This is a genomic window from Amycolatopsis sulphurea (assembly GCF_002564045.1).
GTDB classification, from domain to species: domain Bacteria; phylum Actinomycetota; class Actinomycetes; order Mycobacteriales; family Pseudonocardiaceae; genus Amycolatopsis; species Amycolatopsis sulphurea.
In genome coordinates this window covers 915,164-972,834 of record NZ_PDJK01000001.1, presented here as the reverse complement: position 1 = coordinate 972,834, position 57,671 = coordinate 915,164, and the positions used below count along the sequence as shown (strand labels likewise).

Annotated in this window: 40 protein-coding genes and 4 pseudogenes (2 of these 44 running past the window's edge); 27 read left to right on the top strand and 17 right to left on the bottom strand. The window is 68.8% G+C overall.

Translation table 11 applies throughout. The annotated features are described in order from the left end of the window. The 5 genes in view from ATK36_RS04410 to sbnA are tightly spaced (at most 48 nt apart) and all read left to right on the top strand, a layout consistent with a single transcriptional unit that may run on beyond the window. A protein-coding gene (locus ATK36_RS04410; protein WP_245914312.1) for a Pls/PosA family non-ribosomal peptide synthetase crosses the window boundary here: on the top strand, positions 1-1,300 show its final stretch. 1,307 nt of this gene lie to the left of the window's left edge; 1,300 of the gene's 2,607 nt are visible here — the last part of the coding sequence; the start codon falls outside the window, past its left edge; it ends in the stop codon at positions 1,298-1,300. Between the two features lie 48 nt (positions 1,301-1,348). Then, on the top strand, positions 1,349-3,832 hold the full coding sequence (locus ATK36_RS04405; RefSeq protein WP_098509929.1) for a non-ribosomal peptide synthetase: 2,484 nt from the start codon (positions 1,349-1,351) through the stop codon (positions 3,830-3,832). A 25-nt stretch (positions 3,833-3,857) separates the two neighbouring features. Beyond that, positions 3,858-4,862 (top strand): TauD/TfdA family dioxygenase, encoded by a 1,005-nt coding sequence (locus tag ATK36_RS04400; RefSeq protein WP_098509928.1) that lies wholly within the window; start codon positions 3,858-3,860, stop codon positions 4,860-4,862. After that, entirely contained in the window at positions 4,859-5,926 is a 1,068-nt protein-coding gene (sbnB, locus tag ATK36_RS04395) for a 2,3-diaminopropionate biosynthesis protein SbnB (protein WP_098509927.1), read from the top strand. The genes ATK36_RS04400 and sbnB overlap by 4 nt, the downstream gene beginning before the upstream one ends. Before the next feature lie 44 nt (positions 5,927-5,970). Further along, positions 5,971-6,957: a 2,3-diaminopropionate biosynthesis protein SbnA gene (gene sbnA, locus ATK36_RS04390; protein ID WP_098510334.1), complete on the top strand. Its 987-nt coding sequence runs from the start codon at positions 5,971-5,973 to the stop codon at positions 6,955-6,957. A gap of 278 nt (positions 6,958-7,235) precedes the next feature. Here the strand turns inward: sbnA and ATK36_RS04385 are convergent, their stop codons facing one another. Further along, on the bottom strand, positions 7,236-8,627 hold the full coding sequence (locus ATK36_RS04385) for an IS1380 family transposase (protein WP_098509926.1): 1,392 nt from the start codon (positions 8,625-8,627) through the stop codon (positions 7,236-7,238). A gap of 183 nt (positions 8,628-8,810) precedes the next feature. Between ATK36_RS04385 and ATK36_RS04380 the strand changes: the two are divergent. After that, positions 8,811-9,228, top strand: a pseudogene (locus tag ATK36_RS04380) (IS701 family transposase); the annotation flags it as partial. A 190-nt stretch (positions 9,229-9,418) separates the two neighbouring features. Here ATK36_RS04380 and ATK36_RS04375 read toward each other — a convergent pair. Then, positions 9,419-10,549 (bottom strand): SDR family oxidoreductase, encoded by a 1,131-nt coding sequence (locus ATK36_RS04375; RefSeq protein ID WP_098509925.1) that lies wholly within the window; start codon positions 10,547-10,549, stop codon positions 9,419-9,421. Beyond that, complete coding sequence (gene pks2 / locus ATK36_RS04370) at positions 10,546-16,842, bottom strand: sulfolipid-1 biosynthesis phthioceranic/hydroxyphthioceranic acid synthase (RefSeq protein ID WP_098509924.1); 6,297 nt, start codon at positions 16,840-16,842, stop codon at positions 10,546-10,548. Before pks2 ends, ATK36_RS04375 begins: the two co-directional genes overlap by 4 nt. Before the next feature lie 1,923 nt (positions 16,843-18,765). Here pks2 and ATK36_RS04365 point away from each other — a divergent pair. Further along, positions 18,766-19,071 carry a transposase gene (locus tag ATK36_RS04365; RefSeq protein WP_170069594.1) on the top strand — a complete coding sequence of 102 codons (306 nt, stop codon included), beginning with the start codon at positions 18,766-18,768 and terminating at the stop codon, positions 19,069-19,071. Positions 19,072-19,178: 107 nt separating this feature from the next. Here ATK36_RS04365 and ATK36_RS33260 read toward each other — a convergent pair whose 3' ends face one another. The 5 genes and pseudogenes from ATK36_RS33260 to ATK36_RS34580 all read right to left on the bottom strand — a co-directional run. Beyond that, entirely contained in the window at positions 19,179-19,838 is a 660-nt protein-coding gene (locus ATK36_RS33260; protein ID WP_245914308.1) for a recombinase family protein, read from the bottom strand. 524 nt (positions 19,839-20,362) lie between these two features. Next, entirely contained in the window at positions 20,363-21,178 is an 816-nt protein-coding gene (locus ATK36_RS04355; RefSeq protein ID WP_098509922.1) for a hypothetical protein, read from the bottom strand. After that, on the bottom strand, positions 21,175-22,992 hold the full coding sequence (locus ATK36_RS34170; protein WP_098509921.1) for a GMC family oxidoreductase: 1,818 nt from the start codon (positions 22,990-22,992) through the stop codon (positions 21,175-21,177). Before ATK36_RS34170 ends, ATK36_RS04355 begins: the two co-directional genes overlap by 4 nt. Beyond that, positions 22,989-23,399 (bottom strand): hypothetical protein, encoded by a 411-nt coding sequence (locus tag ATK36_RS04345; RefSeq protein ID WP_141544365.1) that lies wholly within the window; start codon positions 23,397-23,399, stop codon positions 22,989-22,991. The genes ATK36_RS34170 and ATK36_RS04345 overlap by 4 nt, the downstream gene beginning before the upstream one ends. A 389-nt stretch (positions 23,400-23,788) precedes the next feature. Then, a pseudogene (locus tag ATK36_RS34580) lies at positions 23,789-23,884 on the bottom strand (IS5/IS1182 family transposase); the annotation flags it as partial. A gap of 623 nt (positions 23,885-24,507) precedes the next feature. On the opposite strand from ATK36_RS34580, the gene ATK36_RS04335 reads away from it, so the two are divergent. From ATK36_RS04335 to ATK36_RS04310, 6 genes are read left to right on the top strand one after another with little or no spacing between them, the layout of a single operon-like run. After that, positions 24,508-26,598 carry a condensation domain-containing protein gene (locus tag ATK36_RS04335; protein WP_098509919.1) on the top strand — a complete coding sequence of 697 codons (2,091 nt, stop codon included), beginning with the start codon at positions 24,508-24,510 and terminating at the stop codon, positions 26,596-26,598. After that, on the top strand, positions 26,490-35,849 hold the full coding sequence (locus tag ATK36_RS04330; RefSeq protein ID WP_170069593.1) for an amino acid adenylation domain-containing protein: 9,360 nt from the start codon (positions 26,490-26,492) through the stop codon (positions 35,847-35,849). Before ATK36_RS04335 ends, ATK36_RS04330 begins: the two co-directional genes overlap by 109 nt. After that, complete coding sequence (locus ATK36_RS04325) at positions 35,846-36,067, top strand: MbtH family protein (RefSeq protein ID WP_098509917.1); 222 nt, start codon at positions 35,846-35,848, stop codon at positions 36,065-36,067. The genes ATK36_RS04330 and ATK36_RS04325 overlap by 4 nt, the downstream gene beginning before the upstream one ends. After that, entirely contained in the window at positions 36,064-36,429 is a 366-nt protein-coding gene (locus tag ATK36_RS04320) for a nuclear transport factor 2 family protein (protein ID WP_098509916.1), read from the top strand. The genes ATK36_RS04325 and ATK36_RS04320 overlap by 4 nt, the downstream gene beginning before the upstream one ends. A 13-nt stretch (positions 36,430-36,442) precedes the next feature. Further along, positions 36,443-38,263, top strand: a complete 1,821-nt coding sequence (locus tag ATK36_RS04315) for a class I adenylate-forming enzyme family protein (RefSeq protein WP_098509915.1) — start codon at positions 36,443-36,445, stop codon at positions 38,261-38,263. Between the two features lie 19 nt (positions 38,264-38,282). Beyond that, on the top strand, positions 38,283-39,014 hold the full coding sequence (locus ATK36_RS04310) for a hypothetical protein (RefSeq protein WP_211291780.1): 732 nt from the start codon (positions 38,283-38,285) through the stop codon (positions 39,012-39,014). Positions 39,015-39,119: 105 nt separating this feature from the next. On the opposite strand, the gene ATK36_RS32000 is transcribed toward ATK36_RS04310, so the two are convergent. Then, a complete protein-coding gene (locus ATK36_RS32000; RefSeq protein ID WP_170069592.1) occupies positions 39,120-39,275 on the bottom strand; it encodes a hypothetical protein in 156 nt (51 codons plus the stop codon). Between the two features lie 429 nt (positions 39,276-39,704). On the opposite strand from ATK36_RS32000, the gene ATK36_RS04305 reads away from it, so the two are divergent. The 7 genes from ATK36_RS04305 to ATK36_RS34165 all read left to right on the top strand — a co-directional run bounded on the left by ATK36_RS04305 (position 39,705) and on the right by ATK36_RS34165 (position 44,775). Then, a complete protein-coding gene (locus ATK36_RS04305; RefSeq protein ID WP_098509913.1) occupies positions 39,705-40,895 on the top strand; it encodes a zinc-dependent alcohol dehydrogenase in 1,191 nt (396 codons plus the stop codon). After that, on the top strand, positions 40,892-42,166 hold the full coding sequence (locus ATK36_RS04300; protein WP_098509912.1) for a cytochrome P450: 1,275 nt from the start codon (positions 40,892-40,894) through the stop codon (positions 42,164-42,166). Before ATK36_RS04305 ends, ATK36_RS04300 begins: the two co-directional genes overlap by 4 nt. Before the next feature lie 44 nt (positions 42,167-42,210). Beyond that, entirely contained in the window at positions 42,211-42,387 is a 177-nt protein-coding gene (locus tag ATK36_RS31995; protein WP_098509911.1) for a hypothetical protein, read from the top strand. A gap of 263 nt (positions 42,388-42,650) precedes the next feature. After that, positions 42,651-43,019: an ATP-binding protein gene (locus ATK36_RS04290; RefSeq protein ID WP_098509910.1), complete on the top strand. Its 369-nt coding sequence runs from the start codon at positions 42,651-42,653 to the stop codon at positions 43,017-43,019. Further along, the gene (locus tag ATK36_RS04285) at positions 43,016-43,810 is read left to right on the top strand and encodes an RNA polymerase sigma factor SigF (RefSeq protein WP_098509909.1); all 795 of its coding nucleotides are present in this window, start codon (positions 43,016-43,018) and stop codon (positions 43,808-43,810) included. The genes ATK36_RS04290 and ATK36_RS04285 overlap by 4 nt, the downstream gene beginning before the upstream one ends. Before the next feature lie 5 nt (positions 43,811-43,815). Next, positions 43,816-44,418 (top strand): endonuclease, encoded by a 603-nt coding sequence (locus ATK36_RS04280; protein WP_098509908.1) that lies wholly within the window; start codon positions 43,816-43,818, stop codon positions 44,416-44,418. A gap of 231 nt (positions 44,419-44,649) precedes the next feature. Further along, positions 44,650-44,775 (top strand): hypothetical protein, encoded by a 126-nt coding sequence (locus tag ATK36_RS34165; protein WP_281259007.1) that lies wholly within the window; start codon positions 44,650-44,652, stop codon positions 44,773-44,775. A gap of 18 nt (positions 44,776-44,793) precedes the next feature. On the opposite strand, the gene ATK36_RS04270 is transcribed toward ATK36_RS34165, so the two are convergent. Beyond that, positions 44,794-46,632 (bottom strand): transketolase, encoded by a 1,839-nt coding sequence (locus ATK36_RS04270; RefSeq protein WP_098509907.1) that lies wholly within the window; start codon positions 46,630-46,632, stop codon positions 44,794-44,796. Between the two features lie 827 nt (positions 46,633-47,459). Here ATK36_RS04270 and ATK36_RS04265 point away from each other — a divergent pair. Continuing rightward, positions 47,460-47,795 carry a plasmid stabilization protein gene (locus tag ATK36_RS04265; RefSeq protein ID WP_098510333.1) on the top strand — a complete coding sequence of 112 codons (336 nt, stop codon included), beginning with the start codon at positions 47,460-47,462 and terminating at the stop codon, positions 47,793-47,795. A gap of 265 nt (positions 47,796-48,060) precedes the next feature. Here ATK36_RS04265 and ATK36_RS04260 read toward each other — a convergent pair. The 3 genes and pseudogenes from ATK36_RS04260 to ATK36_RS04250 form a co-directional block, all read right to left on the bottom strand. Beyond that, positions 48,061-48,536, bottom strand: a pseudogene (locus tag ATK36_RS04260) (type 1 glutamine amidotransferase domain-containing protein). A gap of 531 nt (positions 48,537-49,067) precedes the next feature. Continuing rightward, positions 49,068-49,898, bottom strand: coding sequence for an aldo/keto reductase (locus ATK36_RS04255; RefSeq protein WP_098509906.1), 831 nt, complete (start codon positions 49,896-49,898; stop codon positions 49,068-49,070). A 38-nt stretch (positions 49,899-49,936) separates the two neighbouring features. After that, the gene (locus ATK36_RS04250) at positions 49,937-50,401 is read right to left on the bottom strand and encodes an SRPBCC family protein (RefSeq protein ID WP_098509905.1); all 465 of its coding nucleotides are present in this window, start codon (positions 50,399-50,401) and stop codon (positions 49,937-49,939) included. Positions 50,402-50,729: 328 nt separating this feature from the next. Here ATK36_RS04250 and ATK36_RS31990 point away from each other — a divergent pair, with 328 nt between their 5' ends. Next, on the top strand, positions 50,730-50,897 hold the full coding sequence (locus ATK36_RS31990) for a class I SAM-dependent methyltransferase (RefSeq protein WP_170069591.1): 168 nt from the start codon (positions 50,730-50,732) through the stop codon (positions 50,895-50,897). 97 nt (positions 50,898-50,994) lie between these two features. Here ATK36_RS31990 and ATK36_RS04240 read toward each other — a convergent pair whose 3' ends face one another. Continuing rightward, complete coding sequence (locus ATK36_RS04240; RefSeq protein WP_098509903.1) at positions 50,995-51,366, bottom strand: DUF6292 family protein; 372 nt, start codon at positions 51,364-51,366, stop codon at positions 50,995-50,997. Positions 51,367-51,580: 214 nt separating this feature from the next. On the opposite strand from ATK36_RS04240, the gene ATK36_RS34160 reads away from it, so the two are divergent. Together ATK36_RS34160 and ATK36_RS04230 are read left to right on the top strand one after the other, a co-directional pair. After that, positions 51,581-51,886, top strand: coding sequence for an SDR family NAD(P)-dependent oxidoreductase (locus ATK36_RS34160; RefSeq protein ID WP_098509902.1), 306 nt, complete (start codon positions 51,581-51,583; stop codon positions 51,884-51,886). Positions 51,887-52,324: 438 nt separating this feature from the next. Continuing rightward, positions 52,325-53,548: a PP2C family protein-serine/threonine phosphatase gene (locus ATK36_RS04230; protein WP_098509901.1), complete on the top strand. Its 1,224-nt coding sequence runs from the start codon at positions 52,325-52,327 to the stop codon at positions 53,546-53,548. Between the two features lie 10 nt (positions 53,549-53,558). On the opposite strand, the gene ATK36_RS04225 is transcribed toward ATK36_RS04230, so the two are convergent. After that, complete coding sequence (locus ATK36_RS04225; RefSeq protein ID WP_098509900.1) at positions 53,559-53,918, bottom strand: STAS domain-containing protein; 360 nt, start codon at positions 53,916-53,918, stop codon at positions 53,559-53,561. 209 nt (positions 53,919-54,127) lie between these two features. Between ATK36_RS04225 and ATK36_RS04220 the strand changes: the two genes are divergently transcribed. The 3 genes from ATK36_RS04220 (at position 54,128) to ATK36_RS04210 (ending at position 56,418) form a co-directional block, all read left to right on the top strand. Continuing rightward, complete coding sequence (locus ATK36_RS04220; RefSeq protein ID WP_098510332.1) at positions 54,128-55,054, top strand: sensor histidine kinase; 927 nt, start codon at positions 54,128-54,130, stop codon at positions 55,052-55,054. Between the two features lie 168 nt (positions 55,055-55,222). After that, the gene (locus ATK36_RS04215) at positions 55,223-55,606 is read left to right on the top strand and encodes an ATP-binding protein (RefSeq protein WP_098509899.1); all 384 of its coding nucleotides are present in this window, start codon (positions 55,223-55,225) and stop codon (positions 55,604-55,606) included. Beyond that, positions 55,603-56,418 (top strand): SigB/SigF/SigG family RNA polymerase sigma factor, encoded by an 816-nt coding sequence (locus ATK36_RS04210; RefSeq protein ID WP_098509898.1) that lies wholly within the window; start codon positions 55,603-55,605, stop codon positions 56,416-56,418. The genes ATK36_RS04215 and ATK36_RS04210 overlap by 4 nt, the downstream gene beginning before the upstream one ends. A gap of 83 nt (positions 56,419-56,501) precedes the next feature. Here ATK36_RS04210 and ATK36_RS04205 read toward each other — a convergent pair. Together ATK36_RS04205 and ATK36_RS04200 are read right to left on the bottom strand one after the other, a co-directional pair. Further along, positions 56,502-56,941: pseudogene (locus ATK36_RS04205) on the bottom strand (hypothetical protein). Between the two features lie 150 nt (positions 56,942-57,091). Further along, on the bottom strand, positions 57,092-57,671 hold the 3' portion of the coding sequence (locus ATK36_RS04200) for a GAF and ANTAR domain-containing protein (protein WP_098509897.1). 464 nt of this gene lie beyond the right edge of the window; only the last 580 of its 1,044 coding nucleotides appear in the window; its start codon lies beyond the right edge, outside the window — the gene reads right to left on this strand; it ends in the stop codon at positions 57,092-57,094.

Below are 57,671 nucleotides of genomic sequence, written 5' to 3'. Positions count from 1 at the left end.
CGGCAAGGCCCTCATCGTCTCCTGGGTACTGTACTTCGGCCTGCGGCTGATCGGTTTCCTGCTCATGATCAGCCTTCCGCGTCTGCTCAACCTGGCCATCACCCCAGGCGAGGTCTATCGCCTCTACGGCTTCCGATACTCGGCACACCGCCTGATCAGAGTGCTCACCAATATGCGGTTCTTCAAGACCATCTTCGGTGACAGCTCGGCCATCGTGCATTACCTGAGCGCACTGGGCTGCCAGGTGTCCACGGCTGAGCAGACCGGCTCCAACTTCGGGTTGCAGGAAAAGTTCGAGAACCCCTTCCTGGTCTCGACCGGGGCCGGCACGATGATCGCTGACGGTTTGTCGATCATCAACGCCGAGTACACCAGCACCTCTTTTCGCCTGTCGCGGACGGCCATTGGGGCACGGAACTTCCTCGGCAACAACGTCGCCTACCCCGCCGGCGCCAGGACCGGAGAGAACTGCCTGCTGGCCACCAGGGTCCTGGTGCCCCTGGATGGTCCGGTGCGGGAAGGGGTGGGACTGCTCGGCTCGCCCAGCTTCGAGATCCCGCGCTCGGTGGAGCGCGACAGCCAGTTCGACCACCCGAGGACCCCGGCGGAGTTCCGGCGCAGGCTGGCCGCCAAGACCCGGCACAACGCGGCGTCCATGCTGCTCTACGCACTGCACCAATGGCTGTTCTTCTTCGGGCTGGTGCTGTTGACCTGGGTTTCGGCGGTCTACTACAACGCGGTCGGCGGACCGCTGCTCGCGGTCGGCTCGGTGGTCACGATCGTCTACGGAATCGTCTACTTCATAGCCGTGGAGCGGATAACGGTCCTGCTCAGGCCGCAGAACCCGCTGTCGTGCTCGATCTATGACCGGCGGTTCTGGCGGCACGAACGGTTTTGGAAAGCGGCCGCGACGACCGTGCACACGCAAGTACTCAGTGGCACTCCGCTCAAGGGCGTGGCGTGGCGACTTCTGGGAGCCAGGGTCGGCAAACGGTTGTTCGACGACGGCTGTGCCATGCATGAAAAAACGCTGGTGAGTATCGGTGATGATGTCACGCTCAACGCCGGCGCCAACATCCAGTGCCATTCGCAGGAGGACGGTGGCTTCAAGATGGACCGCATCACCATCGGTCACGGCTGCACCGTCGGTGTCGGCGCCTGGGTGCACTACGGCGTGACGATGGGCCCGGGTTCGGTCCTCGCCCCGGATTCCTTCCTCATGAAGGGTGAGGAGGTCCCCGACAACGCGCGATGGGGCGGGAACCCGGCGCGCCAGATTCGGGCCGATCACGACCAGTAGGGCCAGAAGCCCTGGTGGGACAACGACAAGTACGGGAAGGACGACCCCATGACAATCGGCCAGGGGGACGACCGCGAGCACTGGCGTCAAGTACTCACCGCTGGCGGCCGTACCATCATCCCCCGATGGACACTCACCCCTGTCGCCGGCGTCACCGAACGCCAGGCACCGATTCCCGTCGGGGTCATGGCCACAATCCGGCTGCTGGCAGAGCAACTTCGCGTGCCGCTGAGTTCGGTACTGCTGGCAGCGCACGCCAAGGTACTAGCCGCGCTGTCGAGTGAACACGAGGTGCGTACCGGCTACGTCACCGAGACCGGTGGCCTGCCACTGCCCTGCCGGCTCAGTACCGAATCCGCGTCCTGGCGCGAACTGATCGAGCACACCGGGCGGATCGAATCACAAATCCTGGCCTACCAGGATTTCGCCATCGACGATCTGCGTACCGAACTCGGCATCACCGAGCCGCTGTTCGACACGGTGTTCGACCCCACCGGCGCCGTAGGGCCGCTTGCCGGGGGCACGGTGCTGCGGGTGGGCGTTTCGGGCGAGCAACAGATGCTGCGGCTGCGCTACCGAACCGATGTGCTGGACTCGGACAGTGCCGACCGTGTCATCGGATACCACCTGAGCGCACTCACGCTGATCCACGCCGACATCGACGCGCGGCACAGCGGACAGAGTCTGCTCTCCGCCGGGGAATTACAGCTGCAGCTCGAAGGGCTGGCCGGGCCACGTGTGGAGTTACCGGATCTGCGCTGCCACGAACTGTTCCAACGCCGCGTCGCCGAACGCCCGGACGCCATCGCCGCCGTATGTGGCGAGCGACGATGGTCTTACCGGGAACTCAACGCCCGCGCCAACCTCCTGGCCAGGGCGCTGGTGGCGCGCGGGCTGCGTCGCGAAGGCGTCGTCGCGGTGGTGACCGAACGTGACCTGGACTGGCTGGCCGCCGTACTCGCCGTGTTCAAGGCCGGCGGCGTCTACCTGCCCATCGAACCGCACTTCCCTGCCGATCGCATCGAGGCCACCCTGCGCAGGGCCGGGTGTGAGCTGGTACTGACCGAACTGGGCAGTACGACCACCCTGCGCCGGGCCGTCGAATCGCTTCCCGAGGTCCGCACACTGTTCGTGGACGCCGCCTATGAGGAGGACCACGCCGACGGCGATCTCACCATCGCCGTCGACGCCGATCAGCTTGCCTACATCTACTTCACCTCGGGCTCCACGGGCGAGCCCAAGGGGGCGATGTGCGAACACGCCGGGATGATCAACCATCTCCACGCCAAGATCAACAGCCTCGGTGTCACCGGGGACGCGGTGGTAGCGCAGGTCGCTCCACAGTGCTTTGACATCTCGCTGTGGCAATTGGTTTCCGCCTTGCTGGTCGGCGGCACCACGCTGCTGATCGAGCAGGACGTGGTCCTGGATGTGGAGCGGTTCGTCGATCAGCTCATGCGGGACCGGGTCACCGTGTTACAGGTGGTGCCCTCCTACCTTGAGGTCGTACTGTCCTTTATGGAAAGCAACGCGGTCGCGTTGCCGGACCTGCGGTGCGTGTCGGTCACCGGTGAGGCGCTCAAGGCCGACCTGGCCCAACGCTGGTTCGCCACGATGCCGGGTATCACGCTGGTCAACGCCTACGGGCTCACCGAGACCTCGGACGACACCAACCACGAAGTGATGGACCACGCGCCGCAGCGGGAACGAGTGCCGCTGGGGCCACCGGTGCAGAACGTTCGCGTGTATATCGTCGACGAGCATCTCGCCCCGGTCCCGCTCGGCGCCCCCGGCGAGATCGTGTTCTCCGGGGTGTGCGTCGGCCGCGGCTACGTCAACGACCCCGAGCGCACCAGGCTGGCGTTCACGACCGACCCACACCGGCCGGGTGCCCGCCTCTACCGCAGCGGCGACCGCGGCCGCTGGCTGCCAGAGGGCAAGCTGGAGTTCCTCGGCCGGCGCGACTCCCAGGTCAAGATCCGCGGCTTCCGCATCGAAATCGGCGAGATCGAGAACATCCTGCTGCGGGTGCCCGGAGTGCGCGACGGCGCGGTGGTCGTAACCCAACGTGGCGGGCAGGGCGCGCGACTGGTCGCGTTCTACTCCGGCCGGCAGCCTCTTGACGTAGACCTGTTACGGGACGGCCTCGGCGCCGCGCTGCCCGAGTACATGATGCCCTCGGCCTTCCACTGGCGCGAACAGTTGCCGGTGACTGCCAACGGCAAGGTAGACAAGAAGAATCTCACCGCGCTGGCCACCGAACTCGACGCCATGGACGAGGACTACCCCGAACCCAGCACCCACACCGAGCGGTGGCTGGCTGATGCATGGGCCAGGGTGCTGGGCATCCAGCTCGGCCGGATCGGTCGCAGGGACCACTTTTTCGACCGGGGCGGTACCTCGCTGTCGGCGGTGAAGCTGGCGATCACCCTGCACCGCGCGGTCTCGCTCAAGGACGTCACCAAGCACCCGATCCTCGCCGATCTGGCCGCGCTGATCGACGGCAGGTCAGAACCACTGGCTTCGTCCTGAACCGCGGCAACCGAAGGGAATCACGATGTCGTCCTTGTCCAAGGCAACCCCGCACGAGATGGACCTGTGCCCCGGCCTGCCGGCATTGCTGCGGGTCGACGCCGCTGGCGATGCGGCCGGCTGGGCGAGTACACACCGGGACACGGTACGCGGGCTGGTCGCCGAACACGGCGCGGTACTGGTGCGCGGCCTCGGGCTCGCCGATCAGGCCACGGTCGCCGCGGTGTTCGGGAAGTTGACCGCCGATCTGATGACCGAGCGGGAAGCCTTCGCACCCCGCACGGCCTACCCCGACAGCGTGTACTCCTCGACGGCATGGCCACCGAACCAGCCGATGTGCATGCACCACGAACTGAGCTACACCCTGGAGTTCCCCAGGCTGATGCTGCTCGCGTGCCTCAGCCCGCCGACCGCCGGCGGGGCCACGGGAGTCTGCGACTCGCCCACCGTACTGGCCGCGCTGCCGGACGGCCTACGCGCACGGTTCGAGCGCGAGGGCTGGCTGCTCACCCGCAGCTTCAACGACGAGATCGGGGCATCGGTCACCGAGGTGTTCGGCACCGAGAACCGCACCGCGATCGAGGACTACTGCCATGCCAACGGGATCGAATTCGCATGGCAGCCGGGCGGCGATCTGCGCACCAGGCAACGCCGCAGCGCGATCGTCGGGCACCCGGTCACAGGCCAACGCTGCTGGTTCAACCAAATCGCCTTCCTCAACGAATGGACGCTGGCCCCCGAAGTGCACGAGTACCTGGTTGACATCTACGGCGCCGACGGGCTGCCGTTCAACACCAGGTTCGGCAACGGCGACCCGATCGGTGAGGACGTCGTGCAACTGCTCAACCAGGTGTACGAGGCCAACACCGTGCGCGAGCCGTGGCAGGCAGGAGACCTCATGCTTGTGGACAACATCCGTACCGCGCATAGCAGGGACGCTTTCGAAGGACCGCGGGAGGTACTCGTCGGGCTGGCCGACGCGGTACGTCTTTCCGACTGTTCCCCCACTGTCGAGGTGAAAACCAGATGACCGCAATCCCTTCCGCCGCCAACTCCGCGTCCGCCGAGCCGATCACCGTTCCACCATTCGCGGTGATCTCCGGTGCCCAAGTGCACCAGGCCTTGTCCGGACGCGAGAGCCAGATCGTCGAGTTGGTCGAGGACGCCTACCGAGTCCACGGCACCGGCGACTCCGTCAACCCACCCTCCTACTTCCTGCGCTTTCCCGGCCGCCCAGCCGACCGGATCATCGCCCTGCCCGCCTGCCTCGGCGGGCAAACCAACGTCGCCGGCCTGAAATGGATCTCCAGCTACCCGGGCAACGTGGCCGCCGGCATCCCCAGGGCATCGGCGGTGCTGATCCTCAACGACCCCGCGACCGGCTACCCCTTCGCGTGCCTGGAGAGTTCCATCATCAGCGCGACCAGGACGGCCGCATCCGCCGCGTTGGCCGCCGACTGGCTCAGCCGCGACCGGCAACGCCCCCGGCGCGTCGGATTCGTCGGCGTCGGCCTGATCGCCCGCTACATCCACACCTTCCTCGCCGGCACCGGCTGGACCTTCGACGAGATCGGCGTGCACGACCTGCGCCCGGACAGTGCCGCCGGCTTTCGCGGTTATCTTGAGCAGTCCGGGGTCACCGGCCAGATCAGCGTGCACGAGACCGCCGAAAACCTGATCCGCAGCAGCGACCTGGTCGTCTTCGCGACCATCGCCGGCCAGCCGCACGTACACGACCCATCATGGTTCGCACACAACCCCTTGGTACTGCACATCTCCCTGCGTGACCTGGCACCGGAGATCCTGGTGGCCTCAACCAACATCGTCGACGACATCGACCACTGCCTCAAGGCCGGCACGTCACCGCACCTGGTCGAACAGCGCACCGGCAACCGGGACTTCCTGCTCGGCACCCTGGACGACGTGATCTCCGCCCGGGTCACCCCACCAGCGGACCGGCCACTGATCTTCTCCCCCTTCGGGCTCGGCGTACTGGACCTGGCCGTGGGCACATTCGTCTACGATCAGGTGTCCCACGACGGTGGATTGCATATCATCGAGGACTTCTTCCACGACTTGCGCCGGTATGGCTGAGCGGCCGACCACCCATTGGCCCTGTGGCAGACGAGGAGATCACTGTGCCAGTCATCACCGTTCCCGAGTCGTTCAACGAGGACGATCTGTATGTCGACCTCCGATGGAGCCTCGGGTATTCCCTGTTTCTCAAATGCGAGGGCTTCAACTTCGCCGGCTCCATCAAGCTCAAGGCCGCGACCGAGATGGTGGACTCGGCCGAGCGTGACGGCCTGCTGCGGCCAGACTCGATCCTCGTCGAGTCCTCGTCGGGCAACCTCGGTGTCGCGCTGAGCATGATCGCGGCCAGTCGGGGGTACCGGTTCCTGTGTGTCACCGACTCGCGCTGCAACTTGGCGACGCGGCGGGCTATCGAGGCACTGGGCAACGAGGTACACATCATCACCGAACCCGACGCGGACGATGGTTTCCTCGGCGCGCGCATCGACCACGTGCGCGCGTTGTGTGCCTCTGACGATCGGTATGTGTGGCTCAACCAGTACAGCAACGCGAACAACTGGCGAGCACACTTTCACCGGACGGGGCCGGAGATCGCCGCCGCGTTCCCGAACCTGGACGTGTTGTTCATCGGTGCAGGCACCACGGGGACCCTGATGGGCTGTGCGCGGTACTTCCGGCAGTGGCGCCGGCCGGTGCGCGTCATCGCGATCGACAGTGCCGGCTCGGTTACCTTCGGCGGCCCCACCGGCCGCCGAATGCTGCCCGGCTTGGGTACCAGCGTACGCCCGCAGTTGCTCGACGAATCCTATGTGGACGAGGTTATTCTCGTGGAGGAGCCCGACGCGGTCCGTGCCTGTCATCGGTTGGCCCGCAACGGGTTTTTGTTCGGTGGCTCGACGGGGACGGTGGTCAGCGGGGCCACCGGCTGGCTGTCCACGCACGACGCGCACCACTTGACCGCCGTGGCCATCGCCCCCGACCTCGGTGAGCGCTACCTCGATACGATTTACCAGACCAATTGGCTACAAGGCATTTATGGTGAGAATGTGCTCACTGAACCGTCACGGGTTGGGGGCCACTTCCTTTCGTGAGAATGATGGTCACTGCGTCGAAGCGTTACCCGCCCGAGGTCCGTGAGAAGGCTGTCCGCCTGGCCCTGGATCGGCTGGACGAGTACGGATCTGCCTACGCTGTCGCGCAGGCCATCGGCCCAATGGTCCTTAGCCTGGATCCACCGATCGGGTTTCGTTGTGGATCTTTGATGTGTTGTTGATCTTGTTGTGTGGTTGGGGTGTGCGGAATCGGCTGGCTTGTCCAGCGTGTCCATGTGGTCTCCGGTCGGGCCTGGTGAGGCGGTGGTTGGTGGTGCTCAGGCGGCGGGTGGTGGGCGGGTTGCCGCGTCGTGCAGGCCGGCAAAGGCGTCGGCCCAGGGCCAGTAGCCGGGTAGGTGCAGGATTTCGCGGCCTTGAGGCCGGGCGAGGCGGGCGGGGACACAGACGAGGTGGCGGCGCAGGGTCGCACCTCGGGCTGTGGTGTGAAAGATGCTGGCGGTCGATCCGGTGGCGCGCAGCAGGTTGTGGCTGATCGCGGCGCAGACGGCCCAGGCGGCGTTGGCGTCGAAATGCCCGGAGGGCAAGTGTGCGAGGGGGCCGTCGATGAGGTCGGCGAAGGTGGTTTCGACGACGGCGTGGCGGCGGTGGGTGAGATCGGCTTCCACGGTGGACAGCGCGGTGTCGGTGAGAAACGCGTGGTAGCGCCAGACCGGGAACAGCACGTCGGTGTGGTTCTGGTCTTTCACTCGGCGTACCACCAGCCGCGCGGTGACCTCGTGGCTGGTCCCGGCGAACGCGGTGTAGACGGTTTCGGCGACCTCGGCATCGGAGATCAGCTTCCCGGTGTCGGGATCCTCGACCGCGCCGGGGTAGCGCACCGGGATCCACGCATCGTCGGGGATGGTCGCGATCGCGGCCTGGATCGCGCTGTTGCCGGTCACGGTGATGGAGAACCGGGCCGCGGCACGGCGAGCGGCGGACACGACGGTGCCGGCGTAGTAGGCCGAATCGGCCCGCACCAGGATCATTCCTCGTGCTCCGGACGCTTTCGCAGTGTTCAGGGCTTCGGCGAGCAGGCCGGCCGCGCCCCGCGCGGAGCCGGCGTTGCCGCCACGCAGCCGCATCGCGGCGATCAGCGGCGCCGCGAGCGGGGTGGAGATCGTCGCCACCAGCGGCGACAATCCGCGTAACAGCAGCGAGTAGCCACCGACCTTCGCCGGCCCGAACCGCGCGCCCCGTTTCTTCTTGCCGTACACACGCCGCAGCAGTGAATCAATGTCCACATAGGTCATCTGCTCCGCGCCTGCGAGCACCGGCGTCGTCATGGCGAGCGTGGCCAGCATCGCACGCAGGACCGCGGTCAACTGCAGGACGTGCCCGTGGGTGAACGACCGCAGAAACGATCCCAGCGTCGAGGGCGCGTACACCCCGCTGAACAGCCGTTTCATCCCGCCGTGGCGGATCACATCCAGATCATCGATACAGTCCGCGCCCGCCACCATCCCGGCCACGATCGCGGCGATCTTCCCGGCCGGATTCGCTCCGGTCGACGGGATCGGCGCGTTCGTGATCTCCACCTTCTCCGCGACCAGTTGCGACATCCCTGCCCGCTCGGCCAGCGCCATCACCGGCACCAACCCCGCGCACGACACGAGATTCTCCTCATCGAACCGGACGGACACCCGCGACCACCTATGCCACAATCTCACTGAAAATACCTTCCGCCACATGCGACTTGAGAACCTCAGAGACTCTCACTATCGCAGGCCAGAAGGCACTTTCACCTATTACACGCCGCCCCAGACGACAATCCATCGGCGGATCCAGGCTTAGTGGCCGGTTCGGAAGTCCTTCGGGGGTGGTCATGCCGCGTGTGGGGGCTCGATCGTGGACTCACCAAGACCCGGCTGATCCGCGCCGCCGGGCTGCGCTGGCCTGTCGAGGAAGGATTCGAGTTCGGCAAGGACTGCTTCGGCCTGGACCAGTCTCAGGTCAGGCTCTACACCGCGATCGCCCGGCACACCGTGCTCGTCTGCGCCGCTCTGGCGGTCTGCGCTGTCACCGCCGCACTGCTACGCGACCGCACCGACAGCCAAGCCCCCGAACCACGACACCCGGACCAGCTCCCACCCGCTGATCCCGGCCTGATCCCGCCCACCATCCCCGAAACCAAGCACCTGATCGCCGACCCGACCACCTGGACACGCAATCCACTGGATGAACTGGCGCCGCAAGCATCAAACACGATCACGCTGGTTCCATAAACGCACCAGACCCGCCCGCGACATCAAGAACACCCAGGTCAGCTAGCGAATGGCTGCTGCCGTACTAGGTAACTATTCACGTGGTCGGTGGGTCACGCGCGTAGCGGTGGCGGGCGATCGCCACCAGGGCCAGTAAGCAATTCAGCGAATCCACCAACTTTCATGGTCCAGCCTCCTTGCGGGGAAGATTTCTTGTGCCGTATGCGGATGTCTTTTATGGCGATTTCAATTCGCGCTTATTGCGAGTACGTCGGTATTGGTTTGATCTTAAAGAGTTGGGGCGCGAGTCCGTCGATGAGTTTGTCGAAATAGGCTTCGCCGACGTTGACCGGTCGCATACCTGCCCGGCTGAGAGCGGCCCAGGTGCGGTCACTGTGAATGGTGGGGGCTGTGTAATTAGGGTCGATGCCAGCCAGACGTCGTCCCACCGGCCCTAGACGCGCTAGAGGCGCGAGGGCAGTGTGGGTGGCGTGAGTGTTCAGAAGGTTTTCCCACTGTGCGGCGGGGACAGTGCGCAGGTGGAAACCGGCACGTTCCAGGGCGGCGGTGGCGTGGTCGAGGTGTTGTGGTTCGGGGTGGATGAGGTGGAAGGCGCGGCCCGCGGGAGGGTGGGTGGTGGCCAGGACAGCTTGCTGGCGGGCTACCTGGTCCACGGTCTCCATGGGTGTCGCCCACAGTCCGTCGGGTTTGGCGCGGAGTGCCACGGTGGCCAAGAGCAAGGGAGCCAGGAGGTCGCCGGAGATGGCCAGACCGGTGTCGGAACGGCCGGTGATCAGTCCCGGCCGGTACACGACGGGTGTGACGCCGCGTTCGTCGGCTCGCCGCAGTTCGCGTTCAGCGGCGACCTTGCTGCGAGGGTAGCCCAGCGGTCCTGCCGTGGTCATGGTCGGTGTGGTGGTTTCATCGACGGTCGTCATTCCGGCACGGCGCGCATCGATGAAGACCCCGAGGGTGGACACGAAGTGGAATGCGACAACGTGTCCGCGGCGTGCGGCGGCTGTCTCTGCCAACTTCAGGAGTTCCCGGGTTCCACCGACGTTGGCCGCTGCGAGTTCGCGGTAGCCGGCCGTGAGGTGCACCGCGGCGGCGCAGTGGTGGATCGCCGCAGTGTGGTCGGCCAGCTCATCCCAGTCTCGCCTGGTGAGCCCGAGAGAGGGGTGCTCGATGTCGACGCAGACGGGCACCAAGCGCTCGGGGTATTGCAGAGGGCCGAGCGCTGCGACCCGTTCCTGCAGGCGGCGCCGGGCCGCGCCGAGCCCTTCGGCGCGGATCAGACAGTACACGGTGGTGTCGGTGTGCTGCAGTAGCGCGGCTGCCAGGTGCGCTCCCAGGAATCCGGTCACTCCCGTCAAGACGACACCGCTCATGAGGTCTGCTCCTCACCCGACAGGATGTCCAGGAGATGTTGGGCCAGCGCGCGGACGGTGTTGCGCGCGGTGATGTCCTTGGGTGTCAGGCGGATGCCAAGTTCGGTTTCGATGCGGGTGCGCAGCTCGAGCGTGCCGAGTGAATCCAGGCCGTGCTGGTTGAACGGGCGGTCGGGATCCACGTTGCTGCGCACGATCATTCCCGCCTGTTCACCGAGGAACCGCCGGAGTCTGCCGGGCCGCTGCTCGGCGGGCAGCAACCGCAGCTCGCTGCGCAGACTCGGCGTGTCTCCTTGGCCCTCATCGTCCGCCGCAACGCATGCCTGGGCGAATGGGCTGCGTTCGGCCAGGCTGGTCAGCCAGGGTGAGTTGGTCGTGGGCAGGTAGCCGGTCCAGATCCGGGTGTGGCGCAACAGTTGGTCGAAGGCGAACACACCTTCCTCGGGCCGGATCATGTCTGTGCGGCCGTCGTGCTCCAGGGCGGCGCCGCGTCCGATGTCGGCCCAGGGGCCCCATGCGATCGTGGTGGCGGGGAGTCCTTGGGCGCGGCGCCAGTGGGTGAAGGCATCGACCCAACTGTTGGCGGCGGCGTAGGCGCCCTGGCCGGGGGACCCCAGCAGTGCAGCTGAGGAGGAGAAGGCGCAGAACCAGTCCAGCGGCTGGTCAAGGGTCGCGTGATGGAGGTGCCAGGCACCGTCGGCTTTCGCCGCCCAGTCCCGGTCGAGGAGGGCGTCGGTGATGTTGGGCAGGGTGGCGTCTTCGACAGTGGCGGCGGCGTGGAGCACGCCGCGCAGCCGCAGGCCGGTGCCAGTGGCGGTCTCCACGAGCTTGGTCGCAGTGGCGGGGTCGGCAATGTCGCCGCATTCCACCTGGACGTCGACTCCGTTGTCGTGCTGGATGCGGGCGATGGTCTTGCGGATGTGCTTGTCGGGTCGGGAGCGAGAAGTCAGTACGATCCGTCCGCAACCGCCCTGGGCGAGGTGGTCAGCGAGGGCTAGGCCCAAGCCGCCGAGCCCGCCAGTGATGAGGTAAGCGCCGTCGCGGCGGAAGACCGGGGACTGATGCGGTGGCACCACGGCGGTACTGCTGCCGGTGGCGGGAATCGTGAGCACCTGCTTTCCGGTGTGGCCAGCCGAGCTCATCGTTCGGATCACCGTGGCTGCTTCACTGAGCGGGTACGTGGCGACCGCGGGGGCGGGCAGGGCGCCGTCGGCGATCCTGCAATACACCGTCTGTAGCAGGGTGTGTATTCGGTCCGGATCGGTTTGGCCCATAAGAGCCAGATCGACATAGAAGAAGGCGAGGTTGCGGCGGAAGGGGAACAAGTCCAGCCGGTTGCCGGTGTAGACGTCCTTTTTCCCGAGCTCGACGAACCGTCCGCCGAAAGACAGCAGCCCTATGCCCGCGTGTTGGGCGGGGCCGGGCAGCGAGTTGAGGACAATGTCGACTCCGTATCCGTCGGTGTCCTGACGGATGAGATCGGCGAACTCAGTGGTCCGCGAGTCATACACGTGCTCTACGCCCATCCCACGCAGGAGGTCACGGCGCCGAGGACTACCGGCGGTGGCATAGATCTGCGCACCGGCGTGGCGGGCGACGGCGAGCGCGGCTTGGCCCACGCCCCCTGTGGCGGAATGAATCAGAACTCGATCCCCAGAGGCGATCCGGACGAGGTCGTGGAGGCTGTGCCAGGCAGTGGCGTAGGCGACCGGCACTGCGGCCGCCGCCTCCATGGTGAGCCCGCCCGGCACCGGGATAGCCATCTTGGCATCGCAGATCAGGAAGGTCCCCCAAGTTCCGCCGGATGGTGCGTACCCGCCGACCCTCTCGCCGACCCGGCGGTCGGTCACACCGTCGCCAACGGCGGTGACCACACCGGCGAACTCGAGGCCAAGGTCGGGCAGTGACGGTTCGAATGAGGAGTAGCGGCCGAGGGCGTTCAATACATCGGCGAAGTTGATGCCAGCAGCGCCGACCGCGATCTCGATCTCGCCGGGACCGGGCTCTCGGCGGCCGGTTGCAACGGGTTCCAGGGTCTCCACGTCGCCAGGATTGCGGATCTGCAGGGACATCCCGTCGCGGTCGTGGCGCACGGTGGTCAGCCGGCGTTCGTCGGGGCGCAGTGGGGCGGAGCGCAGGCGGGCGGCGTACCAGCACGAGCCCCGCCAGGCGGTCTCATCCTCATCGGATCCAGCCAGAAGCTCCTGCGCCACGCCGTCGGCGCGGACGGTGTCGTCGACATCGATCTGGGTGGGATGCAGGTGGGGATGCTCGGCACCGATCACGCGCAGCAGGCCGCGGAGGCCGGCCTGTTCGAGGTTCAGGGAGTCCTCGGCCAGGACATGCTGCGCGGTGCGGGTGACGACATACAGGCGAGGCGGGTCCGCGAGCTCCACCAGTTCCCCCGCGATCCACACCAGGCGTCGGACCTGTTCCCGGGCGCGGGCCGGGCATTCGGTGTCCGTGGCTTCGGGCGGGGGAATGATCACCACGACTCCGTCGTAGCCGCCGGAGCGCAAGCGATCCCCGAGCTGCGCAGCAAAAACCGCGTGATCCTCGGCCTGCGGCCACTCCAGGACGGTGCATCGTGCCCCGTGATGCTCCAGGGCCTGAGGCAGGCCACTCGCCAGAGAATCACGGGTTCCGGCTGGATCGAGGACAATCCAGGACGTCCCCGAGGGAGTTCCGGGGTTACGCAACCTCGGCGGTTGGTGCTTCTCCCATTCAACGGTGAGCAGCCGCTGGGCCAGTAGCTGCTCGTGTTTCTCGCTTTCCGCGCCCCGGGTTCCCAAGCGAAGCCCGCGCACGACCAGCAGCACCGCCCCGTATTCATCGACCACATCGAAGTCGGCTTCGATCGTCGTGCCATCCCAGGTCGCCACCCGGGCGTAACAGTAGCGTGCGTGACGGGCCGGCCCCCACAAGCGCACCCGGTCGACAGCCAGGGGCACCATCAGGCCGGGATCGGCGTCGCCACTGCGAAGCAGTGAGTAGGCCGTGACCGCTTGGATACAGGAGTCGAGTAGGACCGGATGCACTCCGTAGGAGCTGAGCTGATGGCGGATCTGAGCGGGGACCTTGACCTCCGCCAGCAACGTGGAGTTCTCATCAGCGGGTAAGGACACGGCGGAAAGCCCTGCCATTGCCGGACCAAACCGGATACGGCGTTCCGCGTCGAAGCGCTTGCGCAACTCGTCCCCGTCGGTGCGATTGGGGTGCGCGGCGAGCAGGTCAGGCACGTCCAGCGGCGGCGGTTCCGGCTCCTCATCCGTGGTCGCCTGCAGCGTAGCGCTGGCGCGCCGCGTGTGTTCGCCGTCCTCAGTGGTCTGCACGGTGAACCGCGCCGTTCCTGGTGCGTCCGCCACAGCGGTCGTGGTCACAGGAGTCTGTTCGCCCAGCAGCAGCATCTCCTCGAAACGAACCTCGCGGGCTGCTGAGGCACTCCCGAACACTTCCTGTGCCGCTGTGAGGGCCATCTCGCAGAAGGCTGCCCCGGGCAGGGCCGGCACGCCGTTGACCACATGGTCGGCCAACCACGGCAGCGTCGCGGTACCCACATCGCCGCACCAGGCATGCTGTTCGGGTTCCTCGGGCAGCCGGACGTGCGCCCCCAATAGGGGGTGGACCGCGACAGTGTGGGCCGAGCGCGTGTCGTTGGCCCGCCGCACGAGCAGTCGTTTGTGGGTCCACGTCGCCAAAGGTGCATCCACGAGCCGGCCCTGTGGATATAGCGCGGAAAAGTCCACAGCGGCTCCCGCTGTGTACAGGTCGGACAGGAAGTGGCGCAGTCCCTCCGGCAGCGCCTGCTCGCGGCGCATCGCCGCAACGGTCGCCACGGGCGCGTCAGTAATGGAGGCGGTTTGTTCGATGGCCCGCAGCAGCAGCGGGTGCGGGGCGAGTTCGGCGAAGACCCGGTACCCGTCCTCCAAGGCGGCCTGGACTGCCGCACCGAACCGCACCGGTTGGCGGAGGTTGTCAACCCAGTACGTGTTGTCGCAGGCAGGCTGCGTGCGGGCATCGTCCAGCGTCGCGGTGTAGAACGGAACTGTGGGCACGCCCGGTGTCAGGTCGGCCAGTTCCCCGGCCAGTTCCTCCAGGATCGAATCGACCTGGGGCGAGTGGGATGCCACGTCCACCGCGACCTCTCGCGCCGTCACCCCACGCTCGTCCCACGCGCGCACCAGGTCGCGCACGGCGCGGGCTTCCCCACCGATGACCGTGGACCGCGGGGACGCGAGCACGGAAACCACCACCTCGGCTCCGTTGGTGTGCGCCAATTCCTCCTGGACCTGTTGAGCGGGTAGCTCAACCGAGGCCATCGCACCCTTTCCGGCCAGCCGGGCGCACAACCGCGACCGGCGGCAGATCACCTTCACCCCATCCTCCAGGGACAAGGCACCCGCGACGACGATGGCGGCGATCTCACCGAGGGAATGCCCGATCACCGCCCCGGGCTCCACCCCAGAGGCCCGCATCGTGGCCGCCATGGCGACCTGCATCGCGAACAGCGTCGGCTGGACCCGGTCGATGCCGGTCACCATCTCGGGCACGGTCATAGCCTCGGTTACCGAGAACCCCGCCTCCGCGACGATCAACGGGTCGAGCTCCGCGATCCGCGAGGCGAAGACCGGTTCGGTGTTCAGCAGGTCCGCGCCCATCGCGGCCCACTGTGAGCCCTGCCCGGAAAACACCCACACGGGTCCCCGTCCGCTCCGATCCGCTGCGAGAGCGGTGCGGGTTTCGTCCTCGGCGACCGTGCGCAGGGCCTGCTCCAGCTCCCGCGAGGAGGAAGCCACAACAGCGGCGCGCACGGGCCGGTGCTCGCGACGCCTGGTCAGTGTGTAGGCCAGGTCGTACGGCGCCACGGTGTCCGCGTGCCGCGCCACCCAATCTGCCGTGCGTGCAGCGCTATGGCGTAGTTCTTCGGTGGAGGTGGCCGAAACCGGGAACAACAACGGTCCTGGAGTGACGCCGCGTTCCTCCGCGCTGTGGTCTCTGGTGCTGGCAGGGGCCTGTTCCAGGACAGCGTGCACATTGGTCCCCGACATGCCGAACGCGGACACCACGCCGCGCCGGATTCCTTCACCGCTCTGTGGCCAGCTGGCGCCCTCGGCCGGCACGAACAAGCCTGTCCGCACCTGCTGCAGGTCCTCGGGAAGTTCGGTGAAATGCAGGCTGGGTGGAATGAAGCCGTGCCACAGCGCGAGGACGGCCTTGACCAGGCCGACTGTGCCGGCCGCCGACTCGGTGTGCCCGAGGTTGGTCTTCACCGATCCCACTGCGCATGGACCGCCGTTGGTGGCATAGACGCGGGCCAGACTATGGAATTCGATCGGGTCTCCGACCGGGGTGCCCGTGCCGTGGGCCTCCACCATCCCGACGGAGTCCGGTGCCACGTCTCCTGCCGCCAGCGCGGCGCGGTAGACCGCGACCTGCGGTTCCACCGCAGGCATCGTGATCGTCTCCGACCGCCCGTCCTGGTTGGTCGCCGTACCGCGCACCACAGCCAGGATCCTGTCCCCATCCCGTTGCGCGTCGTCCAGCCGCTTCAGCGCCACCACGGCACAGCCCTCGGAGCGTACGAACCCGTCGGCGGCACTGTCGAACGCCCGGCAGCGGCCCGTGGGCGAAAGCATGCCCTGCGCCGATGCCGACGCGCTCACCTCGGGACGGAGCATGACCATACAACCACCGGCCAGAACCAGGTCGCTCTCGCCCTCGTGCAGGCTGCGGCACCCCAGATGAACACTGGTCAGGCCCGACGAGCACGCCGTGTCGACCGTCTGCGCCGGCCCGTGCAGCCCGAGCGCGTAGGCGATGCGCCCGGAGGCCATGCTGAATGCGGTTCCGCTAAGCCCGTACGGCCCATCTAGCGTCCCGGCACCGTAGGCGACCACGGTGTAATCGTCGTGCGCCACCCCCATGAACACCCCGCACAGCGACCCCGCCAACGACAGTGGGGGGATGCCCGCATGCTCCACCGCCTCCCAGGCGGTTTCCAGCAAGAGTCGGTGCTGGGGGTCCATCGCCGCCGCTTCCGGCTCTCCAATCCCGAAGAACGAGGCATCGAAACCGCTGATATCAGCCAGGAAGCCACCCCATCGCGACACCGACCGCCCCGGCACGCCACGCTCCGGGTCATAGTGTTCATACGCGTCCCAGCGCTCGGGAGGGATCTCGGTGATCAGATCATCTCCGCGCACCAGCGAGTGCCAGAAAGACTCCGGGGAGTCGATCCCACCCGGAAGCCGACAGCCGATCCCGATCACCGCGACTGGCACCTGCGTTGTCATGCCTGCTCTGGCCATGGCCCGTTCCCCTCTTCATTCCGCGATTGCAGTGCTGCGCAGCCATCTGGGCGACCGGTAGCGCAACACCCTCAACATCTTCGGTGGCAGCGGTGAACGCGAAACGCTCATGACACCCCCGGCAATCCACTGTCAGACCCTCGTGGGTCACCATCGCCGCACGCAGGCTCATCGAGAACTGGTGACATTGCCTCCACCCCCAACCCACTCCCCTGCCCAAGACCGAGTTTGCGCACCAGCCCACTAACAGCGCAAGAGACCGTGCCGTGCAGCGGAACTGAAATTCCGGCGACAAACCGCCGCGCCCATACCGCGACCACAGGGATACTTCCTCAAGCCCGTGGTCGATTTCGATGCCAAGAGCACGGAATTCGCGCTGGCGCATCTGTTCGACAGCACGAAATCGGTGTACTTGGCCGCTGCAGCTACCTGAGCGCAGCGATCAGGCGGCCGTGTACATCGCACTGGAGAATGACAAGAAGTACTTCCCGAACTTCGTGGTCCCGAACAACGATGGACGGCACTGGGCCGTGGAGGGCAAGTCCGATCGTGACACAGACCGCTTGGACGTCCTGTACCACTGCCCGGACGATCCCCAAAGGACTGATCCAAAACCTGCCCACGGCATACGACAGAGGCCCAAATCATAGATGTCGTGGTGAAGGTGCAACGTCCCTTTGCCGGAGGCTAGGTTCCCGCAAGCGGGCATCTTGGCATGAGTCGTCGGGGGTTCATGCGTTTTGCCCAGTCTCGGGAATGTGCGGCAACACGTTCATGCTCAGGGCTGATCCGGTATGGGAATGGAAGATCGAAGAGGCGGTTCATCTCCCGGCGTGGCGAAGCTGTGTTTTGCGAGATGGCCATGGTGTATCACATCTGTTCTACGAGGATGTGGAGGCGTGCTGGCGGCAGCATGTTCACGACCGCGACGCGCGGGGGTGCAGAAGGTGGCGAAGGCGGCGAGTATATGGACTTCGATCTGGGCGCGGCTGGGTCGGGGAGACGCTCTCGGGTTTGCCTGGGGCGGGCCCGTGATTACGGCCATCCGCGCCTCCCTGGGGCCGCGCCGGGCGGGGGCTCCCTGTGGCACCACCGGCGCCCGGCATGGGTGGCATAGCTGGTACCCCACAAGCTATGCCGGGCCATGCCGGGCTGGCAACGGTTGTCGCCTGGACAGCCCAACTGACCAGGGTGGACCGCCCCGGCTTTCGTGGAGACTTGATCGTTTTGTCTCACGCTGCCTGAGGTTGCTCGGGCAGGGTCCCGGCAAAGTCGGTCGAGGACCCGTGATCAGCAGAGTGCCGTGGCTGCCGCGTCATCATCGGCGGTGCCTGCCATCGTCGTCGATTTCGCCCGGCAGCGGGCGAAGCGGAGATGTTCGAGATGCGCGACCACCTCGTGGTGTGCGCCGGACCTGTCTCGGGTCTGCGCAGGGCCCTCACACCGACTTTGCCGACACCCTGGGCTGCTCGGGTGTGTCGCGCCAGTAGTCCTGTTCGAACTCCAACGGCGGGCGATGCCCGCACCACGAGCGCAACCTCTCGTTATTGAGGTGATCAAGCAGCCTGAATAACGTTCAGGGCATCCGGTCGCACGCCCATCTGGTATTCAGGGATGGGAATTGAAGGCACCCCGCCAAAACTATTTGTCGAACCCGATGGGTTGCGGATTGTGGCGAGCGAGAGTCATGCGGTTTTGGATTGCCGAGTAAGGCCACGGGTAATATTTGGAGGTCTGCGGCTGTGCGCGCCCCCTCGTGAGCTGACGACGGCGACCACCGCTGCGGAAGCACGGTTGCCAGTTGTGCACACGCTGCGCCGATTCCGGGCACTGGGCCTGACCCGTTTTGACGGACATCCGAGATCAGGGGGCTGACGCCCTCGGGAAGGATGTTCCATCATGGAGACCATGGGCAGAAAGAAGCCTCGGCCTCGTCGTTCGTTCACGCCTGAGTTCAAGGCCGAGATCGTCGGGCTGTGCCAGCGAGGCGACCGGTCGATCGGGCAGGTCGCGAAGGATTTCGACTTGACCGAGACCGGTGTGCGGGAGTGGATCGCGCAGGCCGTGCGTGACGCGGGGACCCGCGCCGACGGCGGGCTGAGCAGCGACGAGCGGGCAGAGCTGGCCCGGTTGCGGCGGGAGAACCGCCGCCTGTCCGAGGACGTGGAGATCCTCAAACGGGCCACGGCATTCTTCGCGAAGGAGACCCGGTGAACGTGTACCCGTTCATCGAGGCGGACAACGCCGGCAGCGACGGCAACGTCAAACGCGCATGCGAACTGGGCCCGCCATCCACGGTCACGTAACCGTAGGGCGCCCGGCTACCTTGGTGACGGCCTTCGTCGACCACCTGCGTATCCATCGCCGACCGCACCCGCGCTTGCACATGCCGACGCTCCGACTCCGACATGCCCACCCAGCTCCGGCGCCCACAGATCCACCCCGTAAGCCTCAAAACGCGGAGCGATCAATGAGAATTGATCACCAAACCAGCACCGAGTACCTTCACCCACCACCACGGCATTCCAGTCCCGGCGCGGATTGGCCAGCTCCGCAAGCAACCGAGAAGCCTCCGGCCGCCGGTCCCACGGCACCGACCGTGAAAAACCCACATCAAAGAACTCCGCCACGACCTCCCCACCCAGCGGTTCCACCGACTTCCGGGCGTTACCGAGCAGCCCCACGCACTCGGCGACCTGCGTTGGGAAGCTGCCAGCGGACGCGAACTCGGCATCGTCCACCAGGACGAAGGCATGAAGCAGCCGCAGTCGAACAGCTGACGGCCAGCCGCGAAGCCCCTCCGGGACGGAGGGGACGACAGGCGGGAAGGCGCCACGCTCCGCTGTCTGGGCTGGGCAGCGCTGGGAGCAGGCAACCTCGCCGAAGCCCTCGCGTATGCCCGGCAGGCCCGGGAGATTCTCGATCAGGCACGCGCCCCACACGGCCTGGCCTGCGCCGAAGTCCTGCTCGGCGACATCCACCTCACCCTCGGCGACCCCGCGACCGGACGCACACACCTGGACCGCGGTGTCGCCTACCTCGACACCTCGGGCGACCCTCGGCGGCGCGGAAAGTCCCTACTCAGCCTCGGCCACCACCTGACCGCAGCCGGCGACCTGCCAGCCACCCCCACAGCATGGGAAAACGCATGGGCGGACCTGACCCGAATCGGCGCACACGAGGCAGCAACGGTCCGTGCGTCGCTGAACGAGTGAGCAGTGCACCTCGCGCACGAGCCCGAGCGACCGGTGGGGCCGGCCTTGCCTCGAACTGGGCGGCGCCGAAACGCTTGCCGAGGAGCCGCCCAGACTGCTGCACGAACAGATGCCCGGGACAAACCGCCGGCTCTACGTTCGGGACCCGGCTGATTGCCCTTCTCAATCAACACCGAGCCGACACCACCGCCGGAGACCGGCCACCCATCACCCGGCTGACCATCCTCCCTGGACACCACACGTGACGGAGGGATGCGCGGGTGAGTCGCCGGCCAGGGCCACGTCGGTGTTCACGGCAGGAAATAGGGGCGGTTGTGCGCGGCGACCGGCGCGGACTGGTAGGTCCACACCCCAGCCGCCGGTGTCTGTCCGATCAGGGTGCCGAGGTCGCCGCAGACCGGCGCGCCGGGGTCGGTGACGCGCAGCTCGACGCGGTCGGCGGTGCCGGCGTCGAGCAAGTGCAGCTGGTAGGGGTGGTAGACGTTCATCGGCCCGGCGAGCAGGCGTCCCTCGGCCGTGGTGCCGTAGCCGGTGATCGGCGTGGTGTTCACCGGTTCCGCGGTCAGTCCGTCGAGCCGGGCGGTGAAGCCGAACAGTTCGGTCTCCTCGCCCAGGCAGCTGACCTGCCAGGTCTGCGACCGCGGCCCGTTGAGTGAGGGCATGGCCACCGCGAACCGGGCGGGGTATTTCGGCTCGGCGTACAGTTTCCTCCCGGCGTCGATGGCGACCGGGTTGTCGCACAGCACGTGGATGCGGCCGATACCGAGGAGCTTGGTCTGGTCGACACCCCGCGCGTAGTCCATATAGGACAATGGGCCGAGCCGGCGCTCCTCGCCGCGGGGCAGGCCGACGATGTTGATCTCGATCTCCTGGGTGATACCGGAACCGTTGGCGTACTGGGCGAAGTACAGCTGAAAGTTCACCGAGACACAGGCCCGCCCGTCGAACTCCGCCGCCATCAGCCGCGGATGAGCGCGCGCGAGAACCTCCCGGACCGGACCGGGTTCCACCAGGTAGTCGATGCCGACGTGGTGCAGTGCCCCGTAGTGGAAGGGAAGCAGGAACGGTTCGGCGATGGGCGGCCAGGACAGCGGCTCGGTCGTCAACGGAGGGCCTCCTTGGCCACGGTGACACAGGTGCGGGTGGCGAGCAGTTCACGATCGAGATGTTCGGCACTGCGCAGTGCGAGCGCGGCCATGGTCAGCGACGGGTTCGAGGTGCCCAGTGAGGGCATGCTGCCGCAGCCCACCGCGTACAGGTTGGGGTGATCCCAGCACTGCTGCCATTGGTTGACCACGGAATCATGCGGTGAGCCGCCCATGATGTGGGTGCCCCCACCGTGCCCCGCTCCCCAGTAGCAGAAGGACTGCCCCTCGAACTCCAGGTAGCCCGGCATGCTCGCGACCGGCCGGTACTCGGTGTGGTCCTCCGCGTCCAGCAGGGCGAAGAGTTGATCGGAGACCTGTTTCGCCGCGACCATGCCGCGTTTGACGTGGTCGGAGAGCCGGTAGTGCAGCGCGGGGCGGGGATTGCCCAGGCGATCGCGGTGATCGGGGGCGAGGGTCACCCGGTTGGCGGGGTCGGCCTCCTGCTCGATCTCGAACTGCAGCATGAACCGGCGGCCGATCCGGTCGGCCAGCACCTGGCGAAGCCGCTTGCCGAACACGTTCTGGCGCAGCAGGTCCGCGACATCCCGGTCGGGCGGGCCCAGCGCCCAGTTCCAGCCCCAGTTGCCGATCTCGACCCGAAACGGCGCGCGGCGACGGCGCGCCGGGCCGAACCGGAAACCCTCGATACCCGAGGTCGACCCCGGGCCCCGATACGGGCCGATCGGCTCGCGCGTCAGGCCCCAGGTCAGCAGCGCCGGGTGGTCCATCAGGTTACGCCCGACCTGATCGCTGCGGGTGGCCAGACCGGAGACGAGCAGCAGTTTGGCGTTCTCGATCGCGTGCGCGGCCAGCACCACCATGTCCGCCTCGACGGTGTGGCTGGTGTGCTCGCCACCGGTGTCGTCCCGGTAGAGCTGATAACAGATCTCGCTGATGCGGCCGGTGCTGGTGGCGCGCAACCGGTTGACCACGGCACGGGTGCGCAAGGTGACCGTCGCCGGCCAGCGGGCCTGGGTTTTCATCGGCGTGTACTTGGCCTGCTCGGGGCAGATCGGCACGCAGCTGGCATACCCGGCACAGCGGTGCCCGTCCGGCCGGTACCCGCGCCCGTGATCGTAGGCCGGGTTGGGCGGACCGTTGCGCGCCTGCGGCGTGCCCACCACACTCAGCTCGGTCGGCTGACCCTGGTAGGGATCCCGTGCGTGGTTTCCGTCCACGGCTTCCGCGAGGACCGCGTCGAGATAGCTGCGCGGGAGGCCGTGCATCGGAAACACGTAGTCCTCGGGGAAAGGCAGGCCGACTGCCCTGCGCTGCTCCTCGACATCGGCCGCGACTCCGATTTCCCCCTCCGCCAAGCGGTAATACGGTTCCAGGTCGGCATAGCCGATCGGCCAGTTCCGGCCGTGCCCGAACTCCCCGGCGCGGAAATCCTCGGGGTGCATCCGCAGGGCCAGACCGGTCCACGCGTTGCCGCTGCCACCGTTGACCCGCAGATACGGGCTCGCGTAGGGCAGGGCACCCCGCTGGAGCAGATAGCCGTGCGCTTGAAACCCATCGCGACCGCCGGTCAGGTCCAGCACATCCGGTGAGGGCGCCGCGGCGGTGGTGCGATATGGGGCGGTCGGTGTCTTGACCACGGCGGTGTGGAAGGCACGTACCGCATCCTGGTGATCCTGCCAGGCGTCACGCGTACCCGCACCGGCTTCCAGCACCAGCACCCGCCATCCCCGCTCGCCCAGTGCCTTCGCGACCAGCGAGCCGGCGAAACCAGCGCCGACCACGACCACGTCGTAGCGCTGCGGTCCCTTCACGTGGGCATCGCCCGCCTCGGCGGGCGGGCCCAGCTACCGAAACCGGGCGCGACGGTACCGGGAGGAGCTCCGTGAAACGTCTTCCACACCAAGCCCTGCGCATAGGACCGGGGCGACGCGACATACGCCTCCGCGGACTGCGGCAACCCCGGCCAGACACCCACGTACCACAGGTGCGTCACCGCCCGCGCGAGATCCAGCAGATGCGGGTCGTCCACGGCCGGTGGATCACCGTCGGCCTCCAGCACGGTCACGACCAGCCGGCGATAGCGTCTTTCGGCGACTTCCGCCACGACGAGATCGTGGTACCCCTCGGCCATGCCGGTCGCCTGCAGCTCACCGGGATCAAAACCGGTCAGCCGGGACGAGACCCGGACGAACTCGTCCACCACCGAGACATCTTGCACAGCGACAGCTTTGGGGAACAGGCAGGTTCGCGGCAAACCGGTCGACGAGCGCACACCGGCCGCCTCCCGAACCGGCAGTGATCAACCGACGGCGTCAACCGCCGTCCGAATGGACGGCCTTGCCGCATCCGGGCGTCCGTGAGCCGCGGGCGTGGCACCCCTGCCCGGCACGCCCGCCGCCGATGCCTGCCATCGTGACCCGACACTGCGCCGACTCCGTGAAACGGCGTGGTACACCACACATTCGTCAACGTCCCGCTCTTCCCGCAGAACGCGGGTCAGGCCGTGGGCCGAGGCGGGCGACGCATCCGAGACCCGGACGGGCGCCCGCCGGTCGGGGAACTCATGCGCAGGAGATCAGCGCGGCTTGGATCCGGTCCGAGGTCCGGGCCACCGAGCGGATGCGACCCGAATGCCGGGATCAGCGGGTCCGCCAGCGCCCACAGCTCATCCGGCACCAACCGCAGCGACAACCGATCAACCACAGCCAAGATCATCGCTCATCAGTGGTCGATCACCACGTAAGACACGTGAGGGATACGTGCTCGCGGAGGACCCGGTAAGGAAGGTGGGTCTCGCTCGCGAAGGCCGATGCCTCGACGTGTTCCGGCTCGATGCGTTGCCCCAGCCCGGTGAACAGCGAGATGCCCGCACCGAGCAAGACCGGCGCGACGTCGAGGGGGAACTCGCAGACGAGTCCAGGCAGAAGGGACTGTCGAGAGCTGCTTCCTCCGAGCGGACTGACCCACGTTCGAGGCCGCGAAGTACTACGCGGAGCCAGATTAGCCTCTGGATCAGGTCGTGGCCTGGTCGCGGACCGCTCCGCCGTCCGGGCGAAGCACCACGCGACGCAGGTGAGGAAATCCGGAAATCCCGGCACCGGCCGCCCCCCAAGGCTACTCCGTTCGAGCGTCTTGACCGAGCGATGATCACCGCCTGGCATTTCCTGCCGCAAGCAAGCAAGAGAGATCAACTTCATACTTAAATATGATTTTACTTATCCTTTAGTTACATTTTGTTACATTGCCGGCGAGCCACCCGCCCACGCCGAAGCCGGTGACTCGCGCATCCACGAAGACACTCGCCGCCTACGACGGGATCCTCGCTCATGCCGGACGACCAGCAGGTAGTGCCTACCACCGAAGCCCAGAAAGGTATTTGGCTGGCGGAGAGCGTCCGTCGCGACGACCGTTCCGCCTACCTGTGGGGCGAATACACCGACATCGACGGAGAGCTCGACACGGCGCATCTGCAAGCGGCGCTTCGCCGGGCCTGTGCGGAAACGGAAGCCGTCAATGTGTCGTTCTTCTCCACCCCGGCCGGCGAACTGCGACAACGATTCCGGCGAGCGGAGTGGGTCTTTCCCTTGGTGGACCTGACCGGTGAGCCGGATCCGGCTGCCGCGGCGGAAAGCCGGATGCGCGCCGCGCTCGACCGGTCGCTGGATCTCGGTTCGGATCGGCTGCTCGGCGGCGAAATCCTTCGCCTCGCGGCACGACGGCATTGGCTTTTTCTCTGGACACACCACATCAGCCTCGACGGCGCCGGGATGACGCTGCTCTCCCGGCGGATCGCCGACGTCTACAACTGCCTGCTGACCAGCACCCCGATCCCCGCGAACGGCTGGGGTGGCCTCCGGGACCTCGTCGACGCAGAGGCCGAGTACCGGCGGTCCGACGCTTTCGAGCGGGACGCGGCCGCCTGGCGGACGCGGATGGACGGCCGTCCCGGCTTCCTCAGCCTGGCGCCCGTTCCGGCCGCCGCGGCCGGCCACTCGGCCCGGTTGACGACCATGGTGCCCGCCGAGGAGTTCGCCGCACTGCGTGCGGCCGCGGAAGCAACCGGTCATCGGTGGTCCCGGACGGTCGCCGCCGCGACCGCCGTGTGCCTGCAGACCCTGACCGGGTCCCGCGATGTCGTGCTCAGCCTGCCCGTCACGGCCCGGTGCACCGAACTGAGCAGGTCGGTCCCCTCGATGTCGGCGAACGTCCTGCCGTTGCGGATCGAGATCCCCCGTTCGGCGACCATCGCCGGACTGACCTCCACGGTGGCCGACCGGATCGCCGCAGTCCAGCGGCATCAGCGCTACCGCGGCGAACGACTGCGCCGCGAACTCGGCTATCCCGAGGACGGCCGGAAATTCTTCGGGCCGGTGCTCAACATTCAGCGGTTCTCCTATGGACTCCGGTTCGGGCCGGGCACGGCCACCGTGCACAACGTGGCGGCGCCACCCTCGGAAGATCTTTCGATCGTCGCCTACGACCGTGGGGACGGCGGACTCCGGCTCGACTTCGACGGGAACCCGGCCAACCACGACACCGCCCTGCTGGCTCAGGTACGCGACCGGTTCGTGCACGTCCTGCGTCAGTTCACCGAGAGCCCGCCGGACGCGCTGGTGGCCCGCCTGCCCGTCGCCACCCCACGGCAGCGCGAAACCGTGGCCACGTTCGGCACCGGCGCTCCGACGCGGGACGGGCCGGACACCGCGATCGGCCTCTTCTCCGAGCACGTGCGACGGACTCCGGAAACGTTCGCCGTGAGCTCGGCGCAGACCGGCGAGCGACTGACCTACCGCGAACTGGACGCCCGGGCCGGCCGGCTGGCGGCCCGGCTCGGTGCCCACGGTGCGGTCACGGGCACCACTGTGGGTCTGCTCCTCGAACGCTCCGTCGATCTGGTGGTGGCCGTGCTGGCCACGGTGAAGACGGGGGCAGCCTACGTCCCCCTGCACCGCGAAGACAGCCCGGACCGGTTGGCCGCGGTCGCCCGAGACGCGGATTTCGGCCTGCTGGTCACCGACGCGGCCACCGGCTCGGACGCGTTCGCCGCAACGTTCCGCGACCGGGGCGGGACGACCGTGGATCTCGGCCGTCCCGAGGAGACCGCTGCGCCGGCGGCGGTGACCGCCCGGCCGGATCAGCTCGCCTGTGTCATGTTCACCTCGGGTTCCACCGGTGAACCCAAAGGCGCGGCGATCACCCACGGCAACCTGGCCAGTCTGGCGAAAGACAGGTGGTGGACCGAAGGAGCCACCGCGCGGGTCCTCCTGCACTCCCCGCACGCCTTCGACGCCCTGACCTCGAACTCTGGGTGCCGCTGCTCACCGGGGGCGAAGTCGTCCTCGCTCCGCCGGGGCGGACGGACCCGGCCCTGCTCGAACGGACGATCGCCGACCACGGCATCACCGGCCTGTGGCTGACCGCTGGCCTGTTCGCCGCGCTCACGGAACAGAACCCGCGCTGCCTGGCCGGGGTGCGCCAGGTGTGGACCGGCGGCGACGTGGTGCCGCCGTCGGCGGTGCGGGCGGCCTTGAGCGGGCCGGACGCGCCCACGGTCGTCAACGGATACGGCCCGACGGAGACCACGGTCTTCGCCACCCGGCTGCCCTTGACCGCGATCGGGCCCGGCCACGGCTCCGTGCCGATCGGCCGCCCGCTCGACGGCAAGCGGATACTGCTGCTGGACGACGCGCTGCGGCCGGTGCCCCCGGGCACAGCCGGGGAGATCTATCTGGCCGGTGCCGGTGTCGGCCAGGGCTATCTGCGCCGCCCCGGGCTCACCGCCGAGCGGTTCGTGGCCGACCCGTCCGGACCACCCGGCTCGCGCATGTACCGCACCGGTGACCTGGCGCGCTGGAATACCGACGGCACGCTCGACTTCGCGGGCCGGAGTGACACCCAGGTCAAGCTCCGCGGGTTCCGGATCGAAACGAGTGAGGTCGACGCGGTCCTGACCGCCGAACCCGGTGTGCGGCAGAGCCTCACCGTGCTCCGCGAAGACCGGCCGGGTGACCGCAGGCTCGTCTCCTACGTGGTGCCCGCCCAGGACGCCGACCGCTTGGCAGCTCGTCTCGCCGACCGGCTGCCGGCGTTCATGGTGCCCGCCGCGATCATCGCGCTGGACGAACTTCCCTTGACCCGCAACGGAAAGGTGGACCGTGCCGCGCTGCCCGCGCCGGGCGGCCACGCCGATCCCCCTCCCGGACCGAAACCGGCCACCGCCGCCGAAGAGACCGTCGCGGCCCTCTTCCGCGATGTCCTCGGCCTGGCCGAGGTCCCGGTCGACCGGAGTTTCTTCCGGCTGGGCGGCGACAGCATCAAGGCCATTCAGCTGGCAGGCCGGGCCCGCCGGGCCGGGCTGGACCTGAGTACTCCGGAGATCTTCCGCACCCCCACGGTGTCGGAACTGGCCCGGACCTTGCAGATCCAGCCCGCGCGGCGGCCCACTCCCGAAGACCCCCGCGCCGAAGATCCGCTCGTCCCGCTCACCCCGATCATGCACTGGCTGCGGGGCCAGGGAGGTGCGCTCGCCGGTTTCTCCCAGTCCCTGCGCGTCCGCGTGCCGGCCGGGGTCACCGAGGAGATGCTCCGCACGATCGTCCAGGCGCTGGTCGACAGGCATCCGATGCTCCGGCTCTCGGTGTCCATAGTGGACGGGATCTGGTCCGCCGAGATCCGCCCGGACACCGAAGCCGGATTCACCCGTGTCGACGCCGGGGACCCGGACGCCGGTGACCACGAACAGCGGGCGCGTGCGGTCCTCGATCCCACTCGCGGCCGGGTGGTGGAGGCGGTGTGGTTCGACGCGGGATCGGACCGCCCCGGAGCTTTGACGCTGGCAGTGCATCACCTCGTGGTGGACGGTGTTTCGTGGCGGATCCTGCTCGACGACCTCCGGGAGATCGGCTCGGCGGCGCGGGAGGGACGGCCACCGCTGCCCGCGCCGGCCGGGACGTCGTTCGCGCACTGGGCCCGGCTGCTCGCCGAACGCGCTCAGCACCCGTCGGTCACCGGCCATTACCGGAGGTGGAAGACGGCCGCACCCACCCACGACATCGCGATGTCGAAGCGGGCGCTGGACCCGAGCACCGACACGGAGGCGACGCGCCGCGTACAGGTGCTGACCCTGCCGCCGGCGGTCAGCGGGTTACTGGCAGGCCGCACTGCCGAAGCCTTCGGCTGCTCGCTGAACGATCTGCTGCTGACCGCGTTCGCCCTGGCCGTCGTGGATCGGCGGACCGAGGCGGGCACCGCGGTGCTGGTCGATCTGGAAGGACACGGCCGGGAGGAGTTCGCCGAGGGACTGGATCTGACCCGGACGGTCGGCTGGTTCACCACCCTCTTCCCCACCGTGCTGGACCCGGGGGTCCGGTGGCGGGAAGCCCGCGACGAGCCCGCTCTCCTCGACGAAGCCGTCGAGCGGGTGCGCGGGACCATGGGCGCCATACCGGACAACGGGCTCGGGTACGGGCTGCTGCGCCATCTCAACCCCCAGACGGCTCCCTCGCTCGCCACCGGCCGGGTCCCGCAGCTGGCGTTCAACTTCCTGGGCCGCTTCGAGACCGCCGAAGAGCGCGACTGGGCCGCTGTGCCCGGCGACACCGTACTGGGTTCGTCGATGCCCGAAGAGCTGGCGATGGCCCACTGCATCGAACTCAACACCCTGCTCGTCGAGCAGGCAGAGGGCCCGCTCCTGCAGGCCAACTGGTCCTGGGCGGGCGAAGTCCTGGACACCGAAGACGTGCTGAGTCTGGGCCACCGCTGGTTCGAGGTGCTCACCGCGCTCACCGAACGCGCGGCCGACCTCGCCACCGCGTCGGTCCTTCCCTTGCCTCCCTTGGCGCAAGGCCTGCTTTTCCACTCGCTCTACGACCACGACGGCACCGACCCCTATCTGGTCCAGTTCGTCTTCACGCTGCGAGGCGAACTCGACACCGCCGCGATGCGAGGCGCGCTGCACGCCCTGCTGCGGCGTCATCCTCAGCTCTCCGCGGGTATCCAGCACAGTTCCTCGGGGCGGCCGGTCCAGGTGGTACCGCCGGAGTTCACCGTGCCCTGGACCGAACACGAGGTGTCATCCGAGCGCGACGTCGACCGGTTCCTCGACACCGACCGCCGGGAACGGTTCGAACTCGGGAAGCCACCACTGGTCCGTGCCGCGGTACTGCGCCGCGGCACGGATCGGCACGTGTTCGTGCTCACCACTCACCATCTCCTGCTCGACGGCTGGTCCATGCCCATCCTGATCCGCGAGCTGTTCGCGCTGTACGCGGGTGCGGCCCTGCCGGAAGCACCGTCCTATCGCGACTTCCTGAAGTGGCTGGGAGCCCGGGATCCGGAAGCCGACCAGGCGGCCTGGCGCGATCTTCTGTCCGATGTGGACGGGCCGACCCTGGTGGCAGGCCGGGACCGGCCCGGTTCGGGCGCCGTCCGCGGACGCGCGTTCTTCGAACTCGGCGCGCAGTCCAGCGCCCGGATCCGGGACGCCGCCGCCGAAGGGGACCTCACGGTCAGTGTCCTGGTCCGGCTGGCTTGGGCGACGGTGCTCGGTTCTCTCACCGGACGGGATGACGTGCTCTTCGGCGCCACCGTGTCCGGACGCCCGCCGGAACTGGCGGGTGCGGAGAACATGGTCGGGCTGCTGATCAACACGGTGCCGGTGCGGGTCCGGCTCGATCCCGCGCGGACGATCACCGAAACCCTGCACGCGCTGCGTGAACAACACTTGACGACGCTGGAGCACCAGCACGCGGATCTGACGGGATTGCAGGAACTCGCCGGCCACCGCGAACTGTTCGACACCGCGATCGTGTTCGAGAACTACCCTCTGGACGCGGACGCGCTGCGGTGTCCCGCTCCCGGCCTGGAGATCACCGGCCTCCGCGGTCTCGACGGCAGTCACTACCCGCTCGCCTTGCTCGTCCTGCCCGGTGAACGGTTCGGGTTGCGGCTCGACCACGACGAAGATCTGTTCGATCACGCCGCTGCCCACCGTCTGCTCGCCCGGTTCGCGACGATACTCGACCGCATCGCGTCCGAACCACGAGCGCGTCTCGCCGAACTGGACCTGCTGCTCCACGACGAGCGCCCGGGCACCGCGGCGGAGCCCGCCGTCACCGAAACGACCCTGCCCGGTCTGTTCGCGGCACAGGTCGCCCGGCGACCGGAGGCGACAGCGGTCGTCGACGGCGAACGCCGGCTGAGCTACCGGGAGCTGGACGAACACAGCACCCGGCTGGCGGCGCTGTTGCGAGCCCGGGGCGCGGGGCCGGAGCGGCTGGTCGCGTTGGCCCTCCCCCGTTCCGCCGACGCGGTCATCGGCGTGCTGGCCGTGCTGAAGTCGGGTGCGGGATACGTCCCGTTGGATCTCGAGCATCCGGCGCAGCGCCTGAACGAGATCCTCGAAGACACCGGGCCCGTGCTCGTCGTGACCACCGAGGACGCGGCCGTGCCCGGCGGCCGGCCGAAACTGCTGCTGGACGACGTCGCCGGCTCGGTTCCCGAGGATGGCGTGGCCGAGATCTCCGTGTCCGCCGCGAACACCGCTTACGTCATCCACACCTCGGGATCGACCGGACGGCCGAAGGGAGTGACGGTCTCCCACCGGACGGTGGTGAACCTGTTGTCCTCCACCGACGAGCTGATCGGTGCCGGCCCGGAGGACGTGCACAGCCTGTTCCACTCACTCGCCTTCGACGTCTCGGTCTGGGAGATGTGGGCCGCGCTCGGCCGGGGAGGACGGCTGGTCGTGGTGCCCTCGACGGTGACCCGGTCACCCCGCGAACTGCTCGGTCTGCTGGCGGCGGAAGGGGTCACCGTCCTCAGTCAGACGCCGTCCGCCTTCTACCAGCTGATGGCCGCCGAGGCCGAGCGGCCGGCCGAATTGGCCTTGCGCATGGTGATCTTCGCCGGGGAAGCGCTGGACCCCACCCGGATCCGGTCGTGGCAAGGACCCGGCAGGCCCCGGCTGGTGAACCTGTACGGGATCACCGAAACCACGGTGCATTCCACGTTCCAGGAAATCTCGGATCCCGGCACGACCCGGTCCGTCGTCGGCACCGCCTTGCCCGGTGAGCAGATCAGGTTGCTCGACCACGCCCTTCGCCCGGTCCCGCCCGGGTGCCCCGGGGAGATTTACGTGGCCGGGCACGGGGTGACCCGCGGCTATCTCGGGCGGCCGGGACTGACCGCTCAGCGTTTCGTGGCCGACCTCTTCGGCGGTCCCGGCGCCCGGATGTACCGCTCGGGGGATCTGGCCCGGACGCTGCCGGACGGCACGCTCGAATACCTCGGCCGCACCGATCACCAGGTCAAGGTGAGGGGCTTCCGGATCGAACCGGGCGAGGTCGAACGAAGGCTGGAGAAGCATCCCGCCGTCCACCGCGCCGTCGTCCTGCCGCACGAGCAAGACCGTCTCGTCGCGTACGCCGTCCTCCGCGGCCCGGTCGGCTCCGGCGAGCTTCGCGCACACGCGGCGGCCGCGCTTCCGGCGCATATGGTGCCCGCCTTCGTCGTGCCGGTACCGGAGATCCCCCTGACCGCCAACGGAAAGCTCGATCGCCGTGCGCTCCCGGATCCGGCGCCCGCGCCCTCGGTGAGCCGTCCCGCCGACACCGAGGAGGAACGGATCCTCTGTGCGGCGTTCGCCGAAACGCTGGGCGTCGCCGAGGCCGGGGCCGACGACAGTTTCTTCGACCTCGGCGGGCATTCGCTGCTCGCCACCCGGCTGATCAACCTCATTCGCTCCCGGACCGGGATCGAACTCGGCATCCGCGCGCTGTTCGACGCTCCGACACCGGCCGCCCTGGCCGCGCGGCTCTCCGGGCCCGGGAGCCGGAGACGTCCGGCTCTGCGCCCGGGTGCGAGGCCGGACCGGGTACCTCTTTCCGCGGCCCAGCGACGGCTGTGGTTCTTCACCGAGTTCGCCGGGCCGAACGCCGTCTACAACATGCCCTTTTCCGCCCGGCTCACCGGGGAACTGTCGGTCAAGGCGCTCCGGGAAGCGGTGTCCGACCTGCTGACCAGGCACGAGAGCCTGCGCACCCGGGTCGCCGACGTCGACGGCGAACCGTGTCAGGACCTGCGTCCCGCCGCGGAGGCCGACTTCGCCGTCGTCGCCACGACCAGGGCGGATCTGCCCGACCGGCTCGCCGAGGCCGGGGCGCACCGGTTCGATCTCGGCGCGGAACTACCCGTCCACGTGCGGCTGTTCGTCCTCGGCCCGGACGAGCATGTCCTGCTGTTCCTGGTCCATCACATCGCCGCGGACGGCTGGTCCTTCGCCCCGCTCGTAGCGGATCTGTCGGCCGCCTATCGCGCCCGGCTCGCCGGAGGCGCTCCACAATGGACGGACGAGCCGATCCAGTACGCGGATTTCACCCTGTGGCAGAACGAACTCGACCTCGCCTCCGATGAGGAGTTCTGGCGCGAGACCCTGCGAGGTCTTCCCCAGGCTCCCTCCTCGCTGCCCACCGACCACCCGCGCCCGGCGGTCTCGGCGCACCGGGGCGAAACGATCAGCGTCGACTTCGACGCGGGCCTGCACACCGCGCTGACCGGCCTGGCCAAGGCGCACGGCGTCAGCCTGTTCATGCTGCTGCACGCGGCGCTGGCCACGCTGACCTCCCGGCTCGGCGCGGGCGGCGACCTCGCGATCGGGACGCCCGTCGCCGGTCGCCACGACCACGCGCTGGACCGCGCGATCGGCTGCTTCGTCAACACCGTGGTACTCAGGAGCACGATCGATCCGGCCACGCCGTTCACCGAGTTCCTGAGTACCGTCCGCGACACCGACCTCGCCGCCTTCGCCCATCAGGATCTGCAGTTCGACCGCCTGGTCGAACTGCTCAACCCGGTCCGGACGCCCGGAAGCCATCCGCTGTTCCAGATCATGCTGGCCTTCCAGGACACCCCGGCCATCCGGTTCGACCTGCCCGGGATCGACGCCGAACACCTCCCGGTGCGCGGCGGAGGCTCTCGTCTCGACCTGCTGTGGAGCCTCTGGCAACGCGACGGCGGCGGGATCACCGGCGTCCTGGAGTACGACGCCGAACTGTTCCGCCCCGCCACGGCGCGGGCCCTGACCACGCGGTTCGAGCAGCTGCTGCGAGCCATCACCCGGGCACCGGACACCGCGATCGCCGACCTCGACATCCTGCTCCCGGGCGAGCGCCGGCGCGTGCTCGAAACGTGGAACGACACGGCGGCCACGCCACCCTCGGCCACCGTCGCCGAGCAGTTCGCCGCGCACGTAGCCGCCACTCCGGAAGCGCCGGCGATCCTTTCCGGCGGCGGCACGACCAGCTACCGGCAACTGGACGACCTCGTCCGCGGGATCGCCGCGGACCTGGCTTCCCAGGGCATCGGGCCGGGCGACCTCGTCGCACTGCAGCTGGCCCGGGGACCGGCGCTGCCGGCCGCCATGCTCGCGGTGCACTCTCTGGGCGCGGCGTATCTGCCCTGCGATCGGGACCTTCCCGAACAACGGCTCGCCACCCTCCTCACCGACTCGCGACCCGCTCTGCTGCTGCGCGACGAGGAAGGGACGATCGAGTTCGTCCGGCCCGGGGGCCGTCCGTCGCTCCTCCCGGCGGACAGCGCGTACACGATCTACACCTCCGGCTCCACCGGTAAGCCGAAGGGCGTCCTGATCGGGCATCCGGCGCTGGCCAACCTGCTCGGCGCGCTGGGCGAGCAGCTCGCCGTCACCCCGTCGGACCGTATGCTGGCCTGCTCCCCCACCGGGTTCGACATGTCCGTACCGGAGTTCTTCCTACCGCTGGTCTCCGGCGCGGCGATGGTCTTGGTGGATCGGGACGTCTCCCGCGATCCCGTACTACTACTGGAAACGGTCCAGCGGCTCGGCGTAACCGTCCTGCAGACGACGCCGTCCCTTTGGCAGGCCCTCGCCGACCTGCAACCACGGCTGCCGGGTGTCCGGGCGGTGATCGGCGGTGAGGCGGTACCGGACTCCTTGGCCGAGTCAGTACGCGGCCTCGGCTGTTCCCTGCTCGCGTGCTACGGCCCGACCGAGACCACCGTGTGGTCGGCGACTTTACCGGTCGGTGACCGGACGGAAGCCACCGTGCCGCTGGGCAGGCCGTTGGCCAACACGCGATGCGTCGTACTCGACGCCCATCTCCACCCGGTTCCGCCCGGCGTGCTCGGGCACCTGTACATCGCGGGAGACGGCGTCGCGACGGGCTATCTGAACCAGTCCGCGCAGACGGCGCAGCGATTCGTCGCCGATCCGTTCGGCGGGCCCGGCGCCCGGATGTACCACACCGGCGATCTGGCTTCCTGGAGTTCACAAGGGATCCTGCACTTCCACGGCCGCTCGGACCGGCAGCTCAAACTCCGCGGCCACCGGATCGAGCCCGGCGAGATCGAGGCGGCGCTCACGGGCCACCCCGGGGTCACCGCGGCCGCGGTGACCGTCCACGAACACGGGCCCGGCGACCATCGGCTGGTGGGCTACCTGATCGGCGACGCCGAGATCGACGCCGTGCACGAGTACGTCCGCCGGAGGCTGCCCTCGTACATGAGGCCGTCGAAATTGCTGACCGTCGACGAATTCCCGTTGAGCCACAACGGGAAACTCCAGCTTGATCACCTCCCGGCACCCCGCTGGGACATCGCCGCCGAGCCAGAACCGCCGCGGAACCCTCGCGAGCAGGTCCTTTGTTCACTGTTCGCCGAGGTGCTCGGCCTGCCCCGGGTGGGTGCCTCCGACAACTTCTTCGAGCTGGGCGGCCATTCGGTGCTGGCGATCCGGCTCGCCGCGCGGATCGGCGCCGTACTGGGGGTGGATCCCCAGATCCGCGACGTCTTCCTGGCCGGCACACCCGCGAGACTGGCCGCGGCGCTCGACGGCACCGGCCGGACCGGGCAGCTCGTGCCCTTCCGGGCGGGCGGCGACGGGACTCCGGTGTTCTGCGTGCCGCCGCTGAGCGGGATCAGCTGGCTCTACGCCGGGCTGCTCCATCACCTCGATCGCGCCCATCCGCTCTACGGCTTCCAAGACGACGTCCCCGGCGAAGAACTGCGTCTCCCCCGCAGTGTCGACGAAATGGCGGACCGGTACGCCGACCTGCTGTCCTCGGCTCATCCCACCGGGCCCGTGCACCTCGTCGGCTGGTCCTTCGGCGGCGTCGTGGCCCACGCGATGGCGCGGCTCCTGCGCGAACGAGGCCGTGAAGTCGGGCTCCTGCTTCTCGATCCCCAGGCCGGTCCGGCCCAAGACCTGCTCGGAGAACCCGACGACGAGCGGATCCACCGCGTTCTGCTCACCGCCGTCGGCCACGACGACAGCGTGTTCGCCCCAGGCGAGCTCACCGCGAAGGCGCTGTTCACGATCCTGCGTGCGGAGAACAGCTTCTTCGCCCGGTACACCGAAGACGACATCCGCAGGATCGTGCGGGTCTCCCGCAACAACGCCGCACTGCTGCGTGGCCATCGGCCCGCCCACTACGCGGGCGACGCCACGCTCGTCACCACGCCCGGCACCGGGGACTCCACAGTGGACTGGGGAGTGCACGTCGGCGGCGACCTCACCACCCACGAGATCGACACAGCCCATCACCGGCTCCTGCAACCGCGGAACCTGAGCCGGCTGGGCGACATCTTGCGGCGTCAGCTCGGCGCCGCCGGCCGTCCGGAGGAGACACCATGACCACCAACCCGTTCGACGACGAAAACGGCACGTTCCTGGTGCTGCGCAACGACGAGGACCAGCACAGCCTCTGGCCCGCATTCGCCGCCGTCCCGGACGGCTGGCTCGTGGCGCGCGACGCGACGAGCCGCGCGGAAGCGCTCCAGTACATCGAGGAGAACTGGACGGACCTGCGCCCGGCGACTCTTCGCCAGACCGAGAGCCGGATCCGGACATGACCGACGCCGCTTGCGCCGAGAACGCCGTCCGCCGGTACTACGGCCTCGTCGACGCCGGCGACATCGACGGGCTGGTCGCGCTGTTCGACGAACAGGCCGTCTACCGGCGACCGGGCTATCCACCGTTGAACGGACACGAGGCCCTGCGGGCGTTCTACCGCTCGCGACGGGTAATCGCCGAAGGACGGCACACCGTCGTACAGGTCCTGGTGCACGACCGCACCGCCGCGGTCCGGGGCAGCTTCCGCGGCGTGCTCAAGGACGGCGGTCACTGTTCGGTGCGCTTCGCGGACTTCTTCCTGCTCTCCGAGCGGCACCGGTTCCTCGAACGCGAAACGTACTTCTTCCAGCCCTCGATCTGAAGGGAGGCCGCCGATGCCCGTACCCGAGGAACTGTCCACACTGGACCGCGGTGCGCGGATCATGATCAGGATGCCGCATGGCGGCGCGCTCGCGAGTGTGCTGCGCGCCTGCTTCGACGCCGGGGTGACCGCGGTGCCGCTCGGCCCGAAGACCGGTGACCGAGAACTCGCCGGCCTGGCCGAACGCGTCCGCGCTTCGGCCATCGTGGACGGGCGGGACGCCGAGTTCCGCAGGACCGTCCACACTCCCCGCGAAGACGATCCGACGAACCTCGCGTTCATCATGTTCACGTCCGGCTCCACCGGGCCGCAGAAAGGTGTGATGCTCTCCCCGGCCGCGGTCCTGGGCAACGCCGCCAAAACCGCGGCGCTGCACGGGATCCGCCCGGACCGGCCGCACGGGACCTGCCTGCCCCTCTACCATTGCAACGCGCTGGTCATGTCGCTCATCGGCACCCACCTCACCGGCAGCCCGCTGGTGCTCGCCGATCGCTTCGATCCCGTCCGCTATTTCACCGAGCTGGGTGCCGCGAACGCCCGGACCGCGTCGATCGTGCCGGCCTTGCTGGGAGACCTGCTCGACGCGGCACCGCCCTGGCCGGACGCGCTCGACTACCTGATCACCGCAGCGGCCCCGCTGACGCCCGACCTGGCGCGGCGGTTCCACCGGCTCTACGGCCCGCGCCTGCGGCAAGGCTACGGGCTGACCGAGGCGGTGAACTTCAGCTTCACGATGCCGCACCTGGATGGGGCGGCCTACCGGGAGCAGTACGTGGACCGGTTCGCGCCGGTCGGCTTGCCCTTGCCTGAAACGGAATTCCGGCTCGAACGAGGCGAAGTACAGCTTCGTACCCCCGACCTCATGGACGGCTACTGGGACGACCCGGCGACCACGGCCGCGACCCTGACGCCGGACGGCTGGCTGCGCACCGGCGACCTCGGTGAACTGCGGGACGGGCTGCTGGTGCTCAACGGCCGCTCGAAGGAACGCATCGACCGCGGCGGCGAGAAGTACTATCCGCTCGACGTCGAACGGCGTTGGCGGGAGGCGGGACTCACCGGCCGGTTCGCCGCCGTCGGGGTGCGTGAACCGACCCTCGGTCAGGAGATCGCGCTGATCACGTCCGGAGGCCCGGTCACGCAGGTGCGCTCGCTCTTCGCAGAGGCGGAAGTCCGGCCGGCCGTGGTGCAGTTCGGTGGCTTCCGCGCCACCGCGACCGGGAAGCCGCAACGCCGGGCGATGGGCGAAGGACTCGCTGCCCGCCGTCTGTCCCCGGCGCGCTACGAAAACCTTCTCCGCCACGCCGCCCGCACCGCCCGCGCGCTCCTCGACGAGGGCGGCTCCGGCCCCGCTTTCCTGAAGGATCTCGCGGCCTGCACCACCGAACCGCCGGGCGGCACCGAGGAGATCGCGGACGCTTTCGAGTTCGTCCGTACCCAGGGGACAGCACTCCGGGCCTTGCCCGATTCGGTGCTCGCCCAGTGGCGGACACGGATCCTCGGTTGCTGGCCGCTGACCGAGTACACCGCTCTCGCGGCCGAGATCGCCGGAGGCCGGGATGTCCCGCTCGCCTTCGGCAGCCCGGCCGTGTTCGACGGCGGCCTCCTGACCGTCGTCCCCCACCGGCCCGACGTGACGACCGGGCAGGGCACGCCGTGGGCACTGTCCCTGCTCGGGACGCTGCTGGACGGCGCCGACGGCCGGCCCCAGCCAGACCGCTGGGAGCATCTGGCGAACCAGCCCGCCGATCCCGCGACCACCGTGGGCTTTTCTCTCATCCGCGCGGGAAGGCATGACCTGGGCGGCGTCCTGTGGACCAAGACCGACAGCTGAAAGCACTCGAGGAGCACCCGTGACAGACCGGATGAAGCAGAACCCCGACCACGAAGACGAGGCCCTCGACGTGCGCTCGCACGAGGACGATGGCCAGAACCGGATCACCCCCTTGCTGCGCTTCCCCGAAGACGTGGCACTGCGGATCGTGGACGCCCTCGCCGGCGTCGTCCGCACCGCGCACGACCAGGAAGCCGCGAACCCCACGCCACCCGGCGAGCTGAAACGAGCTCAGGTCTTCGAGGAAGGCGACGTGTATATGGCCGAGCCTCCGTTCGAAGGCTTCTTCGCGGACCGCTATCTGATGGACTTCTACGACGTGCGGGCCCGCGATATCTGTTCCCGCATGCATCTGCACACCGGGCTGCGGTTCGTCCGGATGATGACCGGTCCCGGCACCACGATCCGGGTGTCGAGCCTCTCGCCGCTCGTGGTCACCCCCAGCCCGGCCTGGCCGGACGAGCCACCGCAGGCCTTCACCGACCTCCTCCCGGACACCCCGCCGTCGGTGATCCGGACGCGGTACAACGTCGTCGTCCCGCCGAACGCCTGGGCGGACATGCAAATCCCGCGAGGCGTGTCGCATCAGTTCAACGCGGTCGGCCCGAACGCGGTCATCGACTCCGTGCACCCCGAAGAGTCGATCGAGACCCTGCGCGAGGGCATGTCGGGCTACCGCATGATGGCCCAGACCATCTTCCTCGCCGAAACCAAGAGTCCAGCCTCCACCTGCCTGAAGTCTTCCGGCTAGCGGCGGCATCCGCGACGGGCGAACACAGGACCAGAACGCGTTCGCCTCCTCACGCAGGCACGAGCACGCAAGTATCCGAGGCTCGGTGACCGTACCGGCGCCGGTTCAGCCATCCGTACTCCGACGAAGCTCGGTTCGCCGCTTCGTTTCGTCCTGCCGACCAAGGTCTTCGGTCACGTCCTCAACCTTCCGTGCGAGGCGCGCGTCGTTTTCGAGCAAGGCGAGCACATCGTCGTCTTCCAGTTCCAGGAGTGCTTTCATGACGCACACCAAGGTTACGACCCGGGGCACGGACCCCCACTGGTGAGCTTGTCGATCAGCTGCACCAGCTCGACTGGCTCATCCAGCACTTCCGGCCGTGAGTCTTCAAAATCCACGCAGGACGGTCGTCCTCTCAGCTGCAACCGTGTGGATAGTGGGCAACCCGCCCCTCGGACACTCTTTCGTGGCATCACTGCTACGGTGCTTCAACGCACTCCAACACCCTGAACCGGCGTTCTGCCGGGCCACGCGATGCCTTCGGTGGTGGTGGGCATGACCCGGCGAGGCAGGGCGGGCGTTTCCCGAGGACCGCGTCGAACCGGCCGATGCCGTTGCCCGCGGTTCCCACTCCGCGCGCCGGTACCGCGATGTACGGGACGGCGGCCGCGGGCGGGTTTGCCCGGCGGCCTGCCGGGAACCCGGCCGGGTATGAAGGCAGTGACATGGCATGGCAAACGGGACGTACGGGTGGACACCGTCGCGGATCCGGTGATCGAGGAACCGACCGACGCGATCGTGCGGATCACCTCGACCGGTATCTGCGGTTCGGATTTGCATCTGTATGAAATCCTCGGACCGTTCCTCAGCGAAGGCGACATTCTCGGCCACGAGCCCATGGGCATCGTCGAAGAGGTCGGCAGTGCGGCAGGCCCACTCGCACCCGGAGACCGGGTGGTAGTGCCCTTCACCATCTCCTGCGGCCATTGCTGGATGTGCGCACGCGGACTCCAGTCCCAGTGCGAAACCACCCAGGTCACCGGCCAGGGCAAGGGCGCATCGTTGTTCGGCTACACCAGCCTGTACGGCCAGGTGCCCGGCGGGCAAGCTGACTATCTCCGCGTGCCCCAAGCCCAATACGGGCCGATCAAGGTGCCCGACGGTCCCCCGGACGAGCGGTTCGTCTATCTCTCCGACGTCGTACCAACCGCGTGGCAAGCGGTCGCGTACGCGGACATCCCCGACGGGGGCGCGGTCGTGGTGTTCGGTCTCGGCCCGATCGGCCAGATGTGCGCCCGGGTGGCCCAGCACCAGGGCGCGGGCACGGTGATCGGCGTGGATCTGGTGCCCGAACGCCTGGCCCGGGCCCGCGCCCACGGGGCGACCACCCTGGACCTGCGTGACCACCGGCGGATCGGGGACGCCATCCGCGACCTCACCGGCGGCCGCGGGGCCGACTCGGTGATCGACGCCGTCGGCATGGAGGCGCACGGCGCCCCGGCCGGCAAACTCGCGCAAACCCTCACCGGCCTGCTACCACGGCAGCTGGCCCGGAAATTGACGGAGACCGCCGGGGTCGACCGGATGAGCGTGCTCTATGCCGCGATCGACAGCGTCCGCCGCGGCGGCACCATCTCGTTGTCCGGAGTGTACGGCGGAATGGTCGACCCGATCCCGATGATGGACCTGTTCGACAAGCAGATCCGGCTGCACACCGGCCAGGCGAACGTGCGCCGCTGGATCGACGACATCCTCCCGGTGCTCACCGCCGACGGAGACCCGCTCGGGGTCGAAGGCTTCGCCACGCACAAGCTGCCCCTGGCGGACGCGCCACGTGCTTACGAGATCTTCCAGAAGAAGCTCGAAGGCGCCCAGAAGATCCTCCTGGAGCCCACGTCATGAACACCGCGACGATCACCGAAACCGCCCGGATCACCGGGGAAGTCCTGCTGCCCACGGTGGCCGGTGGAGTGCTCAAACGCCGCCCCGGAGTGCAGCAGATCGCCCAGCGGATGCAATGGGACCGCCGATCGGTGCGGCTGCTGACCGGATTGCAGGACAAGTACGGAGGCCGCCCGCTGCGGTTGCGCGTGCCCGGACGTTCTATCGTGCTGCCGTTGTCCGCCGAGGATGTGGGCGCGGTGCTGGCCGAGACGCCCGTACCGTTCAGTCCGTCCACTGTGGAGAAACGCGCCGCGCTCGGGCATTTCCAGCCGCACGGGGCACTCATCAGCCCACTCGCGCAACGAGACGAACGACGGCGGTTCAACGAGGAAGTACTCGACCCGGGGCACGCCCTGCACGAGCTGGCCGGACCGTTCGACAAGGCGATCGCCGAGGAAGCCGCGGACCTGCGAAAGGCGCTGAGCCTCGATTGGGACCGGTTCGCCACCAGCTGGTGGCGTATCGTGCGGAGGATAGTGCTGGGTGCCGGCGCGCGAGACGACGACACCGTCACCGACCTGCTCGCCCGGCTGCGGCTGGACGCGAACTGGGCATACCTGCACCCGCGCCGCACCGAGGTGCGCCGGCAGTTCCTGCAACGCCTGGAGGGCCACCTCCAGCGCGCCGAGCCGGGGAGCCTCGCCGAAAACATCGCGAAAACACCCAGCCCGATACCGGTCGCCGATCAGGTCGCGCACTGGCTTTTCGCCTTCGACGCAGCGGGAATCGTCGCTTTCCGTACCCTCGCGCTGCTGGCCGCCCGACCCGGAACCGTCCACGCCGGACCTGCTCCGGAACTGCCGTACCTGCGCGCGTGCGCTCTCGAGTCCGTCCGGCTGTGGCCGACGACACCGATGCTGCTGCGGGAAACCACCGAACCCACCGCGTGGGGACGGGCCGGCACCACCATCCTCGTGTTCACGCCCTTCTTCCACCGCGATCATCGCCGGATGTCCTATGCCGACAGCTTCGTCCCGGAGATCTGGCTTGACGGGCGCGCGGCCGCACAGCCCGCGCTCGTGCCGTTCTCCGCGGGCCCCGCGATCTGCCCCGGGCGTGATCTCGTGCTCTTCACCGTGAGCACACTGCTCGCCGAGCTGCTGCGGCACCGCGACCACCACCTCGCCGGGGCCGATCTGTCCCCCGGCCGGCCGCTGCCCGCCACCGTCGACCCGTTCCACCTGCGGTTCACCGCGCGCCTGTCCGAGCCGGAAAGACCGGCACCGTGACCGGCCGGGGCAACGACAACGGCCACCAGCGAAGGAGTCCTGCCGTGCATACCCGCATTCAGCTCGATCCGGGCAGCACCGCGGTGCCGTGCGAACAGTGCGGCCGCCCGACCCTGCACGTCGCCCGGCTCGTCCGCGAGGACGGCACCCCGGTAAGTCACACCATGGTGTGCACTACCTGCCATCCGCGACGGCACCGGATGCCCCCTCGGGTGCCCTGACCACCATGATCGCCGGATCACGAGCACCCGGAGAGCGCCCCGGCCTCCGACGGGCCGTTGCTCGCCGGGAAAACACCCGGCTGTCGCGTGGCAGGCGAAATATTCCCCCGGTGCCGGCTCGGGACCATCGTGGGCCGGTCTTCGCGCCCCATGATTGGCGCCCCGGCACACCGGGTAATTCCCAGTACATGGATCAATGCGTGCACCACAGCGCAAACGGAGCGCGCCCGGCGTCCTCGCCTCCGCCTGAGATCGAGCTGCGCATGCCGGCTGACCGCCGGTTGCTGTTCCTCGCCCGCCTTGTGGCCGAAAGTATCGCGGCTACCACGGAGTTCGGTCTCGACGACATCGACGATCTGCGGCTGGCCGTGGACGAGGGCGTCTCGGCGCTGGTCGTCCGCGCGGACGACGACGCGATCCTGGACTGCACGTTCCGCTGCCGCGATCGGCTCACGGTCAGCCTGTGGACCTCGTCCTCGGCCATGCCGCCACCGGGGCCGGACGAGGTCGGCTGGCACGTCCTGCGCGCCCTGACCGACTCCCTCGCAGCCTGGACCGAACCCGCCCAGGACGCCCGGGCCTGGCGGATCTGCCTCGAATTCACCAAGGAGCCCAGGACGGGAGGACCATGAAACCCGCCGGCCGGCCGCACACCGACCGCTACGAGCACTGCGCCGGGTGGTTCGACGAGCTGAACGCCCTGCCCGGCACCGACGAGGTGCAGCGGGAACGCCTGCGCCGCAAGCTCATCGAAGAACATCTCCCGCTCGCCGAACACATCGCGCAGCGCTTCAGCGGCCGCGGCGAGCCCCGCGACGACCTCGTCCAAGTCGCCCGGCTCGGCCTCGTGAAAGCCGTCGACCGATTCGACCCGGACCGGGCGAACGACTTCCTGGCCTTCGCCGTGCCCACCGTGATGGGCGAGGTCCGCCGCTACTTCCGCGACGCGGGCTGGTCGATTCGCGTCCCGCGGCGGCTGAAGGAGCTGCACCTGTCCGTCGCGCACGCGACCGCCACGCTGTCCCAGCAATACGGACACGCACCGTCGAGGTCCGATGTGGCCGAACACCTGGACCTCGCCCCCGAAGAAGTGACGGAGGCGCTGGTGGCCGGCAACGCCTACCGGACCAGCTCGCTGGACTGCGCACTGCCCGACGAACCGGAAACCCCGGCCCCGGCGGACTTCCTCGGCGAGGACGACATCGAATTCGAACGCGCCGAGATCCACGAGGTACTGCAACCCATGCTGCGCCGCCTGCCCGACCGTGAGCGCGCCATCATCGCGATGCGTTTCTTCGGCAACATGACCCAGTCGAAGATCGCCGAGCGGATCGGGCTGTCCCAGATGCACGTCTCCCGGCTGCTCGCACAGTCCCTGGAGCAGCTCCGCAAAATGCTGGACGCCACACCTGCGGGGAGGTGACACCCATGCGCCACGTGGACGAACTGCTCGCCGAACACGGCACGACCTACGCCCGCGAAGCGGGGATCGCCCTGGCCGACAAGCCACAGCCGCTGTACCGGCTGCTGGTCCTCACCACCCTGCTGTCCACCCGGATCAGTGCGGACCTCGCGGTCGCCGCTGCTCGCGAACTCTCGCGGGCCGGTTGGCGATCCCCCGCCGCGATGCGGGATTCGACCTGGCAGCAGCGTGTAGACGCGCTCGGGCGAGCACACTACGTGCGATACGACGAGAGTACTTCGCAGCATCTCGGCGAAGGCGCCGATTTCATCCGGCACCGCTACTGCGACGATCTACGCCGGATGGACGACGCGGCCGGCCGCGATCCGCGGAAGCTGGAGAAGCTCGTCGCGGAGTTCCCGCGGATCGGCCCCACCGGGGCGCAGATCTTCTGCCGTGAGGCACAGGCGGTCTGGCCGTGGCTGCGTCCCTACTTCGACCGTCGCGCCCTCGACGGTGCGGAGCGGGCCGGGCTGCCGGCCGATCCGCGCCGGTTGGCGAAGCTGGTTCCGGGCGAGGACGTCGCCCGCCTCGCGGCCGCGCTGGTGCGGCGGAGCCTGCAGCACTAGCCACCGGAAGGACGAAGTGATGCGCCCGGTGTGGCAGGGTGTGCTCTCGTTCGGTTTGGTGAACGTTCCGATGCGCCTGTACAAGTCGCTCGCGGAGCACGCTGTGCAGTTCTCGCGCGGTTCCAGCGCGGCATCCGCGACCACATCCGGCACCGGCGCGGGTCACGAGCGCACCGGCGAAGAAAGTGCGGTACAGCGACATCGTGCACTGCCGCGAGATCGGGCGAGTACGTGCTGGTCGAGCAAGAAGAGCTGGACGAGATCGCGCCCGGCCGTCCGAAGTCTCTGGAGGTGGAGAGCTGCGCCGAAGTCGACCCCGTCCACTTCGATCGCGCGTACTGGCTCGCGCCCGGCTGAAGGCGTTCTGACCGGCGATCAAGCGGCCACGAGCGTTTTCGCCGCCGTCGCAATCGCCCCCGCGTCGATCCCGGCCATGCGCAGCAGTTCCTCCGGAGTCCCGGACATCGGCATCTCACGGACGGCCAGCTTGTGCACCGGGACCGGCAGTGTGGCAAGGGCTTCGAGCACAGCGTCACCGAGACCGCCTTCGGGCCAATGGTCCTCGACGGTCAGGACGACGCGCGTCTCCGCCGCTGCTTGTCGCACAGCCACCTCGTCGATCGGCTTGATCGAGTAGCAATCCAGCACGCGGGCGAAAACACCTTCGCGGGCAAGCAGACCGGCCGCCCGGTCGGCTTCGTCCACAGTGGTCCCACAGGCGATGAGCGTCACTTCGTCCTGATCGGATGACCGTACGGTCCGGCTGCCGCCGATGCGCACGCTCTCGTCCGCCGCGGTCCGAACCGGGGTCTTTCCGCGCAAGGTCCGGAGGTAGGAGATGCCCGGCAGGTCCGCCATCTGCGCGACGAGCTGTGCCGTCTGGTTCGCGTCCGAGGGATGCAGCACCGTGCTGCCGTGCACGGCGCGCAGCGCGGCGAGGTCTTCCAGCGCCATCTGGGACGGCCCGTCCGCCCCGATCGCGACCCCGGCGTGCGAACCGGACAGCCGCAGATCGGCACGGGAGATCGCCGCCATCCGGATGAAGTCGTAAGCGCGCGACAGGAAGGCCGCGAACGTCGAAGCGAAGGCCGTCCATCCCCGCGCCTGCAATCCGACGGCCGCCGCGATCATCTGCTGCTCGGCGATGTACATCTCGAAGTACCGCTCGGGATGCGCTTTCGCGAACAGGTCACTGTGCGTCGAGTTCGATACCTCACCGTCGAGTGCCACGACGTCGCCGCGGCTGCCCAACGCGGCGAGCGCCGCTCCGTACGCCTCCCGCGTCGCGACCTCGTCCCCCACGTCCCATGAGGGCAGCTCGACCCGTCCGACCGGGCAATCCTGAACCGGAACGGACGTATCCGGCTTCGCCACCGACACGGTCAGGTTCCGGCGGCCACCCAGTTCCGCGATTGCCTCATCCGGGTCGTCCAACGGCTTGCCATGCTTGCCCGGCAGGTCTTCGACCGCGGCGACGCCCTTGCCCTTCTTCGTCTTCGCGAACAGCACCGCCGGCTTCCCCCGAGTGCGCTCTGCGTCGGCGTACGCCGCTTCGATCGCTTCGACGTCGTGACCGTCCACAGTGATGGCATGCCAGCCGAACGCCCGCGCACGAGCGGCGTAGGTGTCCACATCCCAGGCGACCATCGTTTCGGTGGTCTGCCCCAGCCTGTTGACGTCGACGATCGCGACCAGGTTGTCCAGTTCGTAGTGCGCGGCGTGCTCGAATGCCTCCCAGATCGAGCCTTCCGCCATTTCCGAGTCACCGCAGAGAACCCAGACGCGATACGGCAGCCGGTCGAGCATCTTGCCCGCGAGTGCCAGCCCGACGCCGGCCGGCAGGCCTTGCCCGAGCGAACCGGTCGCGACGTCCGTGGGCGGGATCCTCGGGGTGGGATGGCCTTCGAGCCGGCTCCCGAACGCGCGATAGGTGCGGAACTCGTCCTCGGCGATCGCGCCCGCGGCCCGCAGCATCGCGTAGTAGAGCGGAGAAGCGTGCCCTTTCGAGAAGACGAGATGGTCGTTGTGCGGCTCGCCGGGGTGGCGGTAGTCGAGGCGCAGATGGCCGTCGAGCAGGACCGCCATGAGGTCGGCCGCCGACATCGACGAGGTCGGGTGACCCGAACCGGCATGGCTGCTCACCCGGACCGAATCGACCCGCAGCTGCTGGCCCAGTTCCCGGCGGAAGTCCGCTCCGCTGCTGGTGGTTTCCATGTCCCCCGGCTACCCGGCGGCTCGCCGGTCGACACCTCCGATCCGGGCTTGCGGGGGGGCAGGGCTCGGACCAGGGTCCCGGCAAAGTCGGTCGAGGCCCCGTGATCAGCAGAGTGAGCCGTGGCTGCCGCGTCATCATCGACGGCGCCTGCCCTCTTCGTCGATCACGCCCGGCAACGCACGATGCGGAGCTATTCGAGGCGCGACCACCTCGCGCTGTGCGCCAGACCTGTCCCGGGTCTGTGAAGGGGCCCTTCACAGACTCAGAGTCCGTGAAGGGCCCCTTCACGGACCTCCGCCGCCTGCGCAGGGCCGCTCACACCGACTTTGCCGACACCCTGAGGGCTCGGACCGGTGCGCATGATTGGCCACGGTGTGACCGGGTATCCGCGAACATGGACCATTCGCGACGACTCCCCCACGGCGCGGACCCGGCCGAACAGGCGCGCGCCGCACTGCACCGGCTCCGCGCGGATCTCGGCGCCGGCACCTGCGACGCGCCCGACGATTTGTACCGGGTCCTCGGCCGGCTGAGCCTGCTCGCCGACGAACTGTCCCAGCTGCTTCCGGCGATCCGAGACCGGCTCGAACAAGGCCTGCTCGACGGCCGGATCCGCGGCACCGGCCCCGGCGCCACCCCGCAGGACCCCTGGGACTCGGTCGCCGCGGCCGGGCACAGCCTGATGATCGCGCATTTCACCGGATTCCTCGCTGGGCAGGAACTGGCGACGGCCCAGAACGCCGTCCGTGACCTCGCCGCGGCCGGTGTTTCGCCGCGCGCCCACCGGGCAATCCGGACGACAGCCCGAACGGAAGAAGGAGCGACCATGCCGCAGCAGGCCTGGAACAAGAAGCGGGAACGGCAGTACGAGCACATCAAGAACGCGCAGGAGGACCGCGGCGCGAGCGACGAGCGGGCAGCGGAGATCGCCGCCCGGACGGTGAACAAGAACCGCGCGCGCAGCGGCGAATCCGCCCGCGCCAGCAAAACCTCGCTGCGGGACAAGTCCCCGCAGCAGCGCGGCGGGCACCGTTCGGGCAAGCGCCTCGGACCGGGCGGCCCGACCCGCGACCAGCTCTACAACGAAGCCCGGCAACGCAATATCCGCGGCCGTTCGACGATGACGAAACAGGAGCTGGCCAGGGCACTCGGCCGCGAGTGACCCGCGTCGGTCTCGACACCGGCCGAGTCCCTCGCGGTCCGGAGAACCAGCGTCGATGCGTGCGCCCTCCCCCTTCGGGAGGGCCAGCGCGCAGTACAAGGCGGGGCCGCACATGGCTGTGTGGCCCTCGACGTGGATGAAACCGATCCGCAAGCGTATACAGGCCGTCCTGCCCCGGGCAGGGTTGTCGGCAAAGTCGTTGTGAGGGGCCCTGCGCCGACCGCGGAGGTCCGTGAAGGTCTGTGAAGGGGCCCTTCACAGCGGCTCACTTGAGGCGTTCGAGCAGTACGTCGCAGAACGCGGGCAGGTCGTCCGGATTGCGCGAGGTGATGACGTCGCCGTCCGCGACGACCTGCCGGTCCACCCAGTTCGCGCCGGCGTTGCGCAGATCGGTGCGCAACGAGGGCCAAGAGGTCAGTTCCCGGTCTGTGCCAGGCCGACCTCGGCGAGCAGCCACGGGCCGGGGCAGACCGCCGCGACCGGCTTGCCCGCCTCGGCCGTTTCCCGGACCAGCGCGACCATCGGCGCACTCGTGCGGATCTTGTCCGGCGAGTATCCCCCGGGCACGACCACCGCGTCGAAGTCCTCGGGGCGCACGTCGTCCACCGCCTCGTCGGTGGTGATCCCGGTGCCGTGCAGCGCGGTGAGTCTCTTCCCCCGGGCCAATCCGACCACGACCGGTTCGTGGCCCGCCGCCCGCAGCCGTTCGCACGGCACCCGGAATTCGTCGTCCTCGACCATTTCGTCCACGATCACTGCCACGCGGGCCATGCCGGGCTCCTTTCCGAACGGTAACGCTGGTCTCCGTCCGGTTACCCGCCTCGGCCCGGATCATGCCCCGCGCAGGAGCCTCATCACGGCCTCACGCCACGTCCGGCACGGTCATGTGCCGGACGTCCTCGCCGCGGCCGAACGTCTCGCACGCCACGAAGCCGGCCTAGGCAGTGTGATGAACTCCAGCGGTCTGCCACCCCGGTGCGCACCCCCGTGTCCTTCCGTTTCTTCGGCCTGGGCCGGGCCGACCCGGCCGCTGTGACCCGGGTGCCATACCTGGCGCGCTGCCCGGCCGGTGCCGGCCCGATGGCGCCTGCGGCTTCGATGATGGCTGAGGTATCCATGGGCTGCTCCTTCCCTGCGTGGTACCGGGTACCCGTTCCGCGACCGGGCAACCTGAGTTTTCCGGGCTCGCGGGCGTCGTCACCCCGTGCTCGACCTCCTGCCCAAGGCTGTGAAGGGCCCCTTCACAGCCTTTCCTCGCGTCGCTGCACCCGCTCAGCCCTGGAAGGTGGCCGGGTCCGGGCCTGTCCGGCGGCCCTCGTCCAGTCCGTCGATCGCGGCCAGCTCGGCCTCGTCCAGTTCGATGTCCGCCACGTCCAGGTTCTCCCGGATCCGGTCGGGGTGCGCCGATTTCGGGAACACCACCCGGCCCCTGAGCACATGCCAGGCCAGGACGATCTGCGCCGCGGTCCGGCCGTGTTTGGCCGCGAGGTCGGTGAGCACCTCGGCACCCAGCACGTCGCCCTGCGCCAGCGGGCTCCAGGCTTCGGTGACGATGCCGTGCGCGCGGTGGTACCGCTCGGCCTCCGGTTGCCGGAAAAGCGGATGCAGCTCGATCTGGTTGACCGCGGGCACCGCGCCGCCTTCCTCGGCGAGCCGGTCCAGGTCCACCGGCCGGAAGTTGGAGACGCCGATCGCACGGGTTTTGCCCGCCCGCTGCAACTCCTCGAACGCCTCCCACGTACGCGCGAATTTGTCCTTCGCAGGCAGCGGCCAGTGGATCAGGTACAGGTCCACGTAGTCGGTCCCGAGCCGTTGCAGGCTGCCTTCGAGCGCGGTGATCGCGTTGTCGTGGCCGTGTGCGTCGTTCGCCAGTTTCGTGGTGACGAAGACGTCCTCACGCGGCACCCCGGAGTCCCGGATGCCCTGGCCCACGCCTTCCTCGTTGCGGTACATCTGCGCGGTGTCGACGTGCCGGCAGCCCGCCGCCAGCGCCGTGCGCACGATGTCCGCGGTGTCGCCGGGCGGAATCTGGAACACGCCGAGCCCGACCTGCGGAAGCGCTACCCCGCCGGTCAGCGGGATGCGCGGGATGTCGATAACCATGTACGTCGCGTACCCGCCGAGGCGGCCCCGGAAACGCGTCAGCCGACCGGCGGTGGCACCTCGCCCCGCCAGCTTCCCGTCGCCTGCCCGCGCTCCTCGATGAACCGCTTGAACCGCTGCAGATCCCCCTGCACCCGGCGATCGAGGATGCCCAGCTTGTCCGCGACGTTCTCGGCGAACCCGTCCGGATCGATCTCCATCTGGGCGGTCACCCGGGTCCGGGTGTCGGCGAGGCGATGGAAGGTGATCACCCCGGCGTGGTCCGGCCCGGAATCGGAATGCCAGGCGACCCGTTCGTCCGGGTGCTGCTCGGTGATGGTCGCGTCGAATTCGCGCCCGACGCCGCCGAAGCGAGTGACCCAGTGCGTGTGTGTCGCGTCCAGCTGCCGGACTTCCTCGACGCCCTCCATGAACTCGGGAAAGGACTCGAACTGCGTCCACTGGTCGTAGGCCGTGGTCACCGGGACCTCGACATCCACTGTTTCGGTGATGGTGCTGCTCATGGGCTCCTCCTCGAACGGTTGCCTGGCCCGGCTACCCGGGCCAGGAGCCGGCGAAACCCGGCGGCCGCGCGCGTCCAGGCGTCCGCGATCCGTGCGGCGGCCATCCCGCCCGGGGCGTCCACACCGGATCTGTGCACGGGACCGGCGTCGTGGCTCTCTCGCCGGCGGCGTGTGTGCTGGCGATCGGCCTGTCCCGGCGGGCGCATGCCTCGGCGCGGCTCAACGCCGTGGTCGCCCGGTCCGCGCGAGGCGAGGCGGCCTCACGGCGGCGGTCGAGACCGGGCCGTACGATTTCGTCGCCGCGAGCCCGCCCTACGTGCCGTGCCCGGTGCGGTGTGTCTGCGACGCCGGCCCGGACGGCCGCCTGCTGCTCGATCCATTGTGCGAGCACGCGTCCGAACTGCTCACGCCGGGCGGGAAGCTGCTGCCGGCGCAGTCAGCGATGTCCGATGTGGACCGTTCGCGGGAGCTGGTGGCGCTGCGTGCCCGGCGGTGACGACCACCCCGGCACGAACTCCGGAAGCCCGGTCTCCGCACCCCGCAAGACCGGGCAGACCGCGTCCGGGCCACCCTCGATGTCGCCGCCCGTTGTTTCAGCCACGAGATCTCCTTCGGCCGCCACGTCCGTCCACAGCGGACAGTGCGCCGGCATTCAAGCGCAGGCGTATCCGGCGGGCCACCACCGCCGGTTTCGGCGACCGCGGCCGCGGCCACTGTGCGATCACCACCGGAGCCTCCACGGCATCCGGCTCCAGCGCCAGGCACCACCCGGTGTCGCTCGTCCACTGCGCCATCAGCAGCCGCCCGGGATGCTCCCGGGAGGTCTCGGCCAACGCGATGTAGGCAGTGGCGGGGTGCGCCTGCTCGCTCCAGCACGCCGTGGCCTCGACGCCCAGCAGCCCGGCCACCGCTTGCACGTATTCCCGCAGCGCAACGGTTCCCTTGTGCCCGGGCTCCAGCTTCACCGGCGCACCTCCATCCTCAGTCACCGACGCGATACCCCCTTTTTCCGCGTCGCACACGTGGAGGGTTGGACGAGGGCGCAAGGGGTATGCGGGACGGATGAACTTCGCGGACACCATCGACACCGTCTTGGACCGGAGCATCGTCCTCGGCTACGGCAACGTCGGGTTGCGAGTCCGGCGGAAGCTGCCCGGCTGACCCGCCGATCCACCGCCCATGCCGGGAAAGGTCGTGCTGATCACCGGCGCCGCCTCCGGGATCGGGCTGGCCGCCGCGGCCGGGTTCGCCCGGCTGGGGGCCTCGCTGCGGGTGCTCGGGCGGTCCGATCGCAAAGGCGTTTACCGGCATTACGACGGCGGCCTGCACGCGGTGTCTCTCCGCTGTACCCACCTCGGCTGCTTCGTCCGGTTCAACCCGGACGAACGCAGCTGGGACTGCCCCTGCCACGGTTCCCGGTTCGATGTGGACGGCGCGGTACTCGAAGGGCCGGCGACCCGCCCCCTTCGCCGTCGCGAACCGTGACGCTCCCACGCTGGGTGGTGGTCTGTGAAGGGACCCTTCACAGACTCTGAGTCCGTGAAGGGTCCCTTCACAGACCTCGGTCACGACGCAGCGCAGTCCTGGGCCGAACTGCCCCACCGGGACGCCGAACGCGCCGGAATCACGCAGGGCGACCTGGTCGAGATCCGTACCCGGCCGCGAAACGGGACAATTCCCCCCAAACAGGACCGCCGGCCGTCGAACCGGGCGCTCCGGACGAGGCCCGCCCACCTCGCCGGGCAGACCCGGACCCGTCGAGCACGCCGATGACGACGGCGGTTGCTCTCCGCCCGCCGGGCCATCCCCGGTACCGCGGCTCCTCCCCTGCCCGGGCGCTTGCGCCCGCGATCCGCCGTCGCTTCGAACACGACCGGAGCCAAGTCGTCGCCGACCCCGCCTGGTCCGGCTAGGGTTGAGGTCATGCCGCCGCACGCGCCGGAACCGGAATCGCGCATTCTGCTGGGCGAGATCGTGGGAACCGCGGCCGGCCATGGCGGCCTCGCGGACGAGCTCCGGAAAATCCTCGCCCGGGCCTGCGCGGCCGTCGGGGTCGACGCGGCGACCGTGCTGCGGCACGACGCACGCTGGCAGCAGCTCGTCGCGATCGGCGCCGCCGGGCTGGAGGACGAGGTTTACCAGGGAGTCCGGGTTCCGGTCGGACAGGGGTTCGCCGGCACCGTCGCGGTGCGCCGCGAACCGGTCGTCATCGATCGCTCCGACGGCCCCACCGCGCTCAACGCGCTGTTGTGGGAGCGCGGCCTGCACACCATGCTCGGTGTGCCCATGCTCGCCGGAGGCGAATTGATCGGCGTACTGCACGTCGGATCGGTCGCGCACCGCCAGTTCACCGCCACCGAGGTCGAAACGGTCCGGCTGCTCGCCGATCACCTCGCGTCCGCGATCCAGTCGGAGATCCTGTTCCAGAACCAGGTGGCGACCATCGCGCTGCAACGCAGCCTGCTGCCCGGCAACCTCCCCGACCTCGACGGCCTGAGCGTCGCCACCCGCTACGTGCCGGGCACCGACGCCGCACTCGGCGGCGACTGGTACGACATCTTCGGACTACCCAGCGGACGGATCGGCATCGTCATCGGCGACGTCGCCGGAAACGGCCTCGAAGCGGCGGTCATCATGGGCCGGTTGCGCAGTGCCCTGCGCGCCTACGCGCTCGACTGCGACGACCCCGCCGAAGTCCTCGGCAAACTCGACCACAAAGCCAACCACTTCGAACACGGCGCGATGGCGACCGTCGCGTACGGCGTACTGGACCCGGCGCGGGAACATCTCGTCCTTTCCCTCGCCGGGCACCTGCCGCCGATCCTGGCCTCCCCCGGTGCCCCGGCCGCACTCGTGACCGCACCCGCGGACCATCCGATCGGGCTGACCATCGACCCCGCACCGCGGCGCACCACCACCGTGCGCCTTCCACCGGGGACAGCCGTGGTCTTCTACACCGACGGCCTGGTCGAACGCCGGGACCAGCTGGTCGACATCGGGATGAGGCGGCTCACCGAACTCGTCCGGGCCGAGGATCCGGACCGTGCCTGCGCCCGGATCATGGCCGAGATGGTCGGCTCCCTCCCGCCCCAGGACGACGTAGCGCTCGTGGTGCTCCAGCGGCACGGAGGCGCCGCGGAGGTGTGACCGGGCGCGGTCACTCCGCGGCGAGCGCCGCCTCCATCGTCGGGTACAGGGGCAGGCTGTGTTCCAACCCGGTCAGCTGAACGGGCCGCAAGACCGCCCGCCCGGACGCGACGATCCGCAACGCGGTGCCCTCCGGCATGTCCCGGGCCAGGATCACCAGCTGCGTCAGCCCCGCCGACGCCAGAAAACCCACTCCGCTCAGGTCCACCACCAGGATCGGCGGCTTCCCGGCGAGGGCTTCGCCGAACGCCGCTTTCAACGCCGGCGTGGTGGCCAGGTCGATCTCGCCCCGTACGGTCACGACGGCGATCGAGGGACGGTCGTCCCGCTCGATCGACAGTGTGCCGGGTGGCCCGGTGGTCTCGCTCATCACTCGCTTCCCCTGGTCGGTGAGCCCGGCACCGGCGGCCGGACGGGTGCCGGCTGGCCTCCCTGCCGGAATTATGCTGCCCGCGCCGCGATACCGCCGGGTAAGCCACCGCGCGGTTATCGTGGTGAAGACCGTACGCTGAGGGCAGTGGAGGAAATGATCACCATACTTCCGATTCCGGCCGGCGCGTGTGCCCGGCGCCGTCCCTGATGTCCTCGATACCGACGTTTCTGCACTCAGCGTTCTTCTACGGCGACGCCGAAGAGTTCCTCGCCGGGACGCTTCCTTTCGTGCAAGGCGGAGTCGCCGCGGGGGATCCGGTCGCGGTCGCGGTACCGCCACGCGGTCTCGCGCTGCTCAGGGCGGAACTGGGCGCCGACGCGGCCCGGGTCCGGATGGTGGACATGACCGAGGAGGGCCGCAATCCCGGCCGCATCATCCCCGGTGTGCTGCGTGCTTTCTCCGACGGCTATCCCGGCCGGCACGTGCGGATCGTCGGCGAGCTTCGGTGGCCCAGCGGGTCCAGCGCCGAATATCCCGCCTGCGTGCAGCACGAAGCCCTGCTCAACCGGTCCTTCGCCGCACGGAGAGCGACCGTCCTCTGTCCCTACGACACCGAATCCGCCGGCGAGGCCGCACTCGCGGACGCCGCCCGGACCCACCCGTGGCTCGTGGACAGGACCGGGCAATGGCAGTCCAGCGCCGGATACGCGCCCGAAGAGGTCCTGCGCGACAGCAACCAGGAACTCACGGCGCCACCCGGTTCGGCCACGCGGACCATCGCCGAGGGCGAGCTTCCGCTGCTGCGCCACGTGGCGACCGAAGCGGCGGTGCGGGCGGGCTTCGCCGCCGATCGGCTGGCGGATTTCGTCCTCGTGGCCTCGGAACTCGTGTCGAACAGCATCGAACACGGCAGCGGCACCGCGGTGGTCCGGCTGGCCACCGAGGGCCGCCAGCTGATCTGCCAGGTGCACGACAAGGGCCGGATCGCGGATCCGCTCGCCGGACGGCGACCGGCGGTGCCCGGACAGGTGCGCGGCCGCGGGCTGTTGCTCGTCAACCACCTCGCCGATCTCGTCCGGCTCCATACCGGCCCGGCCGGTTCCACGGTCGAGGCACGCTTCGACCTGCACTGACGGGCCACTGTCCACAACGGACCAACGGATCACGCACGCGGGTACCCGCTCGGTCACGGTGCGAAACACCGCTGTGACGACGATTGACCGCGCAGCGGACCGGGTAATGACAAGCAGATGAATCAGTGTGTGGGTCCGGCTACGAAGGTGGTGCCTGCGTTTGTGCCCATGGTCGAGTTGCGCCTGCCGGCCGACCGGGACCTGTTGTTCCTTGCCCGGATGGTGGCCGAGGGACTCGCCGGTACCGGCGAGTTCAGCCTCGACGAGATCGCCGATCTGCGACTCGCGGTCGAGGAGGCAGTGTCGGTGATCGCCCTCCGGGCCGACGACGGTGCCGAGGTCGAATGCGTATTCCGCCACGACAGCCGGATCACGGTGACGATGGCCACCTCGTCGTCGGCGATGCTGCCGCCCGGACCCGACGAGGTCGGCTGGCACATCCTGCGCGCGCTGACCGATTCGGTCGCCACCTGGACCGAGCCGGGTCCGGACCCGCACGGATGGCGGCTCTGCCTCGAGTTCACCAAGGAGCCCAGGACAGGAGGACCATGAGAACCGCCGCTCACCAGCACACCGACGGGTACGCGCACTGCGCGCCGTGGTTCGGCGAACTGAGTGCCCTTCCTCCGGACGACGCGAACCGGGAACGGTTGCGCACCAAGCTCATCGACGAACATCTGCCGCTCGCCGAGCACATCGCGCAGCGGTTCTGCGGCCGTGGCGAGCCACGCGAGGACCTCGTCCAGGTCGCCCGGCTCGGCCTGATCAAGGCGGTGGACCGCTTCGACCCGGACCGCACGGACGACTTCCTGTCCTTCGCCGTGCCGACCGTGATGGGGGAAGTCCGGCGGTACTTCCGCGACACCGGCTGGTCCCTGCGCGTTCCGCGACGGCTCAAGGAACTGCACCTCGCGGTCGCGCAGGCGACCACCACGATGGCCCAGCAACTGGGGCGCGCGCCTACCGCGCGCGAACTCGCCGAGCAGCTGGAGATCGACCAGGAAGAGGTGGCCGAGGCACTGGTCGCCGGGAACGCCTACCAGACGAGTTCGCTCGACTGGACCGTCCACAACGAAGCGGAATCGGTGGCGCTGACCGACCTTCTCGGCGAGGAGGACGCCGATCTGGAACGAGCCGAGATCCACGAGGCCCTCCGGCCGATGCTGCGCCGGCTCACCCCGCGCGAGCGGTCCCTCATCGCGATGCGGTTCTTCGAGAACCTGACCCAGTCGAAAATCGCGGAACGGGTCGGCGTCTCCCAGATGCACGTCTCGCGCCTGCTTTCCCAGACCCTCGCCAAACTGCGCGACATGCTGGACGAGACGCCCGGCCCGGAGACCGCCGAACCGGAAAACGGGTCCTGAGCGATCGAGGACCCGTGATCCGCCAGGGTGGCGGCGAAACAGCCGTGCAGGGCCACGACATGTCGTGGCCCTGCACGCCATCGTCACGAGGCGGTGTAAGGCGAACGGTTCTCCAGCGAAGGGCTCACATCCGGGTGCAGCCCTTCCTGCCCCGGCACCGGCGTCACGGTCGGGCCGGGCATTTCGACAGCCCGCCCCGGCCGGATGCGCCGCCGCGCTGGACGAACGCCTCCGCCTCCCGCTCGCCACGGATCCGGGCCAGCGCGGCGAGGGTAATGGCGTGTGCCACCGCGAGAACCAGCAGCAGCACGCCGATTCGCCCGACTACGCCGGGCAAATCGCTGCCGCCGATGCCGATGGTCGAGATCAGGGCCAGCACGCCCAGGGTCGACAAGTGGAACAGCGTCGTCACCAGCCGCGCCATCGACGGCGCCGCGGCGGGGCTCCCGTCGACGTTCCCGAGGTAGCGCTTGCCACTGCGATAGATGATCTGACCGTCCAGCAGGATCAAGGCGACCCCGATGGCGAGAAACGAGAGATAAGCGTTGGTGGACCTGAGACCTCCTCGGAGAGTGCGGTCTCGAAACGGCTACCCGGAGGCTCCCGGGTCAGTCGCCCGGCTCCGGACCGTGCGCGGGGCCACAGAACCGGCGCGGGTCTCCGGTGCCCCGGCTCAGACCGGATCCGGTTCCTCCGGCGCCCCGACGTCCAGCTCGGCGTGCTGCCGCGCCAGCGTTCCGGCGAGCTGCACCAACTTCACGTTCAACTGTTGCGACGCCCGGCGCAGCAGCTCGAACGCCGCGTCCGCGTCCAGTCCGCGGCGGGCCATGAGGATGCCCTTCGCCTGGCCGATCACGTCCCGGCTGTCCAGCGCGGTCCGCAGCTGTGCCTGATGCAGTTCATCGCGCGTCACCGCGTCCGTTTCGGCCACGGCGAGCGCGGCGTGGCTGGCCAGCAGCAGCACTATGTCGCGGTCGGCGCCGGCCAGACCGCCGGGGGCGCGGGCGTAGAGGTTCAGAGCGCCGGAGAATCGGGGGACGGTGTCGTCGGTCAAGGCGATCGCCAGCACGCTGCGCCAGCCCAGTCCGGCCACGACAGCCGCCCAGTCCGGCCACGTCCCGGTGGCGCGCAGATCGGCGCGTTCGATGAACTCGGGGCGATCCGGCAACGCGGCGTCGTGACAGGGGCCTTCGCCCAGTTCGTACTGGAGCCGATCCAGCTCCGCAGCCGTCGGATCGGTGTACGCCGCGGTG

Bases quoted from the DNA above. Each gene is read 5' to 3' on its own strand.
- ATK36_RS04405 (WP_098509929.1), top strand. From the start codon at position 1,349: ATGACAATCGGCCAGGGGGACGACCGCGAGCACTGGCGTCAAGTACTC.
- ATK36_RS04400 (WP_098509928.1), top strand. From the start codon at position 3,858: ATGTCGTCCTTGTCCAAGGCAACCCCGCACGAGATGGACCTGTGCCCC.
- sbnB (WP_098509927.1), top strand. From the start codon at position 4,859: ATGACCGCAATCCCTTCCGCCGCCAACTCCGCGTCCGCCGAGCCGATC.
- ATK36_RS04375 (WP_098509925.1), bottom strand. From the start codon at position 10,549: ATGAGCGGTGTCGTCTTGACGGGAGTGACCGGATTCCTGGGAGCGCAC.
- pks2 (WP_098509924.1), bottom strand. From the start codon at position 16,842: ATGACAACGCAGGTGCCAGTCGCGGTGATCGGGATCGGCTGTCGGCTT.
- ATK36_RS04365 (WP_170069594.1), top strand. From the start codon at position 18,766: ATGGGCAGAAAGAAGCCTCGGCCTCGTCGTTCGTTCACGCCTGAGTTC.
- ATK36_RS04335 (WP_098509919.1), top strand. From the start codon at position 24,508: ATGCCGGACGACCAGCAGGTAGTGCCTACCACCGAAGCCCAGAAAGGT.
- ATK36_RS04325 (WP_098509917.1), top strand. From the start codon at position 35,846: ATGACCACCAACCCGTTCGACGACGAAAACGGCACGTTCCTGGTGCTG.
- ATK36_RS04320 (WP_098509916.1), top strand. From the start codon at position 36,064: ATGACCGACGCCGCTTGCGCCGAGAACGCCGTCCGCCGGTACTACGGC.
- ATK36_RS04315 (WP_098509915.1), top strand. From the start codon at position 36,443: ATGCCCGTACCCGAGGAACTGTCCACACTGGACCGCGGTGCGCGGATC.
- ATK36_RS32000 (WP_170069592.1), bottom strand. From the start codon at position 39,275: ATGAAAGCACTCCTGGAACTGGAAGACGACGATGTGCTCGCCTTGCTC.
- ATK36_RS04305 (WP_098509913.1), top strand. From the start codon at position 39,705: ATGAAGGCAGTGACATGGCATGGCAAACGGGACGTACGGGTGGACACC.
- ATK36_RS04300 (WP_098509912.1), top strand. From the start codon at position 40,892: ATGAACACCGCGACGATCACCGAAACCGCCCGGATCACCGGGGAAGTC.
- ATK36_RS04290 (WP_098509910.1), top strand. From the start codon at position 42,651: ATGCCGGCTGACCGCCGGTTGCTGTTCCTCGCCCGCCTTGTGGCCGAA.
- ATK36_RS04285 (WP_098509909.1), top strand. From the start codon at position 43,016: ATGAAACCCGCCGGCCGGCCGCACACCGACCGCTACGAGCACTGCGCC.
- ATK36_RS04280 (WP_098509908.1), top strand. From the start codon at position 43,816: ATGCGCCACGTGGACGAACTGCTCGCCGAACACGGCACGACCTACGCC.
- ATK36_RS04270 (WP_098509907.1), bottom strand. From the start codon at position 46,632: ATGGAAACCACCAGCAGCGGAGCGGACTTCCGCCGGGAACTGGGCCAG.
- ATK36_RS04265 (WP_098510333.1), top strand. From the start codon at position 47,460: ATGCCGCAGCAGGCCTGGAACAAGAAGCGGGAACGGCAGTACGAGCAC.
- ATK36_RS04255 (WP_098509906.1), bottom strand. From the start codon at position 49,898: ATGGTTATCGACATCCCGCGCATCCCGCTGACCGGCGGGGTAGCGCTT.
- ATK36_RS04250 (WP_098509905.1), bottom strand. From the start codon at position 50,401: ATGAGCAGCACCATCACCGAAACAGTGGATGTCGAGGTCCCGGTGACC.
- ATK36_RS34160 (WP_098509902.1), top strand. From the start codon at position 51,581: ATGCCGGGAAAGGTCGTGCTGATCACCGGCGCCGCCTCCGGGATCGGG.
- ATK36_RS04230 (WP_098509901.1), top strand. From the start codon at position 52,325: ATGCCGCCGCACGCGCCGGAACCGGAATCGCGCATTCTGCTGGGCGAG.
- ATK36_RS04225 (WP_098509900.1), bottom strand. From the start codon at position 53,918: ATGAGCGAGACCACCGGGCCACCCGGCACACTGTCGATCGAGCGGGAC.
- ATK36_RS04220 (WP_098510332.1), top strand. From the start codon at position 54,128: ATGTCCTCGATACCGACGTTTCTGCACTCAGCGTTCTTCTACGGCGAC.
- ATK36_RS04215 (WP_098509899.1), top strand. From the start codon at position 55,223: ATGGTCGAGTTGCGCCTGCCGGCCGACCGGGACCTGTTGTTCCTTGCC.
- ATK36_RS04210 (WP_098509898.1), top strand. From the start codon at position 55,603: ATGAGAACCGCCGCTCACCAGCACACCGACGGGTACGCGCACTGCGCG.